This is a genomic window from Rhizobium sp. 01N447_2 (genome assembly GCF_056399245.1).
On sequence record NZ_JBFTQY010000031.1, the window covers coordinates 1 to 57,671 of the forward strand.

The 57,671-nt window shown below is 60.4% G+C and carries 52 protein-coding genes and 3 pseudogenes (1 of these 55 running past the window's edge); 29 read left to right on the top strand and 26 right to left on the bottom strand.

Annotated features, from left to right (window positions below; all coding sequences use genetic code 11):
• Both hutH and hutI read right to left on the bottom strand, forming a co-directional pair.
• Positions 1 to 1,481 (bottom strand): histidine ammonia-lyase (gene hutH / locus AC1ECN_RS20820; RefSeq protein ID WP_477953978.1); only part of this gene is annotated, 1,481 nt, incomplete at its 3' end.
• Entirely contained in the window at positions 1,478 to 2,740 is a 1,263-nt protein-coding gene (gene hutI, locus AC1ECN_RS20825; RefSeq protein WP_130674097.1) for an imidazolonepropionase, read from the bottom strand. The genes hutI and hutH, both read right to left, overlap by 4 nt.
• Before the next feature lie 123 nt (positions 2,741 to 2,863).
• On the opposite strand from hutI, the gene AC1ECN_RS20830 reads away from it, so the two are divergent.
• From AC1ECN_RS20830 to AC1ECN_RS20840, 3 genes are all read left to right on the top strand, one after another.
• Positions 2,864 to 4,210: a formimidoylglutamate deiminase gene (locus AC1ECN_RS20830; protein WP_130674096.1), complete on the top strand. Its 1,347-nt coding sequence runs from the start codon at positions 2,864 to 2,866 to the stop codon at positions 4,208 to 4,210.
• A gap of 121 nt (positions 4,211 to 4,331) precedes the next feature.
• Positions 4,332 to 5,054: a histidine utilization repressor gene (gene hutC / locus AC1ECN_RS20835; RefSeq protein ID WP_018069845.1), complete on the top strand. Its 723-nt coding sequence runs from the start codon at positions 4,332 to 4,334 to the stop codon at positions 5,052 to 5,054.
• Between the two features lie 772 nt (positions 5,055 to 5,826).
• A complete protein-coding gene (locus tag AC1ECN_RS20840) occupies positions 5,827 to 6,492 on the top strand; it encodes an NAD(P)-dependent oxidoreductase (RefSeq protein ID WP_130674095.1) in 666 nt (221 codons plus the stop codon).
• Between the two features lie 702 nt (positions 6,493 to 7,194).
• Here AC1ECN_RS20840 and AC1ECN_RS20845 read toward each other — a convergent pair.
• The 3 genes from AC1ECN_RS20845 to AC1ECN_RS20855 form a co-directional block, all read right to left on the bottom strand.
• Entirely contained in the window at positions 7,195 to 7,401 is a 207-nt protein-coding gene (locus AC1ECN_RS20845; RefSeq protein ID WP_018069849.1) for a hypothetical protein, read from the bottom strand.
• Between the two features lie 251 nt (positions 7,402 to 7,652).
• A complete protein-coding gene (locus AC1ECN_RS20850; protein ID WP_130674094.1) occupies positions 7,653 to 7,979 on the bottom strand; it encodes a hypothetical protein in 327 nt (108 codons plus the stop codon).
• An 882-nt stretch (positions 7,980 to 8,861) separates the two neighbouring features.
• Positions 8,862 to 9,176: a hypothetical protein gene (locus tag AC1ECN_RS20855; RefSeq protein WP_018069852.1), complete on the bottom strand. Its 315-nt coding sequence runs from the start codon at positions 9,174 to 9,176 to the stop codon at positions 8,862 to 8,864.
• Positions 9,177 to 9,650: 474 nt separating this feature from the next.
• Here AC1ECN_RS20855 and AC1ECN_RS20860 point away from each other — a divergent pair.
• Positions 9,651 to 9,773 (top strand): annotated as a pseudogene (locus AC1ECN_RS20860) (ATP dependent DNA ligase); the annotation flags it as partial.
• Positions 9,774 to 9,938: 165 nt separating this feature from the next.
• On the opposite strand, the gene hutC (AC1ECN_RS20865) reads toward AC1ECN_RS20860, so the two are convergent.
• Positions 9,939 to 10,694: a histidine utilization repressor gene (gene hutC / locus AC1ECN_RS20865; protein WP_018069853.1), complete on the bottom strand. Its 756-nt coding sequence runs from the start codon at positions 10,692 to 10,694 to the stop codon at positions 9,939 to 9,941.
• 193 nt (positions 10,695 to 10,887) lie between these two features.
• Between hutC (AC1ECN_RS20865) and AC1ECN_RS20870 the strand changes: the two genes are divergently transcribed.
• From AC1ECN_RS20870 to AC1ECN_RS20890, 5 genes are all read left to right on the top strand, one after another.
• Positions 10,888 to 11,727 carry a transporter substrate-binding domain-containing protein gene (locus AC1ECN_RS20870; protein WP_018069854.1) on the top strand — a complete coding sequence of 280 codons (840 nt, stop codon included), beginning with the start codon at positions 10,888 to 10,890 and terminating at the stop codon, positions 11,725 to 11,727.
• A 105-nt stretch (positions 11,728 to 11,832) separates the two neighbouring features.
• The gene (locus tag AC1ECN_RS20875) at positions 11,833 to 12,558 is read left to right on the top strand and encodes an ABC transporter permease (protein ID WP_018069855.1); all 726 of its coding nucleotides are present in this window, start codon (positions 11,833 to 11,835) and stop codon (positions 12,556 to 12,558) included.
• A 10-nt stretch (positions 12,559 to 12,568) separates the two neighbouring features.
• A complete protein-coding gene (locus tag AC1ECN_RS20880; RefSeq protein ID WP_018069856.1) occupies positions 12,569 to 13,273 on the top strand; it encodes an ABC transporter permease in 705 nt (234 codons plus the stop codon).
• Between the two features lie 27 nt (positions 13,274 to 13,300).
• Positions 13,301 to 14,077, top strand: coding sequence for an ABC transporter ATP-binding protein (locus tag AC1ECN_RS20885; RefSeq protein WP_018482978.1), 777 nt, complete (start codon positions 13,301 to 13,303; stop codon positions 14,075 to 14,077).
• Entirely contained in the window at positions 14,074 to 15,567 is a 1,494-nt protein-coding gene (locus tag AC1ECN_RS20890) for an HAL/PAL/TAL family ammonia-lyase (protein ID WP_130674092.1), read from the top strand. Before AC1ECN_RS20885 ends, AC1ECN_RS20890 begins: the two co-directional genes overlap by 4 nt.
• Before the next feature lie 14 nt (positions 15,568 to 15,581).
• Here AC1ECN_RS20890 and AC1ECN_RS20895 read toward each other — a convergent pair whose 3' ends face one another.
• The 6 genes from AC1ECN_RS20895 to AC1ECN_RS20920 all read right to left on the bottom strand — a co-directional run bounded on the left by AC1ECN_RS20895 (position 15,582) and on the right by AC1ECN_RS20920 (position 23,252).
• Entirely contained in the window at positions 15,582 to 16,127 is a 546-nt protein-coding gene (locus AC1ECN_RS20895) for a hypothetical protein (RefSeq protein ID WP_130674091.1), read from the bottom strand.
• Positions 16,128 to 16,223: 96 nt separating this feature from the next.
• Positions 16,224 to 17,027 (bottom strand): transporter, encoded by an 804-nt coding sequence (locus AC1ECN_RS20900; RefSeq protein ID WP_392397990.1) that lies wholly within the window; start codon positions 17,025 to 17,027, stop codon positions 16,224 to 16,226.
• A gap of 230 nt (positions 17,028 to 17,257) precedes the next feature.
• The gene (locus tag AC1ECN_RS20905; RefSeq protein ID WP_024319893.1) at positions 17,258 to 18,046 is read right to left on the bottom strand and encodes a hypothetical protein; all 789 of its coding nucleotides are present in this window, start codon (positions 18,044 to 18,046) and stop codon (positions 17,258 to 17,260) included.
• Between the two features lie 88 nt (positions 18,047 to 18,134).
• Positions 18,135 to 20,411 (bottom strand): tetratricopeptide repeat protein, encoded by a 2,277-nt coding sequence (locus AC1ECN_RS20910; protein ID WP_130674090.1) that lies wholly within the window; start codon positions 20,409 to 20,411, stop codon positions 18,135 to 18,137.
• A gap of 70 nt (positions 20,412 to 20,481) precedes the next feature.
• Positions 20,482 to 21,492, bottom strand: a complete 1,011-nt coding sequence (locus AC1ECN_RS20915; RefSeq protein WP_130663415.1) for an HAD family hydrolase — start codon at positions 21,490 to 21,492, stop codon at positions 20,482 to 20,484.
• Between the two features lie 89 nt (positions 21,493 to 21,581).
• Positions 21,582 to 23,252 (bottom strand): arylsulfatase, encoded by a 1,671-nt coding sequence (locus tag AC1ECN_RS20920; RefSeq protein WP_024319896.1) that lies wholly within the window; start codon positions 23,250 to 23,252, stop codon positions 21,582 to 21,584.
• A 300-nt stretch (positions 23,253 to 23,552) separates the two neighbouring features.
• Here AC1ECN_RS20920 and AC1ECN_RS20925 point away from each other — a divergent pair, with 300 nt between their 5' ends.
• The 8 genes and pseudogenes from AC1ECN_RS20925 to AC1ECN_RS20960 all read left to right on the top strand — a co-directional run bounded on the left by AC1ECN_RS20925 (position 23,553) and on the right by AC1ECN_RS20960 (position 29,487).
• Positions 23,553 to 25,439 (top strand): sensor histidine kinase, encoded by a 1,887-nt coding sequence (locus tag AC1ECN_RS20925; RefSeq protein WP_024319897.1) that lies wholly within the window; start codon positions 23,553 to 23,555, stop codon positions 25,437 to 25,439.
• Positions 25,436 to 26,068 carry a response regulator transcription factor gene (locus AC1ECN_RS20930; RefSeq protein WP_024319898.1) on the top strand — a complete coding sequence of 211 codons (633 nt, stop codon included), beginning with the start codon at positions 25,436 to 25,438 and terminating at the stop codon, positions 26,066 to 26,068. The genes AC1ECN_RS20925 and AC1ECN_RS20930 overlap by 4 nt, the downstream gene beginning before the upstream one ends.
• 99 nt (positions 26,069 to 26,167) lie before the next feature.
• Positions 26,168 to 26,539, top strand: a complete 372-nt coding sequence (locus AC1ECN_RS20935) for a response regulator transcription factor (RefSeq protein ID WP_024319899.1) — start codon at positions 26,168 to 26,170, stop codon at positions 26,537 to 26,539.
• Between the two features lie 457 nt (positions 26,540 to 26,996).
• Positions 26,997 to 27,212 (top strand): hypothetical protein, encoded by a 216-nt coding sequence (locus tag AC1ECN_RS20940; RefSeq protein ID WP_163861970.1) that lies wholly within the window; start codon positions 26,997 to 26,999, stop codon positions 27,210 to 27,212.
• A gap of 100 nt (positions 27,213 to 27,312) precedes the next feature.
• Positions 27,313 to 27,539 (top strand): annotated as a pseudogene (locus AC1ECN_RS20945) (response regulator); the annotation flags it as partial.
• Between the two features lie 188 nt (positions 27,540 to 27,727).
• Positions 27,728 to 28,456, top strand: coding sequence for a phosphatase PAP2 family protein (locus AC1ECN_RS20950; protein WP_018069870.1), 729 nt, complete (start codon positions 27,728 to 27,730; stop codon positions 28,454 to 28,456).
• A gap of 57 nt (positions 28,457 to 28,513) precedes the next feature.
• On the top strand, positions 28,514 to 29,266 hold the full coding sequence (locus tag AC1ECN_RS20955; RefSeq protein ID WP_130674089.1) for a COG4280 domain-containing protein: 753 nt from the start codon (positions 28,514 to 28,516) through the stop codon (positions 29,264 to 29,266).
• Entirely contained in the window at positions 29,263 to 29,487 is a 225-nt protein-coding gene (locus tag AC1ECN_RS20960) for a hypothetical protein (RefSeq protein ID WP_018069872.1), read from the top strand. The genes AC1ECN_RS20955 and AC1ECN_RS20960 overlap by 4 nt, the downstream gene beginning before the upstream one ends.
• 389 nt (positions 29,488 to 29,876) lie before the next feature.
• On the opposite strand, the gene AC1ECN_RS20965 is transcribed toward AC1ECN_RS20960, so the two are convergent.
• The 10 genes from AC1ECN_RS20965 to AC1ECN_RS21010 form a co-directional block, all read right to left on the bottom strand.
• Positions 29,877 to 30,254 (bottom strand): helix-turn-helix domain-containing protein, encoded by a 378-nt coding sequence (locus AC1ECN_RS20965; protein ID WP_018069873.1) that lies wholly within the window; start codon positions 30,252 to 30,254, stop codon positions 29,877 to 29,879.
• A 261-nt stretch (positions 30,255 to 30,515) separates the two neighbouring features.
• Entirely contained in the window at positions 30,516 to 32,036 is a 1,521-nt protein-coding gene (locus AC1ECN_RS20970) for a mechanosensitive ion channel family protein (RefSeq protein ID WP_477953986.1), read from the bottom strand.
• Positions 32,037 to 32,113: 77 nt separating this feature from the next.
• Positions 32,114 to 33,250 (bottom strand): ABC transporter permease, encoded by a 1,137-nt coding sequence (locus AC1ECN_RS20975; RefSeq protein WP_130655388.1) that lies wholly within the window; start codon positions 33,248 to 33,250, stop codon positions 32,114 to 32,116.
• Positions 33,247 to 34,455, bottom strand: a complete 1,209-nt coding sequence (locus tag AC1ECN_RS20980; protein WP_130674088.1) for an ABC transporter permease — start codon at positions 34,453 to 34,455, stop codon at positions 33,247 to 33,249. The genes AC1ECN_RS20975 and AC1ECN_RS20980 overlap by 4 nt, the downstream gene beginning before the upstream one ends.
• A gap of 1 nt (position 34,456) precedes the next feature.
• Complete coding sequence (locus AC1ECN_RS20985) at positions 34,457 to 35,437, bottom strand: HlyD family secretion protein (RefSeq protein ID WP_477953989.1); 981 nt, start codon at positions 35,435 to 35,437, stop codon at positions 34,457 to 34,459.
• A 470-nt stretch (positions 35,438 to 35,907) separates the two neighbouring features.
• Positions 35,908 to 38,469 (bottom strand): GcvT family protein, encoded by a 2,562-nt coding sequence (locus tag AC1ECN_RS20990; protein WP_477953991.1) that lies wholly within the window; start codon positions 38,467 to 38,469, stop codon positions 35,908 to 35,910.
• 103 nt (positions 38,470 to 38,572) lie between these two features.
• The gene (locus AC1ECN_RS20995; RefSeq protein ID WP_348628654.1) at positions 38,573 to 38,740 is read right to left on the bottom strand and encodes a hypothetical protein; all 168 of its coding nucleotides are present in this window, start codon (positions 38,738 to 38,740) and stop codon (positions 38,573 to 38,575) included.
• Between the two features lie 100 nt (positions 38,741 to 38,840).
• Positions 38,841 to 39,080 carry a hypothetical protein gene (locus AC1ECN_RS21000; protein ID WP_003554151.1) on the bottom strand — a complete coding sequence of 80 codons (240 nt, stop codon included), beginning with the start codon at positions 39,078 to 39,080 and terminating at the stop codon, positions 38,841 to 38,843.
• A 9-nt stretch (positions 39,081 to 39,089) separates the two neighbouring features.
• Positions 39,090 to 39,350: a hypothetical protein gene (locus tag AC1ECN_RS21005; RefSeq protein ID WP_477953993.1), complete on the bottom strand. Its 261-nt coding sequence runs from the start codon at positions 39,348 to 39,350 to the stop codon at positions 39,090 to 39,092.
• 3 nt (positions 39,351 to 39,353) lie between these two features.
• Complete coding sequence (locus tag AC1ECN_RS21010) at positions 39,354 to 39,674, bottom strand: helix-turn-helix domain-containing protein (protein ID WP_018069877.1); 321 nt, start codon at positions 39,672 to 39,674, stop codon at positions 39,354 to 39,356.
• A gap of 259 nt (positions 39,675 to 39,933) precedes the next feature.
• Here AC1ECN_RS21010 and AC1ECN_RS21015 point away from each other — a divergent pair, with 259 nt between their 5' ends.
• Positions 39,934 to 40,995, top strand: coding sequence for a class I SAM-dependent methyltransferase (locus AC1ECN_RS21015; protein WP_477953996.1), 1,062 nt, complete (start codon positions 39,934 to 39,936; stop codon positions 40,993 to 40,995).
• Between the two features lie 502 nt (positions 40,996 to 41,497).
• On the opposite strand, the gene AC1ECN_RS21020 is transcribed toward AC1ECN_RS21015, so the two are convergent.
• Complete coding sequence (locus AC1ECN_RS21020) at positions 41,498 to 41,836, bottom strand: DUF2147 domain-containing protein (RefSeq protein ID WP_130655394.1); 339 nt, start codon at positions 41,834 to 41,836, stop codon at positions 41,498 to 41,500.
• 143 nt (positions 41,837 to 41,979) lie between these two features.
• Here AC1ECN_RS21020 and AC1ECN_RS21025 point away from each other — a divergent pair.
• A pseudogene (locus AC1ECN_RS21025) lies at positions 41,980 to 42,267 on the top strand (integrase core domain-containing protein); the annotation flags it as partial.
• Here the strand turns inward: AC1ECN_RS21025 and AC1ECN_RS21030 are convergent.
• Together AC1ECN_RS21030 and AC1ECN_RS21035 are read right to left on the bottom strand one after the other, a co-directional pair.
• A complete protein-coding gene (locus AC1ECN_RS21030) occupies positions 42,264 to 43,499 on the bottom strand; it encodes an alpha/beta hydrolase (RefSeq protein WP_477953998.1) in 1,236 nt (411 codons plus the stop codon). The pseudogene AC1ECN_RS21025 and the gene AC1ECN_RS21030 overlap by 4 nt on opposite strands.
• Before the next feature lie 308 nt (positions 43,500 to 43,807).
• Positions 43,808 to 45,616: an adenylate cyclase gene (locus AC1ECN_RS21035; protein ID WP_130655396.1), complete on the bottom strand. Its 1,809-nt coding sequence runs from the start codon at positions 45,614 to 45,616 to the stop codon at positions 43,808 to 43,810.
• 357 nt (positions 45,617 to 45,973) lie between these two features.
• Here AC1ECN_RS21035 and AC1ECN_RS21040 point away from each other — a divergent pair, with 357 nt between their 5' ends.
• The 7 genes from AC1ECN_RS21040 (at position 45,974) to AC1ECN_RS21070 (ending at position 52,027) form a co-directional block, all read left to right on the top strand.
• Positions 45,974 to 47,407: a DUF1254 domain-containing protein gene (locus AC1ECN_RS21040; RefSeq protein WP_018069884.1), complete on the top strand. Its 1,434-nt coding sequence runs from the start codon at positions 45,974 to 45,976 to the stop codon at positions 47,405 to 47,407.
• A 65-nt stretch (positions 47,408 to 47,472) separates the two neighbouring features.
• Entirely contained in the window at positions 47,473 to 48,984 is a 1,512-nt protein-coding gene (locus tag AC1ECN_RS21045; RefSeq protein WP_130674085.1) for a DUF1254 domain-containing protein, read from the top strand.
• Positions 48,985 to 49,320: 336 nt separating this feature from the next.
• Positions 49,321 to 49,590 carry a hypothetical protein gene (locus AC1ECN_RS21050; RefSeq protein ID WP_018069886.1) on the top strand — a complete coding sequence of 90 codons (270 nt, stop codon included), beginning with the start codon at positions 49,321 to 49,323 and terminating at the stop codon, positions 49,588 to 49,590.
• A 51-nt stretch (positions 49,591 to 49,641) separates the two neighbouring features.
• Positions 49,642 to 50,070 carry a cysteine rich repeat-containing protein gene (locus tag AC1ECN_RS21055; protein ID WP_130655398.1) on the top strand — a complete coding sequence of 143 codons (429 nt, stop codon included), beginning with the start codon at positions 49,642 to 49,644 and terminating at the stop codon, positions 50,068 to 50,070.
• A gap of 27 nt (positions 50,071 to 50,097) precedes the next feature.
• On the top strand, positions 50,098 to 50,667 hold the full coding sequence (locus AC1ECN_RS21060) for an OmpA family protein (protein WP_130656916.1): 570 nt from the start codon (positions 50,098 to 50,100) through the stop codon (positions 50,665 to 50,667).
• 31 nt (positions 50,668 to 50,698) lie between these two features.
• Positions 50,699 to 51,391 (top strand): hypothetical protein, encoded by a 693-nt coding sequence (locus AC1ECN_RS21065; protein ID WP_017968854.1) that lies wholly within the window; start codon positions 50,699 to 50,701, stop codon positions 51,389 to 51,391.
• A gap of 93 nt (positions 51,392 to 51,484) precedes the next feature.
• Positions 51,485 to 52,027, top strand: coding sequence for a potassium channel family protein (locus AC1ECN_RS21070; protein WP_130655399.1), 543 nt, complete (start codon positions 51,485 to 51,487; stop codon positions 52,025 to 52,027).
• A gap of 77 nt (positions 52,028 to 52,104) precedes the next feature.
• Here the strand turns inward: AC1ECN_RS21070 and AC1ECN_RS21075 are convergent, their stop codons facing one another.
• Positions 52,105 to 53,130: an AraC family transcriptional regulator gene (locus AC1ECN_RS21075; protein ID WP_197726577.1), complete on the bottom strand. Its 1,026-nt coding sequence runs from the start codon at positions 53,128 to 53,130 to the stop codon at positions 52,105 to 52,107.
• 59 nt (positions 53,131 to 53,189) lie between these two features.
• Here AC1ECN_RS21075 and melA point away from each other — a divergent pair, with 59 nt between their 5' ends.
• The 3 genes from melA to AC1ECN_RS21090 form a co-directional block, all read left to right on the top strand.
• Positions 53,190 to 54,656 (top strand): alpha-glucosidase/alpha-galactosidase, encoded by a 1,467-nt coding sequence (gene melA, locus AC1ECN_RS21080; RefSeq protein ID WP_130660464.1) that lies wholly within the window; start codon positions 53,190 to 53,192, stop codon positions 54,654 to 54,656.
• A 122-nt stretch (positions 54,657 to 54,778) separates the two neighbouring features.
• Positions 54,779 to 56,866, top strand: a complete 2,088-nt coding sequence (locus tag AC1ECN_RS21085; protein WP_477954003.1) for an ABC transporter substrate-binding protein — start codon at positions 54,779 to 54,781, stop codon at positions 56,864 to 56,866.
• Between the two features lie 117 nt (positions 56,867 to 56,983).
• On the top strand, positions 56,984 to 57,671 hold the 5' portion of the coding sequence (locus AC1ECN_RS21090; RefSeq protein WP_024319918.1) for an ABC transporter permease. Its footprint extends 320 nt past the window's final position; only the first 688 of its 1,008 coding nucleotides appear in the window; the start codon lies at positions 56,984 to 56,986; its stop codon lies off the right edge, out of view.

Sequence of the window (57,671 nt, forward strand, 5' to 3'; positions counted from 1 at the left end):
CCCGTTGCCACCAGCTCGGCGGCGGCGAGGTCGTTTGCCATGTAGCGATCGACGTCGAGGCTCGGAACCTTGGTGCGGATCGCGGTGATCGCCTTGCCCAGTTCCGGGCTCGTCGATAGCGGCGCGCGCAGTTCGACGCCTTGGGCGGCGGTCAGCGCCTCGATGCCGATGATGCCGAACAGGTTCTCGGTCATACCGAGCAGCCGGCGGGCGCCATGGCAGGCCATCGAGACATGGTCTTCCTGGTTGGCCGACGTCGGTGTCGAATCGACAGAGGCCGGGTGCGACATCTGCTTGTTTTCGGACATCAGCGCCGCGGACGTCACCTCGGCGATCATCAGGCCCGAGTTCAAGCCCGGCTTCTTGGCGAGGAAGGCCGGCAGGCCGTAGGAGAGGGTCGGATCGACCAGCAGCGCGATGCGACGCTGCGAAATCGCGCCGATCTCGCAGACGGCGAGCGCGATCTGGTCGGCGGCGAAGGCGACGGGTTCGGCGTGGAAATTGCCGCCGGAGACGACGGAATTGTCCGACAGCACCAACGGATTGTCGGTGACCGCATTGGCTTCGATCTCAAGGGTGCGGGCAACCGAGCGCAGCAGGTCGAGACAGGCGCCGTCGACCTGCGGCTGGCAGCGGATGCAATAGGGATCCTGCACGCGCTCGTCGCCCTCGATGTGGCTCTGGCGAATGATGGAGTTTTCGAGCAGCGCGCGAAGCGCGGCTGCCGTGTCGATCTGGCCCTTGTGGCCACGCAATGTGTGAATATCCGGATGGAAGGGCGCCGAAGAGCCCATGGCGGCATCGGTGGACATGGCGCCGGTGATGAGAGCTGCCTGTGCGGCACGATGGGCGCGGAAGAGGCCGGCAAGCGCCAGCGCCGTCGAGGTCTGGGTGCCGTTGATCAGCGCCAGGCCCTCCTTGGCGGCGAGCACGACCGGCTTGAGGCCGGCCCTTTCGAGGGCTTGCGCGCCCGGGAGCCGTTCGCCGGCGAAGAAGGCTTCGGCCTCGCCCATCATCACCGCCGCCATATGGGCAAGGGGCGCAAGATCGCCGGAGGCGCCGACCGAGCCTTTTTCCGGGATCAGCGGAATGACGCCCCTATCCAGCATGCCTTCGATCAGCCGCACCAGCTCCAGCCGCACGCCGGAGGCGCCGCGCCCGAGCGAGACCAGCTTCAGCGCCATGATCAGCCGCACGATATTCTCAGGCAGTGGCGCGCCGACGCCGCAGCAATGCGACAGGATGAGATTGCGCTGCAAGGTGGTCACATCGGCGCTGTCGATCTTGATCGAGGCGAGTTTGCCGAAGCCGGTATTGATGCCGTAGACCGGCGCATTGCCGGCGGCGATCTCGGCGATACGGGCAGCGGCCTTGGCGATCCCGGCATCGAAGGCGGGATCGAGCCTTGCCGGCACACCGGTCCAGTAGATAGTTTCGAGATCCTTGAGCGAGACGGAGCCTGGGTGGAGTGTGATGGTCATCGACCGTTCCTTTCGCCCTTGAAGACGCGTGCGTGAAGCGGATTGAAGCCGATGCGGTAGACGAGCTCGGCGAGGCTTTCGATATTCCAGATGGCGAGATCGGCGGATTTGCCGGCTTCGAGCGTCCCCGTCTTGTCGAGCAGACCGAGGGCGCGGGCGCCTTCGCGGGTGGCGCCGGCGATGCATTCCTCGACGGTGAGGCCGAAAAGTGTGGCCGACATGTTCATGGTGAGCAGCATCGAGGTCAGCGGCGAGGTGCCGGGATTGCAATCGGTGGCGATCGCAATCGGCACGCCTGCCCGCCGCAACGCCTCTACCGGCGGCTTCTGCTTCTCATGGATGGCGTAGAAGGCCCCGGGCAGCAGCACGGCGACGGTGCCGGATGCGGCCATCGCCGCAACGCCATCTTCGTCGAGATATTCGAGGTGATCGGCCGAAAGCGCGCCGTATGATGCGGCGAGCCTGGCGCCGCCAAGATTGGAGAGCTGCTCGGCATGCAGCTTGACCGGCAGGCCGAGCGTCTTTGCCTTGTCGAAGACGCGGGCGATCTCGGCCGTGGAAAAGGCGATGCCCTCGCAAAAGCCGTCGACGGCATCGGCAAGACCGAGATTATGCATGTCGTCGAGACCGGGCAGGACGACATCATCGAGATAATCGCCGTTGCGACCCTTATATTCGAGAGGCGTCGCATGGGCGCCGAGATAGCTGGTGGCGACGCGGACAGGTCTTATATGGCCGAGCAGGCGGGCGCTCTGCAGCATCTTCACTTCGCCGGTTCTGTTCAGCCCGTAACCGGACTTGACCTCGATCGTCGTGACACCTTCGGCAAGCAGCGTGTCAAGCCGCGGCAGAGCCTCGGCGACGAGTTCCTCGACCGACAGCGCATTGGTCGCCTTCACCGAGGAGACGATGCCGCCACCGGCACGGGCGACCTCCTCATAGGTGGCGCCCGCAAGGCGCATTTCGAACTCGCGGGCGCGATTGCCGCCGTGGACGATATGGGTGTGGCAGTCGACGAGGCCGGGCGTAACCCAGCGGCCTTCGAGATCGACGATTTCGGAGTGTTCGATGGCCGATGCCGGCAGGTCGCTTTCGGCGCCGGCAAAGGCGATGCGGCCGTTTTCGACCAGCACGGCGCCCTTTTCGATGATGCCGAGCCCTTCTTTACCAGGCGCCAGCGTGGCCAGCCGCGCATTGCGCCAAAGCACTGGGTGGGCCTCGGCGGAGGAGGCTTCCTCTGAAAAATTGTTCCCGGTCATCAGCTTTGCGCCTTTCCTTATGTCAATAACATGTATATACATAATCGATGGGTGACAAGAGAAATTTTGCGCGCTTTTCTGGAAAAGAAAGATCGGCGACGCGGCAAAAGGAGAGGGAAGGCCATGACCACACTTCACGCAGGCACGGCGCTGACGCCGCAAGGCTGGCAGAAGGATGTGCGGCTGACGCTCAAAGCCGGGCGCATTACGCGGGTCGAAATCGGCACGTCTCCCGAGCCTGGCGACGAACGCCATGCTCTCCTCGTTCCCGCCATGGCGAACCTGCACAGCCATGCCTTCCAGCGGGCGATGGCCGGCCTTGCCGAAGTGCGCGGCCCGGCCAATGACAGCTTCTGGAGCTGGCGCACGGTCATGTACAAATTTGCCCTGGCAATGACGCCTGATCATGTCGAGGCGGTCGCGGCCAAGCTTTATGCGGAAATGCTGGAGGCCGGTTTTTCCCGCGTCGGCGAGTTCCACTATCTCCACCACGACAGAGATGGCAGCGCTTACGCCAATATCGCCGAGCTTGCCGAACGCATCGGCGCGGCAAGCCAAGAGACCGGGATTGGCCTGACGCTGCTGCCGGTCTTTTATGCCCATTCCGGCTTCGGCGGAGCTGCCCCCATCGATGGTCAGCGGCGTTTCATCAATTCGCTCGAAAGCTTCGGAAGGCTGATGGAGGGATGCCGGGCAGTCACCGGCCGGCTCGACGGCGCCGAGCTCGGGGTGGCGCCTCACAGCTTGCGCGCCGCCACCCCGGACGAGCTTGCAAGGCTCGTGCCGATGGCGGGCGATGGTCCCATCCATATCCATGTCGCCGAGCAGGTGAAGGAAGTCGAGGACTGCATCGCCTGGTCCGGCGCGCGGCCTGTGGAATGGCTGCTCGATCACGCGCCTGTGGATGAGCGCTGGTGCCTGATCCACGCGACGCACGTGACCGAGGACGAAACGCGGCGGATGGCGAAAAGCGGCGCGATCGCCGGCCTCTGCCCGATCACCGAAGCCAATCTCGGCGACGGCGCCTTTGCCGCGCCGCTTTTTCTCGAAGAGGGTGGCCGTTATGGCATCGGCTCGGATTCCAACGTGCTGATCTCCGTGCCGGAGGAACTGCGCCAGCTCGAATATTCGCAGCGCCTGGCACTTCGCGCCCGCAACGTCGTCGCCGCACCCGGCGGTTCGACGGCGCTTTCGCTGTTCACACATGCACTTGCCGGCGGCGGCGCCGCGCTGAAGGCGCCGGCAGGCCTCGTTGAGGGCCATTCCGCCGATATCGTCTCACTCGACACCAAAGCTGTTCCCTATCTCACAGGCGACCAGATCCTCGACCATTGGGTGTTTGCCGGCGGCGTTGCCGTCGATTGCGTCTGGGCGCATGGCCACAAGCAAGTGGAGGGCGGACGCCATCTCAGGCGCGATGCCATCGATCGGCGTTTTCTGGCTGTCATGGGCGAATTGCTGGCCGCCTGAAAGAGGGCTTTTCCTGTACAGGCATTCGAATTAGAGCAGTTCCAGCAAAAATGCGTAGTGGTTTTTCGTCCGGATTTTAGTAAAAACAAAGAGATAGCGGGAGACCAATCGGAACGTGGCGATGAACCAAAGCAGGGATCCCACCTTGCATCAGCGCATCCTCAGCGACATCGAGGGCCGTATCGTCTCGGGCGATTGGCCGCCGGGGCACCGCATTCCCTTCGAGGTCGATCTCGCCACGCAGTATGACTGCTCGCGCATGACGGTGAACAAGGTGCTGACCCAGCTCGCCAAGGCCGGCCTGATCGAGCGCCGCAAGAAGTCCGGCAGCTTCGTCACCCAGCCGCAGGCGCAATCGGCTGTTCTCGAAATCCACGATATCAAGGCCGAGGTGCAGTCGCTGAACCTGCCMTATTCCTATGCGGTATCGAAGAAGACGAGCCGCAAGGCCAAGGCAGAAGACAGCCGAAGGCTGGAGCTGCCGGTGGCGTCCTCGGTCGTCGAGGTCGTCTGCATCCACAATGCCGGGATGCGGCCCTTTTGCCTGGAGGAGCGGCTGATCAGCCTTGCGACGGTACCGGAGGCCGCCAATGCCGATTTCCTGACGACGGCGCCGGGACCATGGCTGCTCAACCAGGTGCCGTGGAGCACGGCCGAACACCGGATCCATGCCGTCTCGGCCAATGCCGAAGTGGCCGCCATCCTCGACATTGCGCGCAATACTGCCTGCCTCGTGGTCGAACGCCGCACCTGGAGCGGTGCCGGCCCGGTGACGCATGTGCGCTTCACCTATCCAGGAGATCGGCATGCATTGGTGGCGCGTTTCACGCCGGCGTCGCAATAACGAGCCCGATCCAACCGGCTGGTGCCCGGTGACGAACCTGGTGGATCGGTCGAAACCCCGCCCATGGCTGGCGGTCGGAACTGCTGGGCATGATGGCGGCCGGCAGCATCACCTCCGCCATGTGATCAGCAAGACCCCTAAAAATTAGTGGTGCGTCGTGGAGGGGGCCAAGGTCATGCGTTTCTTCTGCTGGAAGCGCGATCGGCCGCTGTCGGGTGGCTTGCACCTCAAGCTCTGGCTGGGCTGGCTGAATAATGATTGGCCGAAGACCAGCTGACTGCGGTGGTCGTATTGAGGCGAATGGTCGAGCAGAGCGCGATCACGGGCGACCGTTCAAAGCATATTGTGAAGGTGATTTATCGTTCAGGTGGACGGGAAGAGGCGACGGCCGCGGATCGGTCCTCTCTAGCAGCTGATGACTGTTTCGTGTGTGAGACGGACTGTCCAAATTGTTGCTCTATTGGATCAACAATGAACCAGTCATATTCGAGGTCAGGCTAACAAACCCGGAGACATCCCATGACTATTCTCATTGCCGGCGCCACAGGCGATGTAGGCCGCCACCTCTCAACCCCGGGGCCGCTGCTGTCTGCACTGGAAGAGCAGGCGGAGTAGACGCAGCTCGAGAGCGACGAGGGCTACAAAGCGGCMCTGCTGTCGACGCTGAAGCGAGCCGTGAGCCACTCCGAGGGCGGGCTCTGACTATCCCCAAAACAAACCCAACAGGGCGGCCTCCTGAACAGGCGCCCTGCCTGTCAAGAGGACCGTAACAATGACCACGTCTGTTACTGAAACACATCGCGCCGCTGCACCGAAGATTCTGGTCCTCGGTGCGACTGGGCCGACCGGCCGCCACATCGTCAGCCAGGCTGTAAACCGCGGTTATGATGTCACCGTACTGGTGCGCTCGCCGGAAAAAGCCGATCTCAAAGGAGCAAAGCTTGTCGTAGGCGATGCCCGTGATGAGAAAGCCTTGCGTCAGGCGATCAAGGGCCGCGATGCCGTGATCACTGCGCTCGGCACTCCCGCAAGTCCGTTTCGTGAGGTCACCCTACTTTCKACCGCCACTCGGGCGCTTGCGAACGCAATGAAGGCGGAGCAGGTCTCGCGCCTGATCGCTATCACCGGGATGGGCGCGGGCAATAGCGCTGGACACGGCGGCTTCCTTTTCGACAAGCTAATTTTCCCACTGCTTCTGCGCAAAGTCTACGCCGACAAGAACCGCCAGGAGGACGTCATCAAGCGCAGCGATCTCGATTGGACCATCGTCCGTCCTTCGATCCTCAACAGCAAGCCCGGGGGCAACGCGATTCGGACGCTCACAGACCTAAATTCCTTCCATGGTGGTTCGATCTCGCGGGTAGATGTTGCGACGTTCATACTCGATCAGGTCACTAGTGACGCTTGGTTCGGCGGGTCGCCGTTGATTACCTCGTGATGTCGACAGCCACGCAACCGTGTTCCCGCTAACGATTTCCTCAAGGCCGTCCAACGCTTCTTCGCCCGCCGCATGCGGTACACTTCGGCACAAAAGAAGCCCCGCGTTTGCGGGGCTTAGAGTTACTGGAAAGGGGATGACGACACGCAAAAGCTTATCACATCCGCGCTCGAAACCCATTGGGACGAGAAAAGTTCCGAAGAGGGCGAGAAAAACCCGCATAACAAAGCGGGTCAATAAAAGGGGTATTTTCTACAAGCCCGTATGGGGTGGGCTAGGCCAAACAACGGTTCGTCCAAAAGGTTCCTGTGCGCTTCCGCACCAATGCGAAGCACTAATCTGTACTTGTGCAATGTTCGCTTAATAGCGTTCGCGCAAGTCTAGAGAAGAAAAACCCCGCTGGAGCGGGATCAGGAAGGGGGGTGTTTTTTACGGCTAGTGACTTAGCCGCGTTGCAAATTCACTTTGATGATAAATCAGACATTTGCAATAAAATATTACTTTTCGAGACGATGTTTCCACAGATACTTGCTACAAAACTAGGCAATAATCGCACGATTACGCTCTGATGTACAAAGTGACTTCAAGTCGAAAATGGTCTCGAGTATTATTCAACTGGCCGCTCGGCGATATTGCCTAACCCCACGCAACCAACTCTCCTGTGCGCCGGGCGGTCGCACTGACATATCCGAAACGCGCTATTCAATTACTGTCCGTCAATTTCTCCGAAAGCTGATGCAGCAAGGTGTCACGGTTCGGTGAGCTCTGGACCGCATCGACAGCCGCAGCGAGGGCAGATTGCCCGCGACAGCTCTGAATGTCGCAATGATGCTGAGAACACCATTCCGTCAGGGCATCGACCACAACTTCAATATCATGGTCGGAAAGGGAGGTCAGCGCTGGAAACATCTTGGTCGTCCATAGATCTGTGGCCGAGGCTGTTAGACTAGTTTCGGCGATCCAACCTGAACGTCAGATGAAGGGGTAATATGCTCAATCACACCAGTCGTTGCGCCGCTTCGGGATCCAGAAGGGCGGTGGCTATTGGAGGCTCTGCAACACGAGCATCAAGGCTGCCGGCTGAGCTCAGGCGCTTTTTCCCGTTACGCGAGAAGCCAGGCGGCACGTAAGCCGCCTGGTGACGAAAACCGAAACAGGCACTATTCCACCGTAAACGTTCCGGCCCCCTTGGAGTATTTCTTACCTCCAAGCGAATTGATCGTTGCACATTTTTCCTTACCGAACTTCTCGCACATCTTATTTTCTTTGATGCTCCATGTCCCCTTGTAGGTGGCCTTGTCCTCGTCGACAGTCGCTTCAATCGTTCCGTCTGGTTTATAAGTTGTGACGCCCGATTGCGTCTTGGACTTCCAGTGAATTGGGTGGCCTACCAACTCGCTTTTCAACTGCTCCGCCGTCATGGTTGCGGCATATGCACCAGATGCGAAGGCTAGCATAATGAGGCCAGAAACCGTGATCGCTTTCATCGTTCACTTCCTTCTCCGTAAGCGAAGATTGTAACCGCGTTAGAGCACGGCGAACATCTATCCAAAATGCTTATCTCGACATTCAAACCTGCTGGCGTCCGCCCGTTCCACGAGCGCGGGGGTGGCTCACCAGTTAAACGCACCAGTCATTCCGCTTCTTCGGGCTCCAGGTGCGCGCGAAACCCTCCCGAAGCAGCTCCTTGCCAATCACTTCACCGATCTCTTGCCAGTCGGCCCGCAAATATCAACCAGCGGCCGGCGGGTCGCTGCTCAAATCCGTTAGCTGAGATCTAGAAGGTGTTCCAATTCGGCGAACGGAGAATAGAATAGCCATTTGGGATTGCAGTAGTGATCCTGATCCGTATAGCCACCAAGGGCAAACCCGTATCTTTGGTCATCGTGGGAGGTTCGTGTCGTCCGCCCACACGTTCTGTGAGTCGATTTTTCGCCGTAAACCTTACGCAAATGATCCGATCGCCATCGCTTAGCGCTAATACGTTCGATATGGCCGCGTCGCTGATTTCACGTTCATTGTGATACATCTTGCGTGCATATTCGATGATAGCCGATCGTTCGGCTGCGTCGAAACCATACTCACTGAAGAAGGTGACGGCCCAAAGCGCACTTTCGGTCTGCACGGCGAAATGACATGATCTCATAGCTGCCTTCTTTGTGGGCAGAAGACAGTACGTCGGCGAAGGTCGGTCGATTCGCAAATCTGCGAGTCTCTCCAGCTAAAGATGCCATCACGGCTCCGGGGTCACCGCGAGACATGGCCGAACACGATGTTGGCGCCGCGGTGACCGCAAGCTCCGTCACGCGTCCTACAAGGGACTGCGCGAGGTGCATGACAATGCGGCGGTTGATTAGATCGACGAGCGTTCAGCGGGCAAAGAATGCCAGAAGGCGGGGTATGATGCTGAGCTTTACTGGGATGCCGATTGTTTTTTTGCCGAGCTTTGTAAGCCGCCAACCGGTCACGTAACTCCACCCGCCACCGGGACTACGAATGGTGACGAGGCCAAGATCGCAGGCGCGATTTACAATGGTCTTGTCGTAATCTTCCCATTCCCCGTCAGTCATGAGACAGCAGAAATCCTCTTCCTTCGCTGTCATATATAGAAGTTGAATAACTTCTTCGTCAGGTGACGCTATGGCRGCCGCAGAGGACATGCCTGCGCTATTTATTATGTTCATGAATCTCCCCCACCCCAAGTAATTAGCTACAGCCCATGCGAGAAACCTGCGCAAGCACTATTTCTGGACTTTTGTGACATTGGTTACCAAGTGCGCGGTTGTTCAGCAGGTGTTTGAATTTCCGAGATGAAGCGCATCCGCGACGCTGTCTTCGGAACCGGCATCTTGGTGAGCTTAGCATTCATCTGAGGTGTGGCAGGGTGTGGCAACCGCCCTTGATTTCCAATGAAAATATTTCAGTGTGACTACGCTTCGCATTCCAGGTCGGCTATTTCATCGGTCAAGGTGAGCCCATGGCCGCTTAGAACCTCAGCAACATTGTCGAGCAGCATCGCCAATTAAGGGTCGCTGCCGAAAAGTTGCGCCTGCTTAGCTTTCAACTTCCCGATATAGAAATTGTGCATATGCAGTGACCCTGTCATCTCCGCTAGGCTTGGCATGCTGATGCTCCATCTCAAGAGCGTCATCTGCCTGCAACCAAAGCTGGTCGCCGAGATCGAGTACAGGGCGTGGACGGGCGACCGTAAGTTGCGGTACGCCTCATGCAAGGGGCTGCGGGAAGTGCAGGATAACGCTACGGTCTACGAGCTGGATTAATTTCCCAACCCCTACCGTCCGCAATCGGCTCAAGGTTTGATAATTCCGATCAGATCTACGAAGTCCCGCTTAATGAAGAACAAGGACAAGGCCGCTGCTTATCATAGCTTCACTCACGGCGATGGCGCAGCCTGCACAGTACCATATACAACATCGCAGGTGTTTTCATTCGTCGAACATCTTGCCGCTGCGCGCTTCCAGCCGGTAGCGGTGGCCGGGATAGACGAGACGGGCGGTCGAGACCACCTGTTTTGCCGACCATGTGCGCCGGCGGATCGTCAGGCACGGTTCGGTCTTCATGATGGTCAGCAGCTTGCATTCCCAGGCCTGCGGCATCGCCGCCTCGACAACGTGCTCGGAGCCGCTGAGCGGGGCTGCGGCCGTCAGATAAGCGTTCGGCGTCAGCGTCGAAAAATCCTGGTCGAGATATTCGGGGGCGGCCTCCGGATGGACGAAGCGGTCCTCGATCTGCACGGGAACACCGTTTTCGCTGTGGACGATCAGCGAGTGGAAAACCGCAGCGCCGATTGGCAGTTCGAGCGCATCAGCAACCTCGGGAGAGGCGGTTTCCCGGGCGAGAACGACGACGGAGGCCTCGTGGACATGGCCGCGTTCGGCGATTTCCTCGGCGATGTTGCGGACCTCGAACAGCGCCGAATAGCCCTTGCGCTCGGCAACGAAGGAGCCGACGCCCTGGATGCGGACAAGTTCGCCCTCGTTGGCAAGTTCGCGCAGCGCCCGGTTGGCGGTCATCTTGCTGACGCCCAACTCGACGACCAGCTCGTTTTCGGAGGGTACCCGGTATTTCGGCGGCCACTCGCCGCTCTGGATGCGGTCGAGGATCACCTGCTTGACGCCGGCATAGAGCGGGGTGCTATCATTCTGCGCCAGTTCGCGCTTCATCTCGCCGGGACGCTTCATTGCCTATTCCTTTTGCACGAATGGAATTCGCTACATAATTCGACTTTCCTCTTGCATATCACAAAATATCTCATATGGTACCATATACAACCTCCCAATCGGTCCTAAGCAGAAATAGGACAGGAAAGGGCAAGCCGGCGAAGATCGGCCCTGGTGCCGCAAGGTCTGTTCAACTCCAGAGGAGAATTCACAAATGAAATTCAGCGCAATCCTGCTTTGTGGCGTGGCGGCTTTTTCCGCCTTCGCCGCGCCTGCCTTTTCCAAAGACTGGACGAAGGCGACCATTACACTCGAAGGCGCCTATGCGCCCTGGAACCTCACCAATGCCGACGGCACGCTCGGCGGCTTCGAACCGGAACTCGCCAAGGTGCTGTGCGAGCGCGCCAAGATCGAATGCACGCTGGTCGCCTCCGATTGGGACGGCATGATCCCGGCGCTCAACGCCGGCAAGTTCGACGTCATCATGGATGCGCTGTCGATCACCGAAGAGCGCAAGCAGGTCATCGACTTCACCATTCCCTATGCCGCCACCCCTGCAGCCTTCGCCACCGCCAAGGACAGCCCGCTGGCAAAGGCCGCCGGCACCGGCGCCACGATCAAGATGACGCCCGGCCAGACCGGCGTGAAGGAAATCGACGCGCTGAAGGCGGCCTTCAAGGGCAAGACGATCGGCATCCAGGCGGCGACCGTCTATGCCAAGTTCGTCTATGACAATTTCGGCGATATTGCCGAGATCCGCGAATACAAGACCGGTGCCGACCGCGACCTCGACCTGCAGAACGGCCGCATCGACCTCGGCTTCGACGACGCCGTCTATTTCGCCAATGCCTTCGCCTCCGCCAACGGCGCGCTCGACTTCACCGGCCCCGAGATCATCGGTCCGATCTGGGGCGAGGGCGAAGGCCTGGGTGTCCGCAAGGCCGATACGGACCTGCGCGACAAGTTCAGCGAAGCGATCAAGTCCGCGCTCGCCGACGGCACCGTCAAGAACCTCTCGATGAAGTGGTTCAAGGTCGACGTCAGCCCGCAATAAGCGTTTCGGCCTTTCGGCCGCAAACACCGGTCTCCGGCTTTATCGCCGGAGACCGCATGCTATTGTCAATCCGCAAAACACTGCCACGGACGGGGAACGGACGATATGGCAAGCTTGGAACTTCTCGGCTTCGGCTCGACGGGATGGGGTGCGCTGCTCATTGCCGCCGCCTTGATGACGCTGGCTGTCACGGCGACGGCGCTGGCGATCGGCGCGGTGCTGGGCGCGATCGTTGCGGCCGCGAAACTCTCCGGCAATCTTGTCCTTGTCACGCTCGGCAACGTCTACACGACCGTGTTTCGCGGCGTGCCCGAACTGCTGATCATCTATCTCATCTATTTCGGCGGCTCGTCGGCCGTCACCTCGATCGGCCAGGCCATGGGTTACGAAGGTTTCCTCGGCTTGCCCTCCTTTGTCGCCGGCGCGCTTGCCGTCGGCATCATCTCCGGCGCCTACCAGGCGGAGGTGTTCCGCGGCTCTTTTCTCGCTATCTCCAAGGGCGAGCTCGAGGCCGCCTCGGCGATCGGCATGCATCGCGGCATGCGCCTTCGCCGCATCATCATGCCGCAGGTGTTTCGCCTCGCCATTCCCGGCCTCGGTAACGTCTGGCAGCTCAGCCTCAAGGATTCGGCGCTGATCTCCGTCACCGGTCTTGCCGAGCTGATGCGCACCAGCCAGGTGGCGGCGGGCTCGACCCGGCAATATTTCCTGTTCTTCATCGCCGGCGGCTGCCTCTATCTGCTCCTGACCAGCCTGTCGGACCGCATCTTCAACGGGGCGGAGCGCCGCGCCAATCGCAGCATGCCGGCATCCGCCATGGGCCAGGCGTAAGGAGGCGACAATGGATTTCACCTTCATCGCCTCGACCATGGTCACCCTGCTCAAGGCCGTACCGACGACGCTCATCCTGTTTTCCCTGTCGATCGTCTCCGGCGGCCTGCTGGCGCTTGTCATCGTCTGGATGCGGACCAGCGGCAACAAGGTGCTTTCGAGCTTCGCCAAAGGCTATATCTTCGTCTTCCGCGGCTCGCCGCTTCTGATCCAGATGTTCCTGGTATTCTACGGCCTCGGCCAGTTCGGCGTCATCCGCTATTCCTTCCTCTGGCCGTTCCTGCGTGAGCCGATGGTCTGCGCCGTGCTGTCGCTGGCGCTCTGCACCGCCGGCTACACGGCGGAGATCTTCCGTGGCGGCATTCGCGCCGTCTCGCCGAAGGAGATCGAAGCGGCGCGCTCGATCGGCATGTCCGGCTTCCTGCTGGTGCGCCGTATCCTGGCGCCGATCGCCTTTCGCCACGCGCTGCCGGCCTATTCCACCGAGATCGTGCTGATGATGAAGTCGACGGCGCTCGCAAGCCTCGTCACCGTCTGGGAGGTCACCGGCGTCGCCCAGCGGCTGATCTCGCAGACCTACCGCACGATGGAAGTCTTTCTCTGTGCGGCGATCATCTATCTCGTCCTCAACTTCATCATCCTGCAGGGCATGGCTCTGCTCGAATATTCGCTGTCCCGACATCGCCGCGCCATTCCGCAGGCGCTGAAGGCATAGTCGATCTTTGACCCGATTGGAGCACCCATGCCAGGCGTAACCCGACTATCGGTCCGCAATATCCGCAAGAGCTTCGGCACGCACGAAGTATTGCGCGGCATTTCCCTCGATGCGGAAGACGGCGATGTGATMTCGCTGCTCGGTGCCTCCGGCTCCGGCAAGTCGACCTTTCTGCGCTGTATCAACCTGCTCGAAACCGCAAGCGACGGCGAGATCTTTGTCGACGGCGAACAGATCCGCATGGTGCACAAGGGCGGCACGAGCAAGCCGGCCAGCCAGAAACAGGTGGACCACATCCGCTCCGAACTCGGCATGGTGTTCCAGTCCTTCAATCTCTGGTCACATATGACGATCCTGCAGAACGTCATCGAAGGGCCGATCCACGTACTCAAGCGACCGCGCGCCGACTGCATCGCCGAGGCCGAAGCGCTGCTCGAAAAGGTCGGCATCGCCGATAAGCGCCATGCTTATCCCGCCCATCTCTCCGGTGGCCAGCAGCAGCGTGCCGCAATCGCCCGTGCGCTGGCGATGAAGCCGAAGGTGATGCTCTTCGACGAACCGACCTCGGCGCTTGATCCGGAGCTTGTCGGCGAAGTGCTGCGCGTCATGCGCGCGCTGGCCGAGGAGGGCATGACCATGCTCGTCGTCACCCATGAGATGAGCTTTGCCCGCAACGTCTCGAACCGCGTCGTCTTCATGCGCGAAGGGCTGATCGAAAGCAGCGGCAAGCCCGACGAAATGTTTACCGGCGGCGCGACACCCGCGTTTCGCCAGTTCATCGGCCATTTCGGAAGCGGTCAATGACAATCACCATCGAGTCCGTGCTGACCTGGCGCGATGTCGCGCGCGTCGGGGCAGGGGAAGCGCTTGTGCTGTCGCCGGCCGCCTCAGCGCGCGTCGAGCAGGCAAGCCGCATCGTTGCGCGCATCGTCGAGACAGGCGTGCGCGCCTATGGCGTCAACACCGGCGTCGGGGCACTGGCCGATACGGTGGTCGATCGTGCCTCGCAGAGCCTGTTGTCGCGCAGCATCGTGCTCAGCCATGCCTGCGGCGTCGGGCCATTGCTGGCCGCCCGTGAGGTGCGCGCCATCATCGCCGCACAGATTGCCAATTTCGCCCATGGTCATTCCGGCGTGCGGCGCGAGATCGTCCAGCAGCTTGCGGCCATGCTGGAACATGATTGCATTCCCGACGTGCCATCCAAGGGCTCTGCCGGCTACCTCGTCCACAACGCCCATATCGCGCTTGTTCTGATCGGCGAAGGCAGCGCTCACCTCGACGGCCGTCGTATGAGCGGTCGCGAGGCGCTTGCTGCAATCGGCCTCGAGCCGCTGGTGCTTGGCGCCAAGGAGGGCTTGAGCCTTGTCAACGGCACGGCCTGCGCCACCGGCCTGACCGCTGTAGCGCTTTTGCGCGCCGAGCGGCTGCTCGACTGGGCCGATGCGATCGCAGCACTGACGCTGGAAGCGGCGGGCTGCCAGATTGCCGCCTTCGATGAGGCGGTGCTGGCGCTGCGCCCATCGGCGGGGATCGAGAAAGTGGGTGCGAGCCTGCGCGCGCGGCTTCAAGGCAGCGGCCTTGTCGCCGCCGCCTTCGGCCGGCGCACGCAGGATGCGCTCAGCCTTCGTTCGGTGCCGCACGCCCATGGTGCCGCCCGCGACGTCTTCGACAATTCCGCCCGCATCGCCGATCAGGAACTTGCTTCGGTGACGGACAATCCGGCTGTCTCAGGCACGCCGGAACATCCGATCGTCTCTTCCGAGGCGCATGCGGTTGCCCCGGCGCTCGGGCAGGCGGCCGATAGCCTGGCGATTGCGCTCGCACAGATCGGCGCGATCAGCGAGCGGCGCATGGACCGGCTCGTCAATCCGCTGGTGAGCGGCCTGCCGCCCTTTTTGGCGAGCGATGCCGGCAGCCATTCCGGCTTCATGATTGCCCAATATACTGCTGCCGCGCTCAGCAACGAGAACCGCCGCCTTGCCGCACCCGCGGCCATGGACGGCGGGCTGACCTCGGGCCTGCAGGAAGATTTCCTCGCACACCCGACGGCTGCCGCAGGCAAGCTGCTCGCCGTCATCGACAACGCCGAATATATTCTGGCGATCGAGCTGATGGCTGCTGCCCAGGCGCATGATTTCCTGGTGGCGACGGCGCCGCGGGCGGCAGGCACGGACCTGGTCTATAAGGCAGTGCGGGAACATGTTTCCCATTATGGCGACGAACGGCCGCTCAACGGCGATATCGAAGCCGTGCGCAGCCTGATCCGTGATACTGCGCCGCCGCCGATTGGTTGAGTTGGAGACGGCTGTCAGAACGGCTTGCTGGTTTCGGAATTCTGCTTTGGCTTTTCGCCGGCCTCGAGACGTTTGAGGCACTGGAGATAAGTCGGGTAGAGCTGATCCACGCGCGAGAGCGGCAGCGTCCAGTCGCCTTCGTCACCGGCAAAGGTTAGCTGCACGTCAGGCATTCCGGCAAAGGAATTCTTGATGATCTTCTTCAGTCCGCCGCTGCCCTTGCTGGCCGGACCCCAGAGGCGAAGCGTGTTCTTGTCGAAGAATTCGGCGGCGACCACTTTCGTCGTCGTACGGTTGGTCAGCGTCACCTCGGTCTTGGTTTTGGCCGGAATGTCCCACGTGTTCTTTGAAACCAGCCAGAACGTCTCGGTCGCGCTCTGGCGGAATTCCATGGTCTTGCCGATCTCGCTGTCCCACAGCAGGCGGCAATAGGGATGCGGGCTCTCGCTCGCAAAGCCGACCGACCATTGTCTCGCGCCGCCCATCCATTCGGTCTCGCCGAAGGCGGAGGCCGGCTGCAGGACCGCTGCCATCAGAAGCATCACTGTCGGAATTTTCATCGCCAACATCATCTCCAACGCAATCGGCTCTAGCGATAGCAAAAGAAGGTTGAGCTTTTGCTACTACAGCCGCCGCGCGCGTCGCCGACTGCGGATTCACTTCGGGAAGAGGAACGTGACCGCGACGCGGAAGCCCAGTCCTTCCGGGCCATTGTCTGGAGCCGCCGCCCAATATCGTAAGCCCGCCGTCAGGCTGATTGGCTGCTTGTCGATGGTGATCAGCTTTGCGACTGCGAAGTTGATCGGCACCGACCAGTCGTTCGTTTCCCAGTTATATGTCGACTCCGTATTCAGCGAGAACGTCCAGGCGTCCTTGGTCGTGTAGGAGAGGAACGGCTGGAGGAACGTCGAACTCACATCCTCCCGGTCGCTTTGACCAGCGAACGACCAGATGTGGTTCCCGAGAAAGCCGTAAGTCCAGGGGCCGTCCTGCTTAAGGACGACCGCTGTCGGACCCGCACCCCACTTGCCGCTTCCGAGGAGCTCGTCCGTCGCCGTCGGCAGCAGGAAAACAGGGCCAACGCCCCAGACGATGCCGCTCTCGGTCGGCTTGGACGGCGAGAAGAAGAAGCTTTGCGTGATGTCGCCCAAACCGAACTGCGTTCCCGACGGTCCGGCAATGTCGTTCTGCCATGTGACGGGCAGGATGGTACGCGAGATGACGTTCCAGTCCTCGTTTATCTTGAAGGGAACGACCGGCTGAATGTTCAGCGTCGCCTTGTCGCCGTCGTCTGGACCATAGCCGTGATCGTAGTTGAACTGGAACGGCACGCTGATGAGCGAGGCTATTGGATTGGAAAGCTTCTTCGCCAAGTCTTCACTCGACTGGGCGGCTGCCGTCCCTGTCCAGACACCGAGCGGCGCGACAACCAGTACTACCCAAGAAGCGACTTTCTTCATCAATGCCTCCATGATCCGATTGAACCCAGCCCGCAAGGCAGGCTTCCTCCGAAATGAAACGATATCCCCGGGATCGATCCTGTTGGATACCGAACTGCGAGCCGCTGTCACGGCGGCTCTCTGCTTCCTGGGGAGGTCGTTGTTCCGGCTCCTCGAGGACACCAGGTGTTCAAAAGGCGAGCATACTGGAAGGATAATTGCCAACAGTACGAAGTTCGCCGGTCCGCCCGTTAGAACCGGATGGCGACTCCGATAATCGGCCCCTGCTGGACGACGTCGAAGACGAACCCGTCATTATCGTAGTTGACGCCGAGTGCACGATATCCGGCGACCGCTGAGATGGTGTCGTTGAACTTGTAGCCGAGGCCCAGCGCCACATCCCAGTCGATATCGGCGCCGCCGGCGCCCAGCAGGCCCCACCCCGTGACATAGATTTCCGGCGTGAAGAAGTAGTTTCCTCGGACGCCGGCGACGGCATCGACCCATGTGGCGCTGTCTTCGACATCCACTCCGGCCAGAATGCCGCCATTGAACGAGATCTCGGTTTTGGCCGACCAGACCCTCATGCCACCGACCACGTCGAGGTGGCCATTTTGATCTTCGAGCACGGCGTAACCGACTCCAAGAAATCCCGCGAAGGTCTTCGACGTCACATCGACGCTCTCGGCAAGGATACCGGCAGGTGTGTCGGCGTCGGCACCCAGCTTGGTATAGATCACGTCACCCACGATGCTGAAGCGATCGTATCTTGCTTCGCCTGCCGCCATGAAAGCGAAGTCGAGGTTATTGAGGATATCGCCGAAATCCGCGTCGATATGAACTTCCGGCAGCCCAAACTGCGCAATATCGCCGGATATGCCGGCAGCCCAGAAATATGGCGCGAAGGTGAATTGCCAGCCGCTCTGGCTCTCGACTGTTTTTGCTTCCGGCGTGAGCGGCGTGATATCGGCGGCGTTGCCGGCCGACGCCGCGCAAATGCCCGCCACCAACAGAATGGCACGCAAGTATATGGCTTTCATGAGAATCCCCCGATCTCGTTTCGCCTCGGCACTGCTGTCCCGAGTCGGTACTGTGCAGCGAGAAGTAGATTTCGACAAGCTCAAATACCTATTTTTCGTTGATCGCCTGCTTCAACTGCCCAATGAGGCCTGAAATCTGCTGGTCCTGTGGCCTCAGTCGCGCCAGATCCTCGGCGTATCTCAGCGCCTCCGGCAAGCGTCGAAGCTTGAGACTGTATTGGAGCGCCAGGCCGATCATATCGGCGTCTTCGCCCGTGACCCAGCCACCAAGCCTGTCCAGGGCCTCTCCCGTCCGGCCAGCCGAATCGAGAGCGACGGCAAAGGTCGACTTGTAGCGGGAGTTTTGCGGATCCAGCCGCACCGCTTCTTGGAGTTCCGTGATAGCCTCGGCTAATGCCTGCTTGCGCACCAGAGACAGCGCATGTCCGTAACGCAGATCCGCTTGGTCGGGCGCCATGGCGATTGCTTCGGCATAGGTCTGCTCCGACTTGTCGGTCTGGCCGGAGGCGCGGTAGAACTCGGCCAGATTGATGCGCATTGCCTCCAATGTCGGGTCGAGCGAAATCGCTCGCCGGAAGGCGGCTTCGGCCTCGCCCGTACGCTGTCGGGCAAACAGGAAGACGCCATAATTGCTTTGTGTTTCCGCGACGTCGGCATTCGTTTCGACATAGGCGCGCAGGTCCGCGACGGCGGCTTCGAAATTGCCGCGCTGATTGCCGAAGAGCTCGGGAGGGGTGCTGGCGAGTGCGTTGGCGGCAGCAACGCGCACCGCGCGCGTCGCATCGCCGAGCAGGGGGCCGATCGCCTCCAGCCTCTGCTCCGGCGCAATATTGCCTGCGGCTTCCGCAGCGCCGAGCCTGATGAGCGGATCTGCATCGGTTGCGGCCGTTCGAATGTCGGTGGCGACATCCACACCGCTAATCCCACTCAGTGCGGCGATGGCGCTGCCCCTGACAATTCCTGCTTGGCTCTGGTCACTGACAAGGGCGCGCAGAGCCTCCACTGCGGCCTGATCGCCGTTCGCAGCTCCGGCGAAGGCATGAGCGATCGACGGGCGTTTGCGCCATTGCGTTCCATACCATCCGTCCATTGTTTCGGCTGCCCAATCATCGGTTCTGCCGACATGACAGGTCGTGCACTCATTCGGCGTTCCAAGGGTTGCCGACAGATCGGGCCGAGGAATGACGAAGGAGTGGTCGCGGCGCGGATCGACCTTCATATAGGTGCGTTCCGGCATGTGGCAGTTGGCGCATTGCGCCCCGGTCGAACCGGCCTGATGGTGGGTATGCGCGGGAGTGTCGAACAGCCCACTCGGATCCTGGTTGACGAAGCGCTCCGGCTTCGTCTCAGCGTGACATTGCGTGCACAACGCGTTGCCCTCGGCCTTCAGGCCGGCATCGTGCGGCCGATGACAATCGAGACAGGTCACGCCCGCCCTTGCCATCTTGCTTTGCTGAAACGAGCCATATTCGAAGACCTCGTCGAGTATCTGCCCGTCCGGGAAATAAAGATCTTGCCGAAGCAGGGCAGGGGAGAAATAGTCGAGAAAGGGCTTACCCGGCTGATAGCCGTCCAGCAGCCTGCTGCGCCTCGCATGGCAGGCAAAACAGATGCCCGCATCGACTTTCGGCACACCTATATCCGGTTTGACGGAGGACGAAACATTGCCCGATTGCGCCAGAGCAGCGTGCTTCGCGCCTGGGCCGTGACAGGACTGACAGCCGATGCTGGTGGCGACGTAGGTCGACTTGTATTCGTTCGTCTGCGGTTGAAACTTCGCCTGGGGATCGGTCGAATGACAATCGATGCAGGTGCGGTTCCAGCGGTAGAAAGGACCTGTCCAATGATAAGTGGAGCCCGGTTTGGCCGGGGTGCCGTTGCCGAGCCAGAACCATTGCCGTTTCGCCGTATCCCACGCGATATCGAGAGCCTGCAGCCGTCCGCCTCCGATGTCGACGAGGTATTGCTGCAGGGGTTCGTAGGCGAAGGTATATTTGACTTCGAACTCGGCTTGGCCGCCGTCCGCTCCCTCGGTGTCGACGAAGAAACGGCCATCGCGACGGGTAAAGGTCGTGACGACGCCGTCATGGTCGAACCGGGTGTTGTTGAAATCGCCGCGCACCGTTTCGTCGTCGGCCAACGCCATGGCCTTCGTATGGTGAGACTTTGAAAAAGCCGCGGCCTGATCGGCGTGGCAGGATGCGCACGTCCTTTCGTCCACGAAACCCTCATGGATCGATATCTGCGGGTCCGCCCCGGATGTCGAAATGTCGTCGGTGGCAAGGCTGCGCCCGGCAGGCGCGAGCAACAGGAAAAGCAGGACGGCTATTCGTCCCACTGCTGCTGACTGAAGAGATGCTGCCACTCAATCGCTCCTGTAGAGGTTTGAGAAGGTCGGGCCGCCATGGTTCAAACCTCTGGCGTGAGGCGCAATCCTAATCCTTGAACACTTGTTTCCAATCAGCCTTCATATCGACGACGGTCCAGCCGGCGATGGCGGCCGCATCGAGCGCCTTGTCGAGGCGACCGAATTCGGTATCGCGGTCGTAGGCGTATTCACGGTCCGAATCGGTGTGATGGATCAACACGCCGAGCCTGGCAGGTGCACCCGCCATGGTCGTCCATTGCAGCATTTGGAGATCTCCGTCGGAGTTGCCGAAGGCGGCAATCGGCCGCCGACCGATCTGCTGATTGATCCCGACGGGCTTGCCGGCCTTGTCGTCGATGAAATTGACTTCGGGAAGCCGATAGAGGGTCGGCGTGTCGTCCTGCATTCTGAATTCGGTCTTGATCGACGAGCCGATAACCTGCTCGGGCGGGACGCCATAGACTTTTTCTGCCCATGGCCGCATGAACTCGATGCCTCCGCCTGAAACGATGAAGGTCTTGAAACCGTTGGCGCGGAGATAGGCGAGAAGCTCGACCATCGGCTGATAGACGAGTTCTGTGTAAGGCCGCTTGAATTTTGGGTCACGTGCTGACGCCAGCCAATCGGTCACGATCTTCTGGAAATCGTTGCTGGTCATTCCGGCATGCGTGGTCATGATGAGCTCGACGAGGCCCTTTTCTCCCGACGCCGCGAGCGCCGTCATGTCGCCTTCGAGCACGGCCTTGAACGGCTGCGTTTCCTTCCATTCTGGATGCTGCGGAGCAAGCAACTTCACTCGGTCGAGAGCGAATGCGAGCTGCGTATAGATCGGATGTTCGACCCACAGGGTTCCATCATTGTCGAAAACGGCGATGCGTTCCGGTTCCGGAACGAATTCGGGCGATCCTTGCCCAGTTACCTTATCGACGAAAGAAACGATGGCTGCCTTCGAGGCCGTGTCGTTCCATGAGGGCAGCGGATCGCTTTGAGCGTACGCGGAAGCAACAAAGAGTAGAGCCGCAGTAACAGCCAACGTTCCGCCGCGGGCCGATTTGATGAAATCTTGAAACGCGAACATTGGATGGCCTCCAAATTGCTGGTGCGAAAGTCATATAGCCACGCTTGGAAGACGGCGGCTCTGGTTGGATCCAGGCCGCCGTGCAACAATCAGTTGCCGGTCGGCATAGGAATGCTCACGCCTTCCTTTGCCAACGATTCTCGGATCCATTGAAAACGACTGTAATCCGATAGCGTGATKGGACCGTTGTAGGTCAGGCTCTGGGGCTTGCGAGGTGGGTATTCCACGTAGGTGGCCATGATCTTCTTCAATTCCTCGCCCATGACCACGCCCATCCAGGTCCGCTCCGTGAAGTTGTTCATGAAAATGTCGTAGCGTTCCTGCGGGTCCTGCCACAGATCAAACACTTGGGGCACCGTGGCGACATACTTCTCCTCACCCTTCCAGCCGAGATTGGTGTCGACCGCCAGCCCGCCCGTCGCGGCTCCGTCATCGCCGCGGATATTGAACGCGAACTTGTAGTTGTTGACGCGTATCGCACCGGGCGAGAGCTCGTTTTCGGTAAAGTAGAACCATGACTTACGTTCCGATTTACCGGTTCCGAGCAGGATCGGCGACATGTCGTAGCTATCGAAGATGATCGGCTTATCTTCGCGATCCTTGTCGGGAAGCGGAACCGCGCCGACTGCGGCGAATGTCGCCATCAGATCGAGACCACCGACGATGTCGTGATTTTTGGTGCGGGGTTTGATCTTTCCCGGCCAGACCGCAATCGCAGGAACACGGTTGCCGCCCTCTCGCAGGGTGCCTTTGGTTCCGCGGAACGGGGTGTATCCGGCGTCCGGATAGACGTCCTGCCACGCCCCATTATCGGTGGTGTAGAAAACCAGCGTGTTGCGGTCCATTCCGGTTTCCCGCAATTTGTCCATGATTCGGCCAATGCGAGTGTCGAGTTCCACAATCGAGTCCGCATACTTCGACTTCGACAGCGACTTGTGCTCGAACTCCGGGGCCGGCATGTTCGGTTGGTGGACCTTCATGAAGTTCACGTTGATGAAGAAGGGCTCGTCCGGCGCTTTGGCAGCCTCGTCAAGAAAGCCCAGTGCCGCTTTCTCTACGTAGCTGTCGAAGAACGGAATGCCGACAACGCCTTCCTTACCGTCGATCACGGGTGTGTCGACATATTGCCCGTTGACCTTGAATTCTTCGGTCACTGGTCCTCCTGCCTTGCCGGACAAAGCCCCCTTGGTCACCTTCTGGAACATCTCCCGCAGCTTCGGATCCATGTCCGGAAACCAGGTGGGATCGGCATAGGTATAGGCATTCAAGTGGTAAAGGCCGGTGTACCGCATCTCATCATAGCCTTGCGCAGTCGGCATGGCGTAATCCGCTTCGCCGAGATGCCACTTGCCGGTGAAGTAGGTGTGATAGCCACCACGTTTCAGGACGGATGCTAGCGTCCATTCGGCCGCGGGCAAGCCACCGCCCTGGCCCTGAAAGGCAACTGTCGTCATGCCGCTGCGGTTGGGTATTCGCCCCGTCTGCATGGCCGCACGGCCGGGCGTGCAGCTCGGCTGGGCGTAGAAGGAGAAGAAGGTCATGCCGTCTTCAGCCAGTTTGTCGATGTTCGGGGTCGGCATCCCACGACCTTCACCCCCGCCATAGGGGCCGAGATCTCCGTAGCCGGTATCATCCGAAACGATGAACAGGATGTTGGGTTTTCGTTGGGAGTCCTGCGCTTGCAGGGGCGAGGCCGCACACCAGAGAATGGTGGAAGAAGCCAGTGCTCCGATGCAGCGGATAAGGATTCTGCCGTTCATTTCAAATCCCTCCGTTGACGTTCTTGAACGACGGAGCCGCTCGCGGCAAAGGCTGCGATTGCAGGCGTCGATTCAACTAAGACTGCTTTGAAAATGAAGAACCTGCTGGAGCTGCCTCCGGCAGGGTTGCGAAGCCGGCCACATCTCTGCCCCGGCCCGCTGAACTTTAGCGAATTCTGCCTTCGCCCGATATTGTACTTTAGGGAATCTCTTCATGCGGTGGCAATCGACAGTAGTAATGCGCAGATGACGCCGCAGCGAGAAGCTGTTATTGTCGGCCCGGCTTTGGGGGGAAAGCGGATGGGCTTGGGCGGATGGTCAGGTCGATTGTGCTGCACTGCCTTTTTGTTGGCGGTTGTCGCCATAAGTCTGTCCAGTCGCCATGCCTCAGCCTCCGACACCTCGATTGCCAACCGGGTTCCCCGGGTCCTCGTTCTTTATCCCTATGATGAGAGGATCGCGGCGACGACTGCTGCCGGAGAGGCGCTGCGGAGCCGACTGCTGGAGGCGACAAACGGCAAGATCGACTTGTTTTCAGAGTTCCTGGATCTTTCGCGATTTCCGGAAGGCGACCATGTCGCGCGCATGGCACGATATCTGGGCGAGAAGTACGCGCCGCGCCACCCGGATGTGGTCGTGGCCCTCGGCAAGGAATCGGCGAGCTTCGTAGCCGCGAACCGCGGCACGATCGCTCCTGGCGCAAAGATCGTCGCCGCCGGTTTCGGCACAGCCACCGCCGAGAAGATCGAATTGCCGGATGACGTGATCGGAGCCTTCACGACATTCGACATTCTGAAGACGGCCGAGATGGCCCGCAGCCTGCAACCCGATGCCCGCCACCTCTACATTCTCGGCGGTTCATCCGACTTCGACCGCGGATGGCTGGCGACGGCCCGCGCGGCTCTCGAGCAGTTCTCGAAATCCTACGAGACGACCTATCTGGAAGACCTGACGATCGACGAGTTCGTCGAGCGGGCATCCCGTGTGCCGCCCGACAGCATCATCCTGGCATTGACGGTCTTTAAGGATCGGGCGGGGCGCAACTTCATTCCGCGCGATGCGATCGGACAGATCGCAGCGACCGCCAGCGCGCCTGTCTACGGCCCCTATCAGACATACATCGATCATGGGGTCGTCGGCGGCAATACCGTCACATTTGAAGCGCTGGGCCGGACCGTCGGCGACCTCGTCATCGATGCGATTGCCGGTAAGCAGGTCTCGGATCTCGAAGCGCCACAGACCTATGTCGCCGATGCCCGGCAACTCCAGCGCTGGGGGCTCGCCGAAAAGGATCTGCCGCCGGGCACGATCCAGATGCATAAGGAGAGGAGCCTCTTGGCGGAACATTGGGTCGTGTTGTTGGCGGGGGGTGGCCTCGTGCTGGCGCAGGCCAGCATCATCTCGGTGCTTCTGCTCGAGCGGAGGCGCCGCCGCCACGCCGAGCGCAGCTCGCGTCTGCACCTGCTCGAAGCCGTCCATCTCAACCAGTCAGCGACAGCTGGAGCATTGTCCTCGTCGATTGCCCACGAACTGAACCAGCCCCTCTCGGCCATTCGAAACAATGCCGAGGCAGCGTCTATGCTGCTTCGAAGCGAGAAGCCGGACCACGAACTGATCCAGCAGATCCTTCTCGACATCCAGGAAGACGATCAGCGCGCAGGTGATATTATCAGCCGGATGAGAGGATTGCTCAAGAAGAGAGACGAGATCGATTGGCAGGAGTTCGACCTCAACGATGTCACGTCGAGCGCGATCCACATCATTCACGGCGAGGCGGAACGCCGCGGAATCAAGCTGACATCAACCCAGCTACCCGGCAAATTGCCTGTACGTGCCGACAAGGTTCACGTGCAGCAGGTCATCCTCAATCTGGCGACCAACGCGATGGATTCCATGCTGGATGCCCTCCCGGCCGGGAGAACGCTCACCTTTGCAACGGGACTGGCGAACGAGAAGGTGGAGCTGCGGGTCTCAGACACCGGCGACGGCATTCCCGAGGAGAGACTGAACAGCATCTTCGAGCCATTCTACACAACCAAACAAGCGGGTACGGGGCTCGGTCTCTCGATAGCCCGCGCCATTGTTGAGACTTATGGCGGCACCATCCGTGCCGACAATCGACCGGAAGGCGGCGCGGTCTTTCGGGTGGCCTTGCCGCTCGCCCGCAGGCCGGAGCAATCGAGATGAAACCGGTCATCCATATTGTCGATGACGACAAATCCTACCGGACGGCGACCGCAAGGCTGCTTGCCGCACATGGTCTCAAGGTCGAAGCCTATGAATCCGGAGACCAGTTTCTCGCCGGCCTTTCCGCTTGCGAGCCGGGCTGTGTTCTCCTCGACCTTCAGATGCCCGGCCAATCCGGCCTGCAGATCCAACGCCGGCTGTGCGAGCTGGCGCCTCTACTGCCGGTCGTGTTCCTCACGGGGGAAGGAGACATAAAGGCAAGCGTTGAGGCGATGAAGGCGGGCGCCAAGGATTTTCTGGAAAAGAGTTCGACCGCTGCGGCATTGATGGAGGCGATCGATCGGGCGCTCATTCAATATGAAAGACAGCTGGCCGAACACGACCGCCTTCAGGCCCAGCGCACGCTGGTGGCGGGCCTCAGTCCGCGCGAGACCGAAGTGTTCCGGTTCCTCATTCGCGGCCGTCTCAACAAGCAGGTCGCTTATGCTCTCGGCATCTCCGAGCGGACGGTGAAGGTGCATCGCCATCAGGTCATGGAAAAGCTCGGCGTACGCTCGCTGGCCGAGGCTGTGTCGATCGCCGCAAATATCGGCCTCATCGACCAGGATACGGCATCACCGGTGGGGTAATCGGCTCCTTCCCCTAAGGACAATATCAATCGACCTCCAAGCGGCCTAATTTGATCGGCAACCGTTAATCTCTCAAATGTTCGAAAGAGGGGGCATGAGGTGGAGAACCTTCGCCGCACGGTCGCTGTCGTCGATGATGACGCAAGCCTACGGCGCAGCCTCGGGCGGCTGCTCAACGCCTACGGTTTTCTGGCCATGGAATTTGCATCAGCCGAGGCCTTTCTCGCTCGCGATCCCAAAACGGCGATAGACTGCCTTGTCCTTGATATCGACCTCGGTGGCATGTCCGGCATCGATCTGCAACGCAGGCTGAAGGCCGAGGGGACAACCCTTCCGGTGATTTTCATCACGGCACTGGAAACCGTCTCCGTCAAGGCGGAGGCGGAAAAGGTGGGATGCGTTGCTTATCTGCAGAAGCAGTTTTCCGGAGCTGCACTGATCGCGGCCATCAACAAGGCATTGGGATCGTGAGGTGTTGGGGCGGGAGAGCATGTGCTCTAAAAGCGACGATCGCCTTTGTATCGCAGGCGTGACGGCATGCCGGCCGTGTTGATGAAGTCATGGACGGCGACATCAACGACCAGAAAATCCACGCTCGGGAACGTTGTTGCATGTCGCAAGGTCATGACCCTGGCTTTGGATTGCCGATCTCTCGGGACCGGCATGTTCTGAAGGGAGTTCTACGGCAGGCATGACTGAGGGTTCAACGACGTGGATTTTTGACACGGCTTAACGAGCTCGGAGACAAAGTTTGTGGGTACGATGTTTTCGTGCTGGCTCGCCTCTTCCAAGGCGTTCATGTACGCGTGGCTGCGCGCGACAGGTATGACCGAACTTTGGATCTCGAAAACATGATTATAGTGAGCAGGTTAACATGCTTAGATCAAGAAATTGCCGATGTTGGTTGCCGGTCTTCGAAATTTGCAGCATGCTGATGGTTTTGCCGATGTTTTCCAGGAAATTTGTATTGAAAAATCCGAAGCTTACCCACGTCGGAGCGACAAACCTGCCGATGTTGATTGCCGATCTTCGCTGCCCAACAGGCTTCGCCATGAATATCAGGCGACTTCCGCATCCTACAGCCAGGTGTGTGGCGAGCTTCACCGGTCTCATCCACCAGGACACGGCATCGCCGGCGGGGTGATCGGGCGCCCTCCCCCTTACGACATATCAATCGACTTCATCTGGCCTAATTTGACCAGGGACCGCTATTTTCGCATGTGTTCGAAAGAGGAGGGGCATGAGTGGAGAACCTTCGCCGCACGGTCGCTGTCGTCGATGATGACGCAAGCCTGCGGCGCAGCCTCGGGCGGCTGCTCAACGCCTACGGTTTCCCGGTCAAGGAATATGCATCCGCCGAGGCCTTTCTCGCTCGCGATCGGGCAACGGCGATAGACTCCTTGTCCTTAATATTGACATCGGTCGCATGTCAGGCATCGATCTGCAACGCAGCCTGAAGGCCGAGGGGACAATCACCGGGCGACCTATTCAGGGCGATCGCCATCTCGCCAATGGCGTTGATGAACCAAAATCGCTGGCCTCGCCAACCGAAAAACTCCTTTCGGCGGCGTCCTTGATTGCACCAAGGCCTTGAATCCTGGCTTTGCCTTGCCAATCTGGCGAGGATCAACATGATGTAAGGGGAGTTCTGCGGCAGGTATGAGTGAGGTTCAACGACGGGGATTTTTGACACGGCTTACCGCCTATGAGCCGCTGACGCTCATTACGCTGGCATCCATCGCCGGTGGACTGTTCCTGCTCCAGCGACTGACGAGCGAAGTCCTGGAGGGCGAGACATTCCGCTTCGATGAGGCGATCCTGCTGGCGTTGCGACGGCCGGGCGAACTTGCCGTGCCGATCGGGCCAGGCTGGCTGACGCATGCCGTCGGCGATATCACCAGCCTCGGCGGTATCACGGTTCTCTCGCTGATGACGGTTCTCGTCACCGTCTATCTTCTGCTCGACCGGCGCTGGCCGATCGCGATCTTCGTCTTTTCCTCGGTGTTGACCGGCTGGCTGGCGAGCACGCTCTTGAAGATCCTCGTCGCCCGGCCGCGCCCCGACATCGTGCCGCATCTCGTCGAGGTCAGCGATCTCAGCTTTCCAAGCGGACATGCGATGGTCTCCGCGGTGACCTATCTGACGCTGGGCGCGTTGCTGGCGCGAACGCAGCGTTACCAGTCGACGCGAATTTTCGTTATGGGCGCTGGCGTCTTTCTCGCCGTCATCATCGGTTTGAGTCGCATCTATCTTGGTGTCCATTACCCCACTGACGTCTTGGCTGGATGGTGCGCCGGCGCGCTCTGGGCGCTCGGCTGCTGGCTGATTTCAAAGCGATTCGTTCCGAGCCGCGCGCCAGATGATGTTGCCGAAGCCGGAAAACGGTAAGAAGAGATAGCRGTTCAGGCTGATACGTGATTTCCGCCAGCATAACGGAAAAGAAACATGACAACTTTGACAACGATCACCTCGACGGTCACGGCCGCATTTCTCGGCTCCTTCGTCGAGGTCGTTGAAGCCTTCACCATCATCCTCGCCGTCAGCGTCACGCAGGGCTGGCGTCCGGCCTTCATCGGCACCAGTCTTGCACTCGCCCTTCTCGCTCTTCTCGTACTGGCGCTCGGTCCGCTGCTCGCCCTTATTCCGATCGAGCTGATGCAGTTCGTGATCGGAACGCTGCTCGTTCTGTTCGGCCTGCGCTGGCTGCGCAAGGCAATCCTGCGGGCTTCGGGCTTCATCGCGCTGCACGACGAGGAAAAGGCCTTCGCGACCGAGACCGACAGCCTGCGGCGTCAATCCGCCGAGCGCCGCGCCAATTTCCTGGCAGGGGCCGCAGCTTTCAAGGCGGTGCTGCTCGAGGGGATCGAAGTGGTGTTCATCGTCATCGCCATCGGCGCCGGACACGGCATGATCGGTTATGCCAGCCTTGGGGCCGCCGCGGCCTGCCTGCTGGTGCTGATCATCGGCATCTTCGTGCACAAACCGCTCTCGGCGGTTCCGGAGAACAGCCTGAAATTTGTCGTCGGACTGCTGCTCAGCGCCTTCGGCATATTCTGGGTCGGCGAGGGCGTCGGGGCCGACTGGCCCGGTGCTGACCTTTCACTTCTGGCGATCCTTGCCGTGCTTGGCGCCTTTTCCTTCGTCGCGGTTCGGATGCTGCGCCAGTATCTCGACACCCATGTCGAGGTGGCCGCGTGATGGATATTCTTAAGGTCGCGTTCAGGGAATTCTTCGGCATGTTCATCGATGACGGCGCGCTGGCGCTGGCGGCGATGCTGCTAATCGCCGCCGTCGGCGTTCTGGTGAAATTCGTCCACGTCGACGCACTGCTAGCCGCTGCTCTGCTTCTCGTCGGCTGTCTGCTGATTCTCGCCGAGAGCCTGGCGCGGGCGGCGCGAAAGAAGTTCCGACGGAAATAGCTCAGGCGACTGCTGCGATACCTTAAACAGGTGGTGGATCAGCGTCACCAGTCGAGGAGTTGCGCAAGCTAAGGTTCATTAGGCAGTCTCGCTGGTCACTCCTAAGCTCTCCGGCCGTGATAGGTCGTTGGCAGCGGAAGCGCTTCGTGGGCTTGAGCCAGTGTTTCGAGCCACGTTGCCAGAACATTCGGAATTTCTTCGTTGCCGCCCTCCAAATGGCCCATCTTCAAGGGGAAATGTCCGCTGCAAGGCAAAGGCACGAGGATTTTCGATCCAAGCCGGATCGTAAGCAAAAGTCGAGAGCTGCCGCGGCCCCGCCTGCGTGAAACGCAACTGGCCAACGGGTGTCAGGCTCTCGCCGAGAACGACATGGGCGTTGAACTCAGGCATCAGAATGAAGCGCCGTCTGGATCAACGACATCCGGATCCTCCTGTGCCGTCTTACCCTTGGCCCTCTGCCTGCGCACCGTAGTCGCAAAAGACCGTCCGCGACGTGGCTGGCGTTCGGCGGTCAACGCCAGACCCAGATCGTCTTTCCGGATGTCGACCAGGTCGGCCAACCGGTCGACAAGGCCAAGCACAACGAGAATATCGGCGAGCGTGCCGATCCCGACACCAGGATCTCCCTTTTCCAAGCGTGCGACGGTGCTCGGCGACGTGCCCGCCCGCACCGCCAGATCGGCCACGGCCATGCCGCGCCGCAAGCGAGCGCCGCGGACGTCGTATCCGAGCCTTTGGAGGGCAGGTTTCGATTTGGGCGATCCCATCGCGGTCAACTCAGATATGATCGATAAAGTTACTTATAATGTCATATATGATGAGTTGATAGTTTCCAAAAGCGCGTTGCGCAATAGACGTCCTGTCGACTACCAGCCCGATAGTCATGGCTTCTTAAAAGAGTGAGCGGTCAAGATGAATCCAACCGAAGGAGGACCCGCTTTTTCTCTGCGCGTTCAAGTGAGTGGTTCGCATTGAAGCGGGATATGATCCCAGCTATGAAAGGCCCCGGTGACCATTGCCCTGGACCGCTATTGCGGCACCTTGAACAGATGACGGATGCGCGTCACCAGCGAGCTCATCGAGCCACCGTTCAGCGTGGCGCCTTCGGGTGCGAAGGAATGCTGGCCGGTCTCGATGCGGCGCGACAAAGTGGCGGCAAGCTCTTCGGCGATGCCGGGCCGGTCGTGCAGCAGCGGCGTCAGGCTTACCTGGGCAATCTCGTAGACGACGACGAAGGTCAGCGCCCGCAGGCTGGCGGCTTCGCCGACGCCAATCAGCAGCCCGCTTTCGCCGAAATAATCGCCCGGCGCCAGCCGGCCGAGTTCGATTTCCTTATGGCCTTCCTGGCGGGTGGCGACGAGGGCGCCGCTGCGCACGATCATCAGCGATGCGACCGTATCGCCCTGCTCGATGAGGATGGCATCCTTCTTGTAGGTCCGCCGCGTCATCGAGCCTGCGAGCGTCTCCTTCTCGTCCTCGGTCAGCGAGAAAAACAGCGGGATGGCGTCGAGAAGCTTGAGCGGCGTCGGCCGGTGCGGCTTCGCCATATCCTCCGACTGCAACTGGTCGGGCGGTGGGCCGGCGGCGTCGAGCGGTCGTGCCAAGGTGAGGCCTGCGGCCTTGATATGACGGTAGATCAGATCGAATATCTCGTTCTTCGCCGGCCCCGCCTGGCCGATATCMCTGACGCGGAAGGAGAGTTCCACCTCCATTGCATCTGATGTCAGCGATTTGATCTGCACCCCGGGTTTCGGTTCGGTCAGGATCGAGTCGCTGCTCAAAAGCACGGCGCGCATGACCTCGATGATCGACGACGGCCCGATCGTCGGCACGACCCGGACCGTCAGTGAGGCGCCGTGACTGCGGTCGGGGCTGCTGAGATTGGTCAGCCCGACCTTGGCCAGAAAGCTGTTGGGCAGCACCACCAGGTCGTTAGAACCGTTCAGCAGATGGGTGGAGCGCCAGTTGGTTTCGACGACGCGGCCCTCGATACCGTCATTCAGTACGATCCAGTCGCCGATCGTATAGGGCCGGCCGAGATTGAGCGCGATGCCGGAAAAAACGTCGCTCAACGTGCTCTGCATCGCAAGGCCGAGGATGATGGCAAAGACGCCCGAGGTGGCGATCAGCGTGCCGACGGGAAAGCTGAAGACATAGGCGACCACAGAGAGGATCGCGCCGAGATAGATCAGGCCGATGACCAGATCCTGAACGAGGCGACCTTCTCTCGGCTGGCGCTCGAAGATCAGGAAGACGCGGACGAAGGCGATCAGCGCCCAGGCGGCATTGATCCACCAGACCACCTTGGCAAGGGCGATGAAGACACGCTCGAAGGTCGAAGCCGGCACCGGCCCGACTTCGTAGGGCACGATGTCGTGATAGAGCAGCAGGACGGTCAGCGCCGCGAAGAAGAACACTTGGCCGGCAAGCTTCCAGCTCGGGAAGGGCCGAAGCGCTATGCGCGTGACGATCGCACCGACCACGGCCAGCGTCCCGGCCTGGACGACAGGATCGGCTAGCACTCCGGACCATGTGACATTATCAAGCATCGACTGTCCACTTGCTGGAGCATGATGCCGAAAAGTGTGAGCGGTTTTCGGTCAACATCATGCTTCACTCTAGAATTCTAATGGTGGCTTCGCCGCATCCTGACTTCCAATCCGACCGCGAGGCAACCGTAAAATAGCGCCAGCGCCCAGAGCGTCAGAAACGGCGTGCGGACGTCGCTCAGCGGCGCCCCGAGCTGCGATACCGATACGATTCCGTTGATGGCGGAACTGCTGGGAACCAGGAGCGCCAGATATTGCAGCGCTTTCGGCATCGCCTCGGTCGGCCAGGAAAAGCCAGCGAGAAACAGGAAGGGGATGCCGATCGCCGCAAACACCAGCTGGACGGTGAGAGGGCTGCGGAACAATGCCGCGACCACCATGCCGAGCGCGCTGACGGAAAGCACGAAGGGCAGCGAGACGGCGAAGATGATGAGCGGTCCCCCGAGCCTTGGAATGTCGTAGAGATAAGGCAGCACGATCAGATAGAAGGGCAGCACCACCGCCTCCAGGACGAGGTAGGCGAGCAGCTTGCCGAGCACGGTTGCGAGAGCGCCGGCCGGCCGGCCGGCGAGCCCGTCGTTTGGCAGCGTTCCGAGCAGGCCGACGCCGATCAGGAGCATCTGCTGCAGAAGGAGAACGAAGGCGGCGGGCAGGAGATAGGTGGCATAGCCCCCCTGGGGGTTGAAGAGCGGCACCGCCGTCAGCGGCATCGGGTCGGAAGCCGCAGCGGCGATGGCAGGATCGGCATGCATGGCGACCAGCCTTGCAGTCTCGACCTCGGCGCCGAAAGTCTTGGCGACGGCAGAGACGCCGCCGGAGATGCGCGAATAGATCAGGAAGTAGCTGGCATCGGCATAGAGCGCCACGGGCGAGGGTCGTCCGTGCAGCAGGTCGCGCTCGAAATATTTCGGGATGACGAGGATGCCGTAGAGCTGGCGGCTGAAGACCGCGCGCTCGGCGCTTGGTTCGTCGGGCAGTTCGGCGCCGATGGACACATCGGCCGAGGCATCGACGCGGCGGGCGAACTGGCGGCTGCTGTCGGTGCCGTCGAGATCGACGAGGGCGATCGGCACGTCGCGCAGGGCCTCGCCCCGGTAGGGCTGGGGATAGAGGGCCGCATAGATGCAGGCTGCCAGAATGAGCACGGAGAATGCCGGCCGCAGCGACAGGATGCGCTGTAATTCGACGCGGCAGGTCGCCAGCACGCCATTCATCGGGTGGCCTCCCGCAGTGCCGACGCCTCGCGCCTGTTCCTCGATCTCATCGTCTCCAGCCGCAGCACGGTGACGGATGCAAGCAGGACGACGAGGAAGAGCAGCACGAGGATCGGCTTCCACGACAGATCGAGCGGCGTGCCGCGGATCGTCTGGTCGATCCTCGCCATCAGGTACCATGTGCCGGGGATCATCTGGCCGTAATAATAGGCGAAGTCGTTCATGCCGATCCTCGGGAAACCGATGCCCATGAAGCCGAAGGCGGGCGCGGCGAGCAGCGAGCCGATGCTGATGGCGCTCGCCATAGGCCGCAGCAACAGCGCCAGCAGCACGCCGATGAACTGGCTTGCCAGGATAAACAGGGTGCCGGCCATCAGCAGCAGCCAGCGATTGCCGCGCAGCGGCATGTCGAGAAGGTCGAAGAGCACCAGATCGGCGATGCCGAGCACCGCGAGAAAGATCAGCGTATAAGGCAGGATCTTGCCCGCCAGCGCCGGCCCCAACCCGCCGCCCAACCGTCGGAGGATACGCAGCCGGTGGCGGCTCTCGACGTCGAGGCCGAGCGAATAGGCCATCGTCGTGATGATCACCACCTGCAGCACGCTGGGCATCAGGGCGGCAAGAAGGAAATGGGCATAGTTGAGGGTGGGGTTGAAGAGCGGGTTCACCTGTACCGGAACGGGAGCGAGAGCTGCCTGTGCGGCGTCGACCGGCTCTCCCTGGGCGGTGCGCAACGACAATCTGATGCCCGCAGCCACCGTCGGCACGGCGGCATTGACACCACGCAGTACTAGATTGCCGGTCGTCATCGTCTGGCTGTTGTAGAAGAACACCACTTCCGGCCGGCGGCCGGACAATACGTCGCGCTCGAGATTGCGCGGCAGCATCAGCAGGCCGTGAACCTCGCCGGAGAGGATGAGTTGCCGGCCTTCGGCGAGGTCGCTGACGGCAAGCGCGACCGACGTATCCTGGGTGGCATCGACCATGCGGATGATCTGGCGCGACAGATCGGTGCCATCCTGATCGAGCACGGCGATCGGCAGGCGGGTTGCCAGACCTGCGCTGAAAACCGCGGCCAGAAGGCCCATCAGCAGCAGCGGCAGGACCGTCGTCAGGAACAAGAGGAACGGCCGGCGGCGAAACCAGTGGAACTCCCGTGCGAAGACGAGAATAAAACCGGGGTGCACGCGCCCGCGCGGCATCATTTCAACGCTCCGACCAAGCGGCGATGACGCTCATGCCGGGCCGCAGGCCATCCACCGCTTTTACCGGAACGGCGCGCACCTCGAACGTCCTGAGATCGAAATCGCCGGTCGCCCGCGTGGCCCGCCAGGTCGCATACTGTCCCTGTGCATTGATCATGGTCACCTTGACCGCGATCTTGTCGGGGCCGATTGCCGGCACGGCGACATCGAAATTGTCCCCGACCTTCAGGCCCTTCAGCAGATCCTCGCGCAGGTTGAACGTGAACCAGGGGTTCTGGAGATCGATAATCGAAAAGAGTGGCGCGCCGGCGCTGAAATTCTCGCCGAGTTCGGCAACCCGCGTCGTGACCTGCCCGGAGATCGGCGCATGGATCGTCAACTCGGAAACATTGACCTGCTGCTGATCGAGCGAGGCGCGCGTCTGCTCCACCTGCGCGGCGGCAAGCGCCTTCTCCTCCTTGCTGGAGCCGGCGACCGCCAGCCGCACATTGGCCTCGGCGGATTCGCGCTTGCGGATCGCTGCCTCGAGATTGCGGGCCGCCTGGTCCGCCTGAGCCTGGGTCGAGGCGCCGGTGGTGATCAGCCTGGCCTGACGCGCAGACTCTTCCTGGTAGAGGGTCACATCCGCGACGGCCGCAGCAAGTTCGGCGTTCGCCGCATCGATCGTCTCGGGACGCGTGCTGTCGACACGGGCAAGATCGGCTTGCGAAACGGAAAGGGCGGCTTGCGACATATGAAGTGCCGCCGTCAGTTCGGGACTTTCAAGCGCGGCAATGACTGCACCGGCTTCGACATTGTCCCCGACATCGACATTGAGCTTGGCAATGCGGCCGGAGACACGCGGGCTGATATCGACCCGATTGGCAGAGACTTCGCCTTGGACGATGRGCGGCGGCGGACGTGTTGCAAACCACAGCAGGATGCCGAGTGCTGCCAGAACCGCCAAGGCGATCACCGGCCGAAGAGTTCTGGAAGCTGTCATGACCCACTTTCCCTTGCCGAATGACGTCGCCCGGATGCATTTGGAAGACTGGCAGGTCAGCATTGCCGGTCGCTACAGAGATGTCAAATGACTGTTTCTATGTAACAACCGGTCTATTCGGCGAGGGTCTTGCAACCTTTACCCGAGGGAGGATGTGGGCCTCGCCCGTGCACCCTTGTCCTGTTCGAAATCTCCGGCGACGTACAGGTTCCGCACACAATGGAGTGGCACAAACGCCGAGGTTTCTCGTTGTTTTGGCCAAGCGGCTCAACCTCATCTTGGCGGCGCCCCATCCTTGCGGCGCCACAAGCGCTTGAGCGCTTACAGCGCCGCGCGTCTTTTAGACGCACGGCGCTGTAACACTTTCAATCCTCGCATCGTACTTTCCGAAAATCGATTCCGATTTTCGAGTCTTTGTTTTTACGCATGCCGTTGCCGCAAAACCGCTGCACACTTTTGCGCGACATGCTTTAGGTGCGCGGTTTCAGATTTTCTGGGTCATAGATCGGCTTGTACCCGACGCCGACAACCTCCACCGGATAGCTTTCGGCAAAATACTCGACATTCAGCCTGCGTCCGACCTGGCAATGCGACCAGGGTAAATAKGCCAAAGCAATGTTCTTTCCGACCGTTGGGCCGTAGGCGACCGAGGTCGTGTAGGACCGGCGGCCAAGCTCGTCGACCAGAACCTCTCCCGTGGCGGGATCGACAACCGGCATGTTGCCGACGGGATAACGTTTCACGCCCGATTTATCGGTATTCTCGGTCATCACAAGGGTGCAGAGCATCGCCGGTTGGTGCTCACGCGCCTTGTATTCCAGATGTTTTGCCTTGCCGCGGAAATCGGCTTCCTTGACCTTCGGACGGGCGAGATCGGCTTCGATCAGGTTGTACTGGGTCAGGAGGTCGGCGTTCTGAAGGCGCAGGCTCTTTTCCATGCGGCGCGAGTTTGCATAGGTCTCGACGCCGAAAGCCATCACGCCGGTTGAGCGCAGCGCATCCCAGACAGCGAGGCCGTCTTCGTACTTCATGTGCAGTTCCCAGCCCTGCTCGCCGACATAGGAGATGCGGAAGGCGGTGACGGGTTTGCCTGCGATTTCGATCGGCTTGATCGCCGCAAAGGCGAAGTTTTCCTGATCGAGCCCGGCCGGATCGGCCACAGCCTTCTTCAGCGTGTCGCGCGCGTTCGGACCCCAGATGCCGATCGTCACGAATTTTTCCGAGACGTCTGAGATGATCACGTCAAGGCCGCGGTCTTCGGCGACGCGCTTCATATAGTGCAGGTCGCGCGGGCCGGCATCGGCGCCGTTGACGAGACGGCACCGGTCGGCCATGCGGAAGACCGTGAAGTCAGCGCGCACCATGCCTTCGTCGTCGAGGAAGTGGGTGTAAACGCCCTTGCCGATGTTTGCGTCGCCGCCGATCCTTGCGGCGCACAGCCATTCCATCAGCTCGACATGGTCAGGCCCCTCGATATCGACCATGTGGAAGTGGCTGAGATTGACGATGCCGCAATCCTCGCTCATCGCCAGATRCTCGGCATTCGATACGCGCCAGAAATGGCGGCTGTCCCATTCGTTCTCACGAACCGGGACGCGGTCGGCGTATTTCTCCAGCAGGTGCTCGTTGGCGGCGTAGCCGTGCGCACGCTCCCAGCCGCCAAGTTCCATGAAGTAGCCGCCAAGCTCCTTTTCGCGCTCGTAGAAGGGCGAGCGCTTGGCATTGCGGCCGGATGCATAGGGTTCGCGGGTGTGAACAGCCGGGAAATAGATCTTCTGGGCGGCTTCGTAGCAGCGGCCCTCGATGAACTCTTCCGTCAACTGATGCGGATAGAAGCGCGCGTAGTCGATGCTGTTGTGATCGATTTCAGTACGGCCATCGGTCATCCAGTCGGCGATCAGCTTGCCGTAGCCCGGGCCGTCCTTGACCCAGATGGCAACGCAATACCAGAGACCCCGCACCTTCTGGCTCTCGCCGCAGGAGGCGCCGCCGCCGGCCGATACTTGCAGCAGGCCGTTGAAGGAGTGACCTTCGTTATAGCCGAGTTCGCCGAGGATCGGCGTCAGTTCCATGGCGCGCTCGAGCGGCTCGATGATCTGCTCCATCTCGAGATCACGCTGCGAGGGCGAAAGGCGCGCTTCGTGTTTTTCGAGAATATCGCGCGGATGGCACATGCGCGGATTGGTGGCTTCGTAGTAGCCCCACTCGATCTGACCGCCCTCCGTCGTCGCCGGGTCGCCGGTATCGCGCATATAGGCGGAGTTGCCCTGGTCGCGCAGCAGCGGGAAGCCAATTTCCTTGCCGGTGCCTTCAAACTCGTTATACGGACCGAAGAAGGTGAGCGGATGGTCGACCGGCATGACCGGCAGGTCTTCGCCGACCATCTCCGCGATCAGGCGCCCCCAGAGGCCGGCACAGACGATGACGTGGTCGGCCATGATCGTGCCGCGATGGGTGACGACGCCCTTGATGCGACCGCCTTCGACGATCAGCGACTTCGCCGACGTGTTGCCGAACACCTGCAGCTTGCCAGCCTTTTCGGCGGCATCGACCAGCTTGCCGGCAACGGTCTGCGAGCGCGGAATGACGAGGCCGGCATCCGGATCGTAAAGGCCGCCCATCACCTGCTCTTCTTCGATCAGCGGGAACTTCTCCTTGATCTCGGAAGGGCTGACATAGTGAGCGCGCGTGCCGAAAGCGCGGGCCGAGGATAGCTTGCGCTTGATTTCCTCCATCCAGGCATCGTCGCCGGTGCGCGCCACTTCGAGGCCGCCGATGCGGGCGTAATGGCCCATCTTCTCGTAGAAATCGATCGAATATTGCGTGGTCCAGACCGACAGATAGTCATGGCTCGTGGTGTAACAGAAGTCCGAGGCATGGGCTGTCGAGCCGATATCGGTCGGTATGCCCGACTTATCGATGCCGACAATATCGTCCCATCCCCGCTCGACGAGATGATGCGCGATGGAGGCGCCGACGATACCGCCGAGCCCGATGATGACGACCTTTGCCTTTTCCGGAAATGCTGCCACGTGCTGTTCCTTCTACTTATCGCACGAATTAAAATACCCTAGCCGCGCTTGACGTACGCTTCGCGCGTGAGATGCAGGAGCCATGCCAGCCTCGTAAGGAGTGTCACATTTGCCGAAGCTGCGGAACCCCCAGACCGCTCCGCATGGCAGCTGCGATGAGGGTATTATGCATAAGGCTCATGATCGTCATTGGTCCTACGCCGCCTAGTACCGGCGTAATTGCGCCAGTCCGGATCGAGGCCGCGAGGCAACCGTAAAACAGCGCCGGCACTGCTGCGATCCATTCCGCATCGAACGGTCAGGCAATGACTGGCTAAGATCGGATATGGGCGAGCCCTTGCAACCGGCCTGTCCGCTCGCATGCCCCGGGATCACGGCGCTGAAATCGCCGCAAGCCGGTCGATGTCCACGAGCACGATGTCTTCGGAAACGGGCTCGCGATTGTGCAAGCGGAACCATTCCGCCGCTTCCCGGACGCGGTCGCCATGCGGCGATGGATAGGCGCCGAGTCCGAGAACCCATTCCCGTACGGTCTCGCGCTCCATCCGCCCGGCCCGGTATCGATCGCAGACGGTTTTCGCTGATGCGACGAGATCATTGATGCTTTTCACGGGATACCCTCAATGCACGGATGGCTCTTCATCTTCGAGAAACGATCGAATGCCGTCGCGGGCGACGACCGCCAGGAATTCGTCGAAGGCATCCCGGTCAGTCGCAAATGGCTCGTCCCAGCGGATCAGATCCTCCGCTTGCGTGACCACTTCCATCGTCCAGTCTTCATTGYTGCCCGATGTGCGGAAGATATCGACGAGCACGGTGATCCCGTCGTCGGTGAATTCTCCCGCCAGTTCGGAGTGTTCGAGCTTTTCTTTCTTTGCCATCATTCAGCCACCTGCACCGGGCGGTGCGTCGTTTTTGAGATATTCTTCATATTGAACCGTCTCGGTTTCATTCGTGTCGATCGAGGCATCTGCGCGTTTTGCCAGGCGAACGCCCGCACCGCCACCATTTTCCGGGATGAAAACAACGCCTGCGCCTTCCAGGGCGTGCTTCATATCCTGAAGGGTTCGTTCATAGGGAGAGCGTTTTCCAGCCTCGAAATTAGCAATCGTCGCTTTGGCGACTTTCGAGGCCGATGAGAGATCGTCCTGAGACCATGCCAAAAGGGCGCGAGCAGCGCGGCATTGAGCGGAAGATAGACACAAAACAATAACCTTGCATCAAAAGTGTGATTCTGCCTTCGGTAGATTATATAAAAAATGTAATCTCCAGACAAGACACGACGAGAAAGCCCATGACGGAATAGGGCATTTTGAGCCGTTTGACATTCCCTGGAGTGGTCCGCCTATTCCATGCTTTAGACCATTAATACTCCACGCTCATCTGGCGAAAGGGAAGATTGATTGACTGAATATTATTAACGTCTAATTTAGATAATACTTATCACGCGCGGGGGAGGCAACAATGCGTGAACCAGATATGCAAAAACTCGATGCGCTTGTCGGTCGTCTTGTCGGAGACGTCGGCGCCGCCATGTCAGGTGCGTTGGTCGTGCTTGGCGACAAGGTCGGAATCTTCAAGGCGATGGCCGACGGAACGCCGATGAGCGCCCAGGATCTTGCCRAGAAGACAGGGATCAAGGAGCGTTATCTCAGGGAATGGCTGAGCGCCCAGGCGGCCGCGGACTATGTCGCTTACGATGAAAAGACGGATCGTTTCAGCCTGACGCCGGAGCAGGCGATGGTATTTGCCGAGGAAAACAGCCCCGCCTTTTTCGTCGGCGCCTTCGAGGTCGTCCAATCCATGTGGATGGACGAGCCCAAGGTCGCCGACGCCTTCCGCACCGGCAAGGGTCTCGGCTGGCATGAGCACAGCACCTGCCTTTTCCGAGGCACCGAACGGTTCTTTCGCCCAGGCTACAACAGCCATCTCGTCGCCGAATGGATACCGGCTCTTGCCGGGGTTGAAGAAAAGCTCAAGGCCGGCGCCAGTGTAGCCGATGTCGGCTGCGGTCATGGGGCCTCGACCATCCTGATGGCGCAGGCCTATCCCGCTTCCCGCTTTACCGGCTTCGACTATCACGGCCCATCGATCGAAAGAGCAAGGGCCGCCGCAAAAGATGCGGGCGTCGCCGACCGTGTGACGTTCCAGCAAGGTTCGGCGGCGGAATTTCCGGGGCGCGGCTATGACATGGTCGCCATGTTCGACTGCCTTCACGACATGGGCGATCCGGTCGGCGCCGGCCGGCATGTCAAGGAGACGCTTGGGCCGAACGGGACGTGGCTGATCGTCGAGCCTTTCGCTCATGACCATCTCAAGGACAATCTCAACCCGGTCGGCCGCGTCTATTACGGGGCGTCGACGATGATCTGCACGCCGGCGTCACTCTCCCAGGAGGTGGGGCTCGGGCTTGGCGCACAGGCGGGAGAAATGAAACTCCGAAAGGTCGCGCTCGACGCCGGATTCAAGCATTTCCGTCGCGCCACGGAAACGCCGTTCAACATGGTGTTCGAGGTGCGGGCCTGACGCCACTGGGTTATCAGGTTGCCAGCTATCTCAGTTTTCCGATGCCGGCAAACAGACCATCCCCCGGCATTTGACGATGATGAAAGACGGGCAGTTCTCCGGCCCCATCCGGACGAAGTCCTGCCAAAGCGTCGACCAGACCGATTCCATCTCCCGCATAGGCTTTTCAAGCCAGGTTTCGGAGCGATCAAGGAGGACAGGATCATGGTCATGGGGCCTTTGATCCTGAGACGCTACTTGTCCGACGTTTGAAGGCCCACGGAAACCGCACCTTGCGAAGCTCGCTCCCGCTCATGGTAGCCGTCCAAGGGGAGGGCGTCTTCATAGTGATCGGGTTGGGAGGCCCCCTGGAACTGTTGGCGGAACCGGGTCGACATTGAAGMAGGTGATGACGAACGACGGAGAATTTCGCTCTGCTGGCCCGCGAGAAACACGTGCTAAGCCACAGCTTCACCAACCGTCAGTTGAGGCGGGCTTCGTCGATATTATCCTAGTGCAGCCGTCAAAGGCGGGGCCAGGTCTGCGACTCACAGACTACCTTGAGGACGCAGCCCTTCATCTTCAGCGCATTGCCGGAGACCGTCAGGGAGCCGTCGTAGGTCTTTTTCGCATCTGGATCGGTGATCTTGCCCTCGTAGCTCCCGTCCTTGCCATTGAAGTTCCCGATCTGCTCGCCGGCATGTTTACCGGACTTCAACGTGATGCAGTAGCCACTGCCACAGGCAGCGATCGCGGCGGTATCGCCAAGTTCGGTCTTCCAGTTCCCGACGATCGGGTCTTGTGCATAGGCGATGGCGGCGGAGGCTGCGAGGGCGGCGGCAGCGAATATTATGCGGTTCATGATGTCCTCCTCGGTTGAATTGGCCCGGAGACTACCTGCTTACGCCATCCGAGGCTCGTAGCTTCTGGTATGCTCTGTCCGGTTTGCGAACTGCTGATCGTGGAAACGAACGCCCAAAGYCAATCCGGAGAAGCATTGCCGGTAACAGCATTGAGCATCGTCTGACGAAGGTGAAGCACCCCTGGACCAACGGACAGGTCGAGCGGATGAACCGGACCATCAAGGAAGCCACTGTCAAGCGCTTCCACTACGACGATCACGCACAACTGAAAAAGCATCTTGCCGACTTCATCGACGCCTACAACTTCGGGCGAAGATTGAAGACGCACAAAGGGCTCACGCCCTACGAGTTCATCTGCAAGCAGTGGACATCCGAGCCGAAACGATTCAGATTAGGGACTGAACAGCTGGGCCAGAACCTCGAATATTAGCGTGTGYAGTTCGGCGTCGGTCGTCCTTCCGCGCAGTGCTTCACCGCTGCTGCGGCCGGCTGCGTCCCACTCGTGCCCGCCAGGGTTCCGACATGGGTGGCGTAGTTGTCGCGAGTGTCCTGATCGATTACGGCAACGGGTGCTGCGAGAACCAGGCCGGCAACGTTCCCAGCAGCCGTCGCAGCTCCGGTGGTCGCCACCAAAATCTGGTCGCCAATTCCGACGTGGCTGTCGGTCAGCGTCTGCCCCTCGGATATACGCTGGCCAATGAGCTGCACGATTTGTGGCGATTCCGCGAACTTGCCGTGGTTCATGCTGTCGCCGGATTTGATCTTGGTAAGGTCGATCACCATGATCTTGTTGTCCTCGAGCTCCTTCTTATACGGGGCCTGCTCCGGGTCGATGGCGCCGAGCCGGGAGACGTCGCCCCAGACCCGGCGCGAAAACGCCAGCGCCTTGTCGTCACGGGAGACAAACAGCGTGAACTGTGGGTGCTGCTTTCCCATATCCGCGATTTGCTGCCGGAACACGTCCACGTCGACGTCGGGAGCCGCCAGCATGACGTTCTTGAACTTCTCCGGCAGCCGGCCATTGCGGATAGCCATCTGGCGCAAGGATTCCAGAGCCAGCCAATTGCCCATCGAGTGCGCGAGGATCGAGACTTCCTTCACCTCGGGATCCTTTGCCAGATACTGGAAAAGCGTCTCCAGGGCGTTGCGGGTATAGTTGGTGCTCTCACGGTCATAGCCGTAGGCGAGCAGGCTGCCGCGCGACGGCCATGTCACCAGGATGGGCGCACTATGGACGCCGGAGTCGTGAACGATCTGCGCGAAACGGTAGACCGCATCCTCGAACCGGTTGTTGAAACCGTGGATGAAGACAAGGACACTACCGTCGGGGGTCTTCCTGACGCTCGCGCTTAGCCACTTCTTGGCCTCGTCGACGTTGAGATCGTCGGCCTTCACGGTCGCGAAGTCGGTCGCCGGATTGGACGGTAATCTCTTCGGCCAGGCGACCTGTCCTTCCTTGCGAACCTTGCTGGGCGGAATCGAGATCGTCATGTCGGCGAAGGCCGGGGCCAGCGCACGTTCTCCGTTGAACATCTCCCCTGGAACGGTCGACCGAGTGCGGGTCGTCGCGATCAACATGTCGACCTTCGGCGACTGCGGCGACGTGTCGGCCACGGGTGTCAGCACGTCCTTTGGATGGCCGCCACATCCCGCAAGTGCCATGGCCGCCGCACATACAAGAAGCCAACGAAACCAACTCGCAGGAGCCGACGCCCGCGCAACGCTACTATTTCTGCCCACGCATCGCCCTCATCCAACAATGTCTTGACAGCCCCTCGACTGCCTCGTCCTAACAGCAGTAGACCCCGACGGTGCAGCGCCAAACCTTCGTGATTGCCTGGCCAACGACACGTACCCCTCTAGATCGATCATTGCAATGCGGGCAACGCTACAGTCGGACGACGGCAAAAGCCCGTAACATCTGGTAGCATCTGTACCGAAACAGCTCGGTGCACCGCCCTCCCGCAGCGCTACCGCGGCACAAGCACAGCCGATCCTTGAGGCCGCCAGAGCATCGACGCCTCCACCTCGTCAGACGCGGCAAGGCCGGCCTTTCTGATGTCCGCGATCAGTCTTGCCCTGTCGGCGGGTCGGAAGTTTCTCGCCTTGAGTTCGGCCACCACGTTGGGAATGAAATCCGGCCGCATCGCGTTGAAACTGGAAGCCTCGCGGCGGGCGTCATCCATCATCCCCGCATTCGCGTAGATGACCGCGGCGACGGCATGGTAGAGCGGAAACTTCTGTAGATTTGCCTGCTTGATCTCGATGACCGCAGTCTCGTCGTCATGCAGCATGTAGGCGGCGAGCGCGCGGGTGCCATGGTAGTAGCCGCCGCCACCTGGGTTGAGGGCAAGAGCGCGGTCGAGCAGTTCAGCACCACGTTGCCAATCCCCACTCATCGCGACACGCGTACCAAACTCTCCGAGCAGTTCGGTATCGTTTGGATTGGTCGCCAATGCCTGTTCGCCAACGTGGAGGGCTTCGGAAACCTCCTGATGGAAGAACAACGCCGTCATCAGCGCCTGATGGGCGCGCGTGTTGTCCGGATCCAGCTGCACGGCGCGACGGGCCGCCTGCAGGCTGCGATCAATCGGAGGCGACCCGTTGGTGTTCGGATTGAACCGGAACCGGTCCTCATCGAGATAGATGATGGAGAGCATCGCCCATGCGGTGGCAAAGGATGGATAACGGGCGACGGCGCTTTCGAGGCACTGCCGCACGTCCAAGTGCCGCTTGGCGCTCAATTCCGCTCGGTATCCATAGAAGCTCAGCGTGCAGGCGTAGGCGCCAAGATCGTCAGGGGGCGGATTGGAGACGTCCGCCTGAGCCATGATGCCATAGGGCTGGGCCACTGCGCTCGCCACCTTGTTCGCTACATCAGACTGAATGTTGAACAGATCGCCACTCTTGATGTCGTCGTCGTAGGTCTGCGACCACAGGATTTCGTCATTATCGGTATCAAGCAGGCGCGCCGTCACGCGAATGCGGTCACCCGAAACACGAACGCCGCCCGCAAGGAGGAAGCGGGCGCCCAGCTCGCCACGCACCTGGGACGCCTCGACGCCGGAGGGCAAGGACTTCGATGTCTCGCGACCGAAAACCCTGATTTCCTTGAAGCGAGGAAGGGCGGTCAGAAGCTCCTCGGTCAGGCCCGCCGTATAAAGGGCAGCCTGCGGCCCGTCTCCGAGATTGGCGAACGGGGCGACGACGAGCGTCGGACCTTCCTCGATGGATTCGTGGGATGTAGAGCCCAACCCTATCGGTAGCAAGTAGGCAGAAGCGGCCACCGCCGCCATGACCACGCCGAGCATGATGCCAGCTCCTAGACCGAATGGCGTCAATTTCTGAAATCGTCGGCGCAGTATCGAAAGCCGATCGTCAGAAGACGCCGGGGCCTCTTCGTTCCAGACGAAAGACGGCGCGTAACCGCCTTTGGGGATGTCGATTCTGATCGGATCATGTTGTCCGGCGATCAAATAGTAGCGCTCCAGCGTGCGCCGCAGCCGTCCAGCCTCTATTCGGACTACGGGATCGTCCTGCCTGAACCCTTCGCCCCGCTTGAACACTTCGATGGCAATCGAGTAGCCCTTTATGCGGTTGGCCCGACCGGCAAGCGCCTCCTCCGTGACATAGGTCAGGAAGGCAGCGCTTCGACCTACCTTCGGAAATTCATGACTGCAAAGGATATGTTCGAGCTGCGCGCGAATCTCGTCCTGGTTCGGTGGAGCACGCGACAAACCCAGCGCTGCATCGCGCGCCGGTGGCGATTGGTTCTGCATGGCCTTCTCCTCACCCGCTCTTGAGGCCGCGTATGCACGAAGTAGCTTATTTCCCCAACGGACCGTAACCTACACTAGAAATTGAATGTCGTCCACAAAGGTAAGATCTTCGGGTGTAATCGCTCCACGTCGAACCGATCTATCCAGGTAGGTATTGTGTAGTGCTGCCCTGATCACCCGCACCATGTGTCCGCGGCGCCGGGCGCCATACTCGTATGTTACAGTTACATACTTGCGCTTTTACAGTGCTCGGCCACCATCGCGGTCGCAAGCAACCCCGTGTCTCCCGGTTGGATGGGCCGGAAGTGCTGCCGCAGGGGATTCGATAACTCATCGAATAAGACAGGAGTACGGCAAATGTTGACGAAGCGGGATCTATTTCGCTCCGCCGCGGCGATCGCTGCCGGCGCCGCGATTGCAAGGCCAAGCAGGCTGATGGCGCAAAGCTATCCCGGCATCATCGAGGCCAAGGACATCGCCGAGGAAGGCTTCATCTACGGTCTGCCGCTGGTGATGAACTATGCGGTCATGCACGAGTTCGCCGTCGACCCGAAGTCCAGCCAGTTCAAGGCGCCGTTCAATAAGATCGACAACCTCAACCACGTGGCGACCTACGAAGACACGGCGGTCGTCACGCCCAACAGCGACACGCCGTACTCCATTCTGTGGCTGGATCTGCGCGCCGAGCCGATGGTGATCTCCGTGTCGGCGGTGGAAAAGGAGCGCTATTATTCGGTGCAGTTGATTGACGGCAACACCTATAACTTTGGCTATATCGGCAGCCGCGCTACGGGAAACGTTCCGGGTTCCTATCTGGTTGTCGGACCCGACTGGAAAGGCGAGAAACCGGCCGGCATCAGCCAAGTCTTTTCCTCGACCACCCCGTTCGTGTTCGCCAATTTTCGGACTCAGCTTATCAACGTCGAAGATATGCCGAACGTGGAAAAGGTACAGGCCGGCTACAAGGCGCAGCCGCTTTCCGCTTTCCTGAAGCAACCCGCCCCGCCGGCCGCGCCGAAGATCGATTTCCTGCCGGCCACCACTTCCGGAATCAAGGACAACTTCTTCCAATATCTCGACGCGGCACTGCAATACGTCCCCGAGACGCCACGGGACAAGGAAATCCGTGCGAAACTGACGAAGATCGGCATCGGTCCGGGCAAGACCTTCGAGTTGAAGGATCTATCGCTCGAACATAAGGCCGAAATCCTGGTGGGCATGAAGCAAGGCGACGATAAAATCGACAAATGGCTGGCCAGCGGAAACAAACCCATCAACGGCTGGAACGTCAGCTCGCTTCTTGGCGACGAAGCCTTCTACAACGGCGATTGGTTGCTGCGGGCCGGAGCCGCAAAGGCAGGCCTCTATGGCAACGATGCAGCAGAGGCCATGTATCCTTTCACCAGAACGGATGCGACGGGGGAAGCGCTCGACGGCAGCAAGCACAACTACACTCTCACCTTTCCGGCCGGGCAACTCCCGCCGGTGAACTCCTTCTGGTCGGTGACGATTTATGACGGCAAGAGCCAGCTCCTGATCAAGAACCCGATCAACCGCTACCTCATCAACTCTCCGATGCTGCACGGCATGAAGAAGAACAAGGATGGTTCGCTCACCCTCTACATCCAGAAGGACAGCCCCGGCGTGGAAAAGGCGGCAAATTGGCTGCCTGCGCCAAATGACACGATCTACCTGGTAATGCGTCTGTACTGGCCGAAGACGGAAGCGCCTTCGATCCTGCCTGCTGGCAAAGGCACCTGGCAGCCGCCCGGCATCCATGTAGCGAAATAATTGTCCGACGATAAATCATCCCGACCATCCTGATGCCTGGCTTTGGAGGTCAATAGGAGAAAGCAATGATACGTTCGACGAGACTGCTCTGCGCCACCGCTGTGTCGGCACTCATGGGTCTGGGTATCGCTTCCGCCGATACACCGACCTACAAGATGACGACGCCTTTCGCATCGGGCGTGGCCATGCCAGACAAAATCGAGTCTTCGATCGGAACATTGAATCTCAATTACGGCTACCCGACGGTCGATACCGTCGACAAAATCTACGACAACCTAGACCGCTCGCGGGCACTGCAGGCTTATCTGCTGGCGATCCCGATCGTCAATCAGGCCGGCATGCGYGATTCGCTGCGCAAGTTCGGACCAGATAACCAGACTGACGTGATCTGGGARAATCTGGTCGATCCGAGGTCCGTAGAGCTGACGGCCAACGACAACACGATCTACAACTACGTTTGGGTCGACACGAGCAAGGGACCGCTGGTCGCCGAGATTCCACCCAAAGTGCTGGGGATGGTCGACGACTTCTGGTACAAGTGGGTGGGCGACATCGGCATTACCGGGGCCGACAAGGGCGCGGGTGGCAAGTACCTCCTATTGCCGCCTGGATTCAAGGGCGACATACCACCGGGATATCACGTTTTGCGGCCGAGCACCTTCGGCAATTACCTCGTTTTTCGCGCTTTCGTTGTGGACGGATCCACGCAACCCGGTGTTGACTCAGTCAAGAAGAACCTGCGGATCTATCCCCTTGACGAGGCCGATAATCCGCCGCCGATGAAATTCGTCAATGCCTCGGGAACTCCGTCGAACTTCATCGCGCCGGGTGACTACTCGTTCTGGAACCTGTTGAACCAGGTCATCCAGGAGGAGCCGGCGGACGGTTCCGATCCCACCACCTTGGGCCTGTTCGCGTCGATCGGCATCGTCAAGGGTCGGCCCTTCAATCCCGACGAGCGGATGAAGAAAATTCTCGCCGACGCCGCCAACATCGGCGCCGTGACGGCGAGGACGATCGCCTTCAAGGTTCGCGCGAAGGATGCGTATTTCTATCCGGACAGCACCTGGCGCCTGCCGTTTTTCGGCGGCTACAAGTTCGAGGCGGCGCCCGGTGTCAGCAACTTGGATGGCGCTGTCTTCTACTATTACTTCGCCATCGGCGTCACGCCGGCGATGGAAGAGAAGATGGTGGGCCAGGGCTCGCAATATCCCTGGTCGGTACAGGATTCGAAGGGCGATCCTTTCGATGGCGGCAAGACTTACAAGCTGCGCCTTCCGCCAAATATCCCGGTCAAGGATTTTTGGTCGGTCATCGTCTACGACAACCAGACCCGCTCGATGGTCCAAACCGACCAGCAAGCCCCAAGCGTCAGTAGCCAAAACAAAGGGGTCAAGGTCAATGCGGATGGTTCGACTGACGTCTTCTTCGGAGCCAAGGCGCCGGCGGGAATGGAGAACAACTGGGTGCAGACGATTCCGGGCAAGGGCTGGTTCATGATCCTTCGCCTCTACGGTCCGCTGGAACCGTGGTTCGACAAGACCTGGAAGCCGGACGAGATCGAACTGGTGCAGTGATCGGATCCCTCCTGCCATTGAGGCCATCGAGTAAGAGCAAGGGGAGATTCTAGGCGCCACTGACGGCGTCAACTTCCGGGGGGCGGCCAAGTATCGATTCAGACGACGAGCTGCGTGTATCGGCCGGCGCCCATCTCGTCGATCCGGAGATAGGCAGGCCGTATCTCGTGGGGGCGGCGTTCGAAGCGAACGCCAACAGAGCAGGGACGGCGACAAGGAAAGAGCGGCAGGGCGAGGGGGCGCAATCATGGCCGGTCGCTCCGATAGGAGAGATTTGTACCATCATGTCCTGAGATCGCCTGCTGTCAGGCGATGCACGCGAATGGATGAAACCGGATGGCAAACGGTGTTGGTTTCGTAAAGAGCTGCCTCAAGGACCGTGCTGATGCGATCGAGGAGTTCGCTTTGCGCAGCGAGGGGTTTCGCGACCTTTGCGACGACTTCGAGATCGCGAACAACGAAAAAGTGCGATGGGAACGGTCAACCGCTCCCGAGCGTGACGAGCGCCTCGCCGAATATAGGGAACTGATCGACAGCATGCGGGCCGAGATCGAGCAGACCCTGGACAGAGCCGCGGTCGTCCCTTTCAAACCGCCACGACGATAACACCAGGCATTCGACGCACACCAGATCAGATCAATCGCTCCAGGAGGGACAATGATGATAGACAGACTTGGCATCTTCGCAGGCGCGGCGCTCGCCGGCTTCCTCGCCCTGACCGGCGTCGGGCGCGCCGACACCATGAGCTACGCCGATGCGGTCACGACCCTCGCCAAGGAGTGCGGCCCCGACATCAAGAAGCTCTGCAATGGCGAAAACCTCGGGAACGGCCGCATCCAGGCTTGCCTCGAGAAGAACGCGTCTAAGGTCTCCCCGACCTGCACGGCGACCCTTGGCAGCGTCATGTCATCGATTGCCCAGCGCCAGGAGGCGCAGGCGTCGGTGTTCAAGGTCTGCCAGCATGACATCTCCCAATACTGCAACAGCGTGAAGGGCGACGGGAACATCCTCTCCTGCCTCGTCGAGACGAAGCGCGTGGACAACAAGGGTTGCAACCAGGCAATCACCGACGCTGGATGGCGGTGAACCATGACCGGAAAAAGGAAGAACACGATGATCGTTCATGGCCATCGCATTTCGCTGGTGCTCGGCCTGCTAATGGCTCCGTGCATCGGCTTTGCCCAGCAGCTCGACAACACGCAAATCATGACCACTCTCGGACAGGTCAAGGCGGCGGCTCCCGCCGTCGACGTCGCTCTGCTTGTGGAGGAAGCCAACGCCAATGTCGGGAAGGGCGTCGCGACCCTGCCCAACTGGAACAAGTTGTCAGAGCTCTCGCAGTTGATCGTCGAGATCGACTTCGAAAACAACTCGACTGCCATCGAGCCAAAATCCTACCGCACCGTCGGGCTCATCGCCGACGCCCTGCACCATCCTGACCTGTTCCGGTACAAGTTCCTGATCGTCGGACACTCGAGCGCGACGGGAACCGCCAAGCACAATCTCGAACTCAGCCAGAAGCGCGCCGACGCGATCAACGAAGCGCTCTCGACCACCTTTGCGGTTTCGCCGGATCGCCTTTTTTCAGTAGGAGCCGGCGAGGAATGGCCGATTGATCCAGGTCACCCGGAGTCGTCAGACAATCGACGGGTTCAACTGATCAACTTGGGACTGTTGAAATAACGCCACTCAGTGGAAAAACGGGAGGAAGCAAATGCTTAGAATTTCCGATATGTGCCTGATCGCAATCGCAGCAGGTCTTCTGTCGTCAACGCCGGTTCTCGCGCAGGACGCCATCTCGGCGCCCGCGCAGAAGACCATCGGCGCACCTAAGTCAAAAATGGTGCCGTCGCTGGCCGTCCTCAATTCCGGAGGGGCGAGGCTCGAGAACGGCAAACTGACGATGAGCGGCATCTCGGCAGTGTCTATCGTGTTTGCCGATCGCCCGGTGCGCTCTGCAGGTCACGTACTGACCTCCGAGTTCATCAAGCAGTGGGGCGAGGGGGCAGATAGCTTTGCCAAGGATCCTCCCAATGCGACGATATCGGTCCTGAGCGGAAAGGGAGATTCGGTCGCCGATGCGGTGGTCGTCCTGAAGACGCCAAAGCTCGAGGGAGCAAACCTCACCTTCGACGTGGCCGTGCTCGAAGGTGATCTCGCCGGAGCCGACGGCCCCGCATCGCTGTTCATCGACTGGTTTGCGGCACGTGGTCCTTACGGGGGCGTCGCCGTCGGAGGCGCTGGTTTTCGCGCCCCCGTCTGGCGTGGCGGATGGTATGCCCATCCGGGCGCCTATTACGGAGCGGGCGTTGTTGCGGGGGCGGCAATCGGTGCCGCAGTCGCAGAGGATCGTCGCTATTATCCGCCTCCGGCTTGCGGATATTACCCCTATCCACCCTGCTACTAGCGCCAGGGTACAGCAACATGCCAGTGCTGGTTTCGGCGCGTTGGAAGGCTAACTGCCCTTCCAGCGGGCGTTGCAAGACCGAGGACGTAGCAATTGGACCATCTATCGAATCCTGATCCAGTTCTGGAAATACTCGTCGGCACTGTGTTTCTCGTTGTGGTCATCTTCGTACACGGCGCTGGTATCCGGAGCATCAGCCTTCAGTTCAGCAAGTCATGGGCAGGCGTCACGAAGGCCACGCCGCACTGGCATCTGAACTCGATGCTGGCCGCGACGATCGCCGCGCTGGCGATTCTGCATTTCGCAGAAACGCTGATCTGGGCGATGCCTCTCTATGTCAGGGCCATCATCCCCTCGATGCGTGACAGCTACTACTACGTGCTTGAGAGCTATACGACGCTGGGCGAGGGAACCGTCACTCTCCCGGATCGGTGGCGTCTCCTCGGCCCGATCATTGGCATGTCGGGCCTCTTCACCTTCGGTTGGACGGGTAGCGTCCTGGTCAGCGTCATGACCGACTTCGGCAAGTTCGACCGCCTGCGGGCGAGGCAGGAGCGTGTGATAGAGGCAAAAGCGGAGTATCAGGATGCTCGCCCTCTCGATCACGAAGTCGCTAGATTTCCAGAAGGCGGGTAAATCTACCGCGACGGAAACCCCGTTCAACATGGTGTTCGAGGTGCGGGCCTGAAGCAACTGGTTTAGCAGCTAGCCGGCTATCTCAGTTTTCCGATGCTGGCATACATGCCCGTCGTGCGGAATTCTGTGGGATTGGTGCCGTAGACGCGGCGGAAGACCTTGGAGAAATAGTTGGGGTCTTCGAAGCCGCACATGATGGCGACTTCCTTGACCGGCAGGAAGTCGGCCTTGGTCAGAAGCTTGACGGCGCGCTGCAGGCGCTGCTGCAGCACGAATTCGGCCGGCGGCATGCCCTCGCTCTCGGCAAAGCTGCGCGAGAAATGCGCGCGGCTGAGGCCAACGATGCCGGCAAGCTCGCTGACCGGCAGCGGCTTTTCGAGATTGGCATTGATATGGTCGATCACCGGCTGCATGAGGCTGAGCTCGGCGGCAAAGGCCGGCGAACCGAAGACGTCGTCGTAAAGCGCCATCGCCGCTTCGTAGGCAATCGCCGAGGCGGCACCCGGCGATGTCGCGCCCTTGACGAGGCGCAGGCTGCAATCGGCAAGATGATCGACGGTCGAGGGCTGCAGCTTCAGTACCGGGCCGGCGGTCGAAAGCACCATCTGGTGGATACGCAGCGTTTCCTCGCCATTCATCGAGATCCAGAAATATTCCCAGCGGTCGCCCTTCTCCAGCCAGTAGCGATGATTGTGCGGCACCAGAACGAGCAGCGTGTCGCCGCCCTGAAGGCGATAGTTGCGGTTTTGATAGCGCAGCTTGCCGCTGCCGCTGATCGTGTGCTGCAGCACGGTGAAGGGGGTCTGGCCGCGCCGGCGGCCGTCCCAGTCATAGGTCTCGTTCTCGCGCACTTCATAGCCGGCGCTGGTCGGCATGGCGTGCAGCCGCTGGCGGCCGCGGGGCAGCGAAACCGTCCTCATCGACTGTCCGTTGGCGATCAAATCCTGCAGCACAAAATTACCCCTGAAAGCATAATCCTTCTCTGGTCGCCCTGCCGATTTCGGGCATAATCCCGCTCGACAAGAGGAAGAGACCACGGTCGACAGAGCGGCCGGGAGGAAAAAGGCAGATTTTACGGCGTTTTCAGCCACATGCGTCAGCATGCGGCCTGATCCTCCATAACTTCTTTTCCTTAGCATTCGATTGGGTCGAGGTGAAGATCATGAGTTTCAAAATCGCTATCATCGGTGCGGGCAGCGTCGGTTTCACCAAGAAGCTGTTCACCGACATATTGTGCGTTCCGGAGTTTCGCGACATCGAATTCGCGCTGACCGACCTCAGCGAACATAATCTCGAGATGATCAAGGCGATCCTCGATCGCGTCGTCGAGGCGAACGGGCTGCCGACGAAGGTGACGGCTACGACCAACCGGCGCCAGGCGCTGGAAGGCGCACGCTACATCATCAGCTGCGTCCGGGTCGGTGGGCTCGAGGCCTATGCCGACGATATCAGAATCCCGCTGAAATACGGCATCGATCAGTGCGTCGGTGATACCATCTGCGCCGGCGGCATCCTCTATGGCCAGCGCAACATCCCCGTCATTCTCGACTTCTGCAAGGATATCCGCGAAGTGGCGGCGCCCGGCGCGAAATTCCTGAACTATGCCAACCCGATGGCGATGAACACCTGGGCGGCGATCGAATACGGCAAGGTCGATACCGTCGGCCTCTGCCACGGCGTCCAGCACGGCGCCGAGCAGATCGCCGAGGTGCTCGGCGCGAAGTCGGTAAGCGAGCTCGACTATATCTGCTCCGGCATCAACCACCAGACCTGGTTCATCGACCTGCGCCTCAACGGTCGCAGGATCGGCAAGGACGAGCTGATCGGCGCCTTCGAGGCGCATCCGGTCTATTCGCAGCAGGAGAAATTGCGCATCGACGTGCTGAAGCGTTTCGGCGTCTATTCCACCGAAAGCAACGGCCATCTCTCGGAATACCTGCCCTGGTATCGCAAGCGGCCGGACGAGATCACCCGCTGGATCGACATGTCCGACTGGATCCACGGCGAGACCGGCGGCTACCTCCGTCATTCGACGGAAACGCGCAACTGGTTCGAGACGGAATATCCGCAATTCCTGGAATCCGCCTCGCAGCCAATCGATCCTGCCAAGCGCTCGAACGAGCACGCAAGCCATATCCTGGAGGCGCTGGAGACCAACCGGGTCTATCGCGGCCATTTCAACGTCAAGAACAATGGTGTCATCACCAACCTGCCTTCGGATGCGATCATCGAATCGCCGGGCTTCGTCGATCGCTTCGGCATCAACATGGTCTCCGGCGTCACCCTGCCGGAAGCCTGTGCGGCCACCTGCATTTCCTCGATCAACGTCCAGCGCATGTCGGTGCACGCGGCCATATCAGGCGATATCGACCTTCTGAAGCTTGCCGTGCTGCACGATCCGCTGGTCGGCGCCGTCTCGACGCCCGAGGAAGTCTGGCAGATGGTCGACGAGATGGTCGTTGCCCAGGCCGCCTGGCTGCCGCAATATGCCCATGCCGTGCCGGCCGCCAAGGAGCGGCTGTCGAAATCGAAGGTGCAGACCCGCGACTGGGCGGGGGCTGCACGCCGCAACGTTCGCTCGATCGAGGAGCTGCGCGCGGAAAAGGCGGCGCTGAAAAAGGCCGTCTGATTTTTGTGAAGGATGGGTCGTCATGGGTTTCCGGGAGGGAAATCCATGACATCAGACCCGCTTTCATGTCGTTCGAGGAAAAGGAGCCGCGTGATCGCGCTCCGGAACAAGAGGGAGAAACGATGATGAATTTCCGTAACGCAGGCATTCTGGCCGGACTGGCGCTCAGCGTCTCAGCCGCGGCGCTGAATGCATATGCCTCCGAGGCAACCGTTCCGCCGGCGCCGGCGGATTTCCCCGCCGAAGGCAAGATCAACTATGTCGGGCGCGACTCCATTCTGGAGTTCAAGGCGCTGCCCGAATATCACGAGCCCGACTGGGTCACGAAGAATTTCGTCGCCACCGGCAAGCTGCCGCCGGTCAAGGACCGCCTGCCGAAGGAGCCGCTGGTCTTCAAGACCGGCAATATGCCCGACGGCATCGGCGTCTACGGCGATACCATGCGCCACGTCATCGGCGGCCGGCCGGAAGGCTGGAACTACGGCGCCGGCCAGACGCAGGGTTGGGGCGGCATCGATATCGGCCTTTCCGAATGCCTGACGCGCACCGCGCCGCTGTTCCAGGTGCAGGCCTCAGATACCGAGCCGCTGCCGAACCTCGCCAAGAGCTGGGATTGGTCCGAAGACGGCCACAAGCTGACCATGCACCTGATCGAAGGCGCCAAATGGTCTGACGGCGCGCCGTTCAACGCCGACGACATCATGTTCTACTGGGACGACGAAGTCATCGACCCGAACGTCTCGCCGCTCGGTGGCGGCGCATCGCCGGAAGCCTTCGGCGCCGGGACGACGCTGAAGAAGGTCGACGATTACACCGTCGAATGGACCTTCAAGGAGGCCTTCCCGAAGCAATATCTCTACACCATGTCCTACCCGAATTTCTGCCCGGGTCCGTCGCACATCCTGAAGTCGAAGCATCCGAAATATTCGAAGAACACCTACGACCAGTTCAAGAACGCCTTCCCGCCCGAGTTCATGAACATGCCGGTCATGGGCGCCTGGGTACCGGTCGAATATCGCCCGGATGACATCATCGTCATGCGGCGCAACCCCTATTACTGGAAGGTCGACGAGAAGGGCGATCAGCTGCCTTATCTCAACGAGCTGCACTACAAGCTCTCGACCTGGGCCGACCGTGACGTTCAGGCCRTGGCAGGCTCCGCCGATTTCTCCAACCTCGAGCAGCCGGAAAACTTCGTCGCTTCGCTGAAGCGCGCCGCCGAGAAGACCGCGCCCGCCCGGCTTGCCTTCGGCCCGCGCCTGATCGGCTATAACTTGCGCATGAATTTCTCCGCCAATGGCTGGGGCAACCCGGACGAGCGCGGCGAGGCGATCCGCGAATTGAACCGCAACGAGGACTTCCGCAAGGCCGTCACCATGGCGCTCGACCGCAAGGCGATCGGCGACTCGCTGGTCAAGRGGCCGTTCACGGCGATCTATCCAGGCGGGCTGTCCTCCGGCACCAGCTTCTACGACCGCAATTCCACCGTCTACTATCCCTTTGATTTGAAGGGCGCCAAGGCGGAGCTCGCCAAGGCCGGTCTGAAGGACACGGATGGCGATGGCGTCGTCAACTTCCCGGCCGGCACGGCGGGTGGCAAGGATGTCGAAATCGTCATGCTGATCAACAATCAGTACACGACCGACAAGAGCCTTGCCGAAGGTGTCGTCGGCCAGATGGAGAAGCTCGGGCTGAAGATCGTCATCAATGCGCTCGACGGCGCCAAGCGTGACGACGCCCATTATGCGGGCCGCTTCGACTGGCTGATCCAGCGCAACACGACGGAGCTGTCGTCGGTGGTGCAGAACACCGAGCAGCTCGCCCCTGTCGGTCCGCGCACCAGTTGGCACCATCGCGCCGGCAAGGATGACCAGCTTGATCTGATGCCCTTCGAAAAGGAGCTTGTCGATGTCGTCAACAAGTTCAGGACGAGCCAGAACAACGACGAGCGCGTCGATCTGATGAAGCAGTATCAGAAGATCTCGACGGAGCACGTCAATACCGTCGGCCTGACGGAATATCCCGGCGCCCTGATCGTCAACAAGCGGTTCTCCAACGTGCCCCAGGGTACGCCGATCATGATGTTCAACTGGGCTGAAGATTCGGTGATCCGCGAACGCCTGTGGGTGGCTGCGGACAAGCAGGGCAAATACGAGCTGTTCCCCGAACAACTGCCCGGCAAGCCCGGCGAAAAGGGCCCGATAAACTAAGCTCCCTCCCAGCTGAAGTGAGCTCCAGGCCGCGCGTGCCGCGCGCGGCCTGACATGACCAACAAGCCGGCCGCGCTGACAAGGAGCGACTGGCGGCAAGGAGAAGCGAACCGTTCGATGTTACGATTCCTGCTCGTGCGCATAGCCTCCGCGATCCCCATTCTCTTCATCCTGAGCGTGGTGACCTTCGCGATCATCCAGGCACCACCCGGCGACTACGCCGATTATATAAGATCACAGCTGATCAACCAGGGCGGCGCGTCCTATGCCCAGGCTGAAGCGCAGGCGCAGCTCTACCGGGTCGAGCACGGCCTCGATAAGCCGATGGTCGTCCAATACGTCAACTGGATCGGCGGGATCGTGACCCGCGGTGATTTCGGCTACAGCATGTTTTACAACAAGCCGGTCGCCGATGTCGTCGGTGAACGCCTGCCGCGGACATTGCTTCTGGCGCTCGTCTGCCATCTCTTTGCCTCGGTGCTCGGCATCGGCTTCGGCATCTGGGCGGCGACGCGACAATATAGCTGGATCGACAGCCTGCTTTCGGGAATTTCCTTCCTCGGCATGACGGTGCCGCGCTTCCTSATGGCGCTGATCATCGTCTATCTCCTGGTCTTCCAGCTCAACGTCTCCGAAATCGGCAGCTTCTTCTCGCCGCAATATGGCGGGGCGCCCTGGTCGTGGGCGAAGTTCGCCGATCTGGTTCACCATGTCTGGCCGGTCGTGGCGATCGCCACCTTCGGCGGGCTCGCCTACAATATGCGCGTCATGCGCGGCAATCTGCTCGATACGCTGAATGCCCAAT

Excerpts from the sequence above, each read along its gene's own strand:
- AC1ECN_RS20845 (WP_018069849.1), bottom strand. The coding sequence starts at position 7,401 with ATGTTTCCAGCGCTGACCTCCCTTTCCGACCATGATATTGAAGTTGTG.
- AC1ECN_RS21020 (WP_130655394.1), bottom strand. The coding sequence starts at position 41,836 with ATGAACCGCATAATATTCGCTGCCGCCGCCCTCGCAGCCTCCGCCGCC.
- AC1ECN_RS20965 (WP_018069873.1), bottom strand. The coding sequence starts at position 30,254 with ATGGGATCGCCCAAATCGAAACCTGCCCTCCAAAGGCTCGGATACGAC.
- AC1ECN_RS20915 (WP_130663415.1), bottom strand. The coding sequence starts at position 21,492 with ATGTTCGCGTTTCAAGATTTCATCAAATCGGCCCGCGGCGGAACGTTG.
- AC1ECN_RS21040 (WP_018069884.1), top strand. The coding sequence starts at position 45,974 with ATGTTGACGAAGCGGGATCTATTTCGCTCCGCCGCGGCGATCGCTGCC.
- AC1ECN_RS20925 (WP_024319897.1), top strand. The coding sequence starts at position 23,553 with ATGGGCTTGGGCGGATGGTCAGGTCGATTGTGCTGCACTGCCTTTTTG.
- AC1ECN_RS20895 (WP_130674091.1), bottom strand. The coding sequence starts at position 16,127 with ATGAAAATTCCGACAGTGATGCTTCTGATGGCAGCGGTCCTGCAGCCG.
- AC1ECN_RS20975 (WP_130655388.1), bottom strand. The coding sequence starts at position 33,250 with ATGAATGGCGTGCTGGCGACCTGCCGCGTCGAATTACAGCGCATCCTG.
- AC1ECN_RS21060 (WP_130656916.1), top strand. The coding sequence starts at position 50,098 with ATGATCGTTCATGGCCATCGCATTTCGCTGGTGCTCGGCCTGCTAATG.
- AC1ECN_RS20875 (WP_018069855.1), top strand. The coding sequence starts at position 11,833 with ATGGCAAGCTTGGAACTTCTCGGCTTCGGCTCGACGGGATGGGGTGCG.
- AC1ECN_RS21050 (WP_018069886.1), top strand. The coding sequence starts at position 49,321 with ATGGCAAACGGTGTTGGTTTCGTAAAGAGCTGCCTCAAGGACCGTGCT.
- AC1ECN_RS20850 (WP_130674094.1), bottom strand. The coding sequence starts at position 7,979 with ATGAAAGCGATCACGGTTTCTGGCCTCATTATGCTAGCCTTCGCATCT.
- AC1ECN_RS20880 (WP_018069856.1), top strand. The coding sequence starts at position 12,569 with ATGGATTTCACCTTCATCGCCTCGACCATGGTCACCCTGCTCAAGGCC.
- AC1ECN_RS21035 (WP_130655396.1), bottom strand. The coding sequence starts at position 45,616 with ATGCAGAACCAATCGCCACCGGCGCGCGATGCAGCGCTGGGTTTGTCG.
- AC1ECN_RS20890 (WP_130674092.1), top strand. The coding sequence starts at position 14,074 with ATGACAATCACCATCGAGTCCGTGCTGACCTGGCGCGATGTCGCGCGC.
- AC1ECN_RS20940 (WP_163861970.1), top strand. The coding sequence starts at position 26,997 with ATGCTGATGGTTTTGCCGATGTTTTCCAGGAAATTTGTATTGAAAAAT.
- AC1ECN_RS21065 (WP_017968854.1), top strand. The coding sequence starts at position 50,699 with ATGCTTAGAATTTCCGATATGTGCCTGATCGCAATCGCAGCAGGTCTT.
- AC1ECN_RS20980 (WP_130674088.1), bottom strand. The coding sequence starts at position 34,455 with ATGATGCCGCGCGGGCGCGTGCACCCCGGTTTTATTCTCGTCTTCGCA.
- hutC (WP_018069853.1), bottom strand. The coding sequence starts at position 10,694 with ATGAAGCGTCCCGGCGAGATGAAGCGCGAACTGGCGCAGAATGATAGC.
- AC1ECN_RS21075 (WP_197726577.1), bottom strand. The coding sequence starts at position 53,130 with ATGCTGACGCATGTGGCTGAAAACGCCGTAAAATCTGCCTTTTTCCTC.
- AC1ECN_RS20905 (WP_024319893.1), bottom strand. The coding sequence starts at position 18,046 with ATGAAAGCCATATACTTGCGTGCCATTCTGTTGGTGGCGGGCATTTGC.
- AC1ECN_RS20930 (WP_024319898.1), top strand. The coding sequence starts at position 25,436 with ATGAAACCGGTCATCCATATTGTCGATGACGACAAATCCTACCGGACG.
- AC1ECN_RS20870 (WP_018069854.1), top strand. The coding sequence starts at position 10,888 with ATGAAATTCAGCGCAATCCTGCTTTGTGGCGTGGCGGCTTTTTCCGCC.
- AC1ECN_RS20955 (WP_130674089.1), top strand. The coding sequence starts at position 28,514 with ATGACAACTTTGACAACGATCACCTCGACGGTCACGGCCGCATTTCTC.
- AC1ECN_RS20830 (WP_130674096.1), top strand. The coding sequence starts at position 2,864 with ATGACCACACTTCACGCAGGCACGGCGCTGACGCCGCAAGGCTGGCAG.
- AC1ECN_RS20950 (WP_018069870.1), top strand. The coding sequence starts at position 27,728 with ATGAGTGAGGTTCAACGACGGGGATTTTTGACACGGCTTACCGCCTAT.
- AC1ECN_RS20900 (WP_392397990.1), bottom strand. The coding sequence starts at position 17,027 with ATGAAGAAAGTCGCTTCTTGGGTAGTACTGGTTGTCGCGCCGCTCGGT.
- AC1ECN_RS21055 (WP_130655398.1), top strand. The coding sequence starts at position 49,642 with ATGATGATAGACAGACTTGGCATCTTCGCAGGCGCGGCGCTCGCCGGC.
- hutI (WP_130674097.1), bottom strand. The coding sequence starts at position 2,740 with ATGACCGGGAACAATTTTTCAGAGGAAGCCTCCTCCGCCGAGGCCCAC.
- melA (WP_130660464.1), top strand. The coding sequence starts at position 53,190 with ATGAGTTTCAAAATCGCTATCATCGGTGCGGGCAGCGTCGGTTTCACC.